Origin of the sequence: Microvirga calopogonii, from assembly GCF_003347665.1 — a bacterium.
Taxonomy (GTDB): Bacteria; Pseudomonadota; Alphaproteobacteria; order Rhizobiales; family Beijerinckiaceae; genus Microvirga; species Microvirga calopogonii.
Map to the genome: position 1 here is coordinate 1 of NZ_QDGA01000021.1, position 57,671 is coordinate 57,671.

At 60.0% G+C, this 57,671-nt stretch carries 49 protein-coding genes and 1 pseudogene (1 of these 50 running past the window's edge); 15 read left to right on the forward strand and 35 right to left on the reverse strand.

Features of this window, described 5'->3' with window-relative positions; translation table 11 throughout:
• The first annotated feature begins 8 nt into the window (after positions 1 to 8).
• On the forward strand, positions 9 to 509 hold the full coding sequence (ssb, locus tag DDF70_RS16900; RefSeq protein WP_114946101.1) for a single-stranded DNA-binding protein: 501 nt from the start codon (positions 9 to 11) through the stop codon (positions 507 to 509).
• A 111-nt stretch (positions 510 to 620) separates the two neighbouring features.
• Positions 621 to 833: a hypothetical protein gene (locus DDF70_RS16905; protein WP_114946032.1), complete on the forward strand. Its 213-nt coding sequence runs from the start codon at positions 621 to 623 to the stop codon at positions 831 to 833.
• Positions 834 to 896: 63 nt separating this feature from the next.
• Here the strand turns inward: DDF70_RS16905 and DDF70_RS16910 are convergent, their stop codons facing one another.
• The 3 genes from DDF70_RS16910 to DDF70_RS16920 all read right to left on the reverse strand — a co-directional run bounded on the left by DDF70_RS16910 (position 897) and on the right by DDF70_RS16920 (position 4,123).
• Positions 897 to 1,796 carry a carbohydrate ABC transporter permease gene (locus tag DDF70_RS16910; RefSeq protein WP_114946033.1) on the reverse strand — a complete coding sequence of 300 codons (900 nt, stop codon included), beginning with the start codon at positions 1,794 to 1,796 and terminating at the stop codon, positions 897 to 899.
• Complete coding sequence (locus tag DDF70_RS16915; protein ID WP_425374086.1) at positions 1,793 to 2,680, reverse strand: carbohydrate ABC transporter permease; 888 nt, start codon at positions 2,678 to 2,680, stop codon at positions 1,793 to 1,795. The genes DDF70_RS16910 and DDF70_RS16915 overlap by 4 nt, the downstream gene beginning before the upstream one ends.
• 123 nt (positions 2,681 to 2,803) lie before the next feature.
• Positions 2,804 to 4,123 carry an ABC transporter substrate-binding protein gene (locus tag DDF70_RS16920; RefSeq protein ID WP_114946035.1) on the reverse strand — a complete coding sequence of 440 codons (1,320 nt, stop codon included), beginning with the start codon at positions 4,121 to 4,123 and terminating at the stop codon, positions 2,804 to 2,806.
• A 726-nt stretch (positions 4,124 to 4,849) separates the two neighbouring features.
• On the opposite strand from DDF70_RS16920, the gene DDF70_RS16930 reads away from it, so the two are divergent.
• The 3 genes from DDF70_RS16930 to DDF70_RS16940 all read left to right on the forward strand — a co-directional run bounded on the left by DDF70_RS16930 (position 4,850) and on the right by DDF70_RS16940 (position 8,708).
• A complete protein-coding gene (locus DDF70_RS16930) occupies positions 4,850 to 6,538 on the forward strand; it encodes an FAD-dependent oxidoreductase (RefSeq protein WP_114946102.1) in 1,689 nt (562 codons plus the stop codon).
• Positions 6,538 to 6,846: a UBP-type zinc finger domain-containing protein gene (locus DDF70_RS16935; RefSeq protein WP_114946037.1), complete on the forward strand. Its 309-nt coding sequence runs from the start codon at positions 6,538 to 6,540 to the stop codon at positions 6,844 to 6,846. The genes DDF70_RS16930 and DDF70_RS16935 overlap by 1 nt, the downstream gene beginning before the upstream one ends.
• Before the next feature lie 368 nt (positions 6,847 to 7,214).
• On the forward strand, positions 7,215 to 8,708 hold the full coding sequence (locus DDF70_RS16940) for a tetratricopeptide repeat protein (protein WP_114946038.1): 1,494 nt from the start codon (positions 7,215 to 7,217) through the stop codon (positions 8,706 to 8,708).
• A 196-nt stretch (positions 8,709 to 8,904) separates the two neighbouring features.
• On the opposite strand, the gene DDF70_RS16945 is transcribed toward DDF70_RS16940, so the two are convergent.
• Both DDF70_RS16945 and DDF70_RS16950 read right to left on the reverse strand, forming a co-directional pair.
• Complete coding sequence (locus DDF70_RS16945; RefSeq protein WP_114946039.1) at positions 8,905 to 11,091, reverse strand: CHASE2 domain-containing protein; 2,187 nt, start codon at positions 11,089 to 11,091, stop codon at positions 8,905 to 8,907.
• Positions 11,092 to 11,229: 138 nt separating this feature from the next.
• Positions 11,230 to 13,938 (reverse strand): Ig-like domain-containing protein, encoded by a 2,709-nt coding sequence (locus tag DDF70_RS16950; RefSeq protein WP_162820455.1) that lies wholly within the window; start codon positions 13,936 to 13,938, stop codon positions 11,230 to 11,232.
• Positions 13,939 to 14,635: 697 nt separating this feature from the next.
• Between DDF70_RS16950 and DDF70_RS16955 the strand changes: the two genes are divergently transcribed.
• Positions 14,636 to 15,346, forward strand: coding sequence for a L,D-transpeptidase (locus tag DDF70_RS16955; RefSeq protein WP_114946041.1), 711 nt, complete (start codon positions 14,636 to 14,638; stop codon positions 15,344 to 15,346).
• A 276-nt stretch (positions 15,347 to 15,622) separates the two neighbouring features.
• On the opposite strand, the gene DDF70_RS16960 is transcribed toward DDF70_RS16955, so the two are convergent.
• The 8 genes from DDF70_RS16960 to DDF70_RS17000 form a co-directional block, all read right to left on the reverse strand.
• On the reverse strand, positions 15,623 to 16,165 hold the full coding sequence (locus DDF70_RS16960) for a chromate transporter (RefSeq protein WP_114946042.1): 543 nt from the start codon (positions 16,163 to 16,165) through the stop codon (positions 15,623 to 15,625).
• Complete coding sequence (locus DDF70_RS16965) at positions 16,158 to 16,715, reverse strand: chromate transporter (protein WP_114946043.1); 558 nt, start codon at positions 16,713 to 16,715, stop codon at positions 16,158 to 16,160. Before DDF70_RS16965 ends, DDF70_RS16960 begins: the two co-directional genes overlap by 8 nt.
• 420 nt (positions 16,716 to 17,135) lie before the next feature.
• Positions 17,136 to 17,876: an amino acid ABC transporter permease gene (locus DDF70_RS16975; RefSeq protein WP_114946045.1), complete on the reverse strand. Its 741-nt coding sequence runs from the start codon at positions 17,874 to 17,876 to the stop codon at positions 17,136 to 17,138.
• 3 nt (positions 17,877 to 17,879) lie between these two features.
• Positions 17,880 to 18,539 (reverse strand): amino acid ABC transporter permease, encoded by a 660-nt coding sequence (locus DDF70_RS16980; protein WP_114946046.1) that lies wholly within the window; start codon positions 18,537 to 18,539, stop codon positions 17,880 to 17,882.
• A gap of 91 nt (positions 18,540 to 18,630) precedes the next feature.
• A complete protein-coding gene (locus DDF70_RS16985; protein WP_342633922.1) occupies positions 18,631 to 19,512 on the reverse strand; it encodes a transporter substrate-binding domain-containing protein in 882 nt (293 codons plus the stop codon).
• A gap of 73 nt (positions 19,513 to 19,585) precedes the next feature.
• Positions 19,586 to 20,356, reverse strand: coding sequence for an amino acid ABC transporter ATP-binding protein (locus tag DDF70_RS16990; RefSeq protein ID WP_162820456.1), 771 nt, complete (start codon positions 20,354 to 20,356; stop codon positions 19,586 to 19,588).
• 87 nt (positions 20,357 to 20,443) lie between these two features.
• The gene (locus tag DDF70_RS16995; RefSeq protein ID WP_114946048.1) at positions 20,444 to 21,568 is read right to left on the reverse strand and encodes an NAD(P)/FAD-dependent oxidoreductase; all 1,125 of its coding nucleotides are present in this window, start codon (positions 21,566 to 21,568) and stop codon (positions 20,444 to 20,446) included.
• Positions 21,569 to 21,655: 87 nt separating this feature from the next.
• The gene (locus tag DDF70_RS17000) at positions 21,656 to 22,663 is read right to left on the reverse strand and encodes a Gfo/Idh/MocA family protein (protein WP_114946049.1); all 1,008 of its coding nucleotides are present in this window, start codon (positions 22,661 to 22,663) and stop codon (positions 21,656 to 21,658) included.
• Between the two features lie 371 nt (positions 22,664 to 23,034).
• Between DDF70_RS17000 and DDF70_RS17005 the strand changes: the two genes are divergently transcribed.
• Positions 23,035 to 24,153 carry a LacI family DNA-binding transcriptional regulator gene (locus DDF70_RS17005; protein WP_114946050.1) on the forward strand — a complete coding sequence of 373 codons (1,119 nt, stop codon included), beginning with the start codon at positions 23,035 to 23,037 and terminating at the stop codon, positions 24,151 to 24,153.
• Positions 24,154 to 24,195: 42 nt separating this feature from the next.
• On the forward strand, positions 24,196 to 24,636 hold the full coding sequence (gloA2, locus tag DDF70_RS17010; protein WP_342633923.1) for an SMU1112c/YaeR family gloxylase I-like metalloprotein: 441 nt from the start codon (positions 24,196 to 24,198) through the stop codon (positions 24,634 to 24,636).
• A 259-nt stretch (positions 24,637 to 24,895) separates the two neighbouring features.
• Here gloA2 and DDF70_RS17015 read toward each other — a convergent pair whose 3' ends face one another.
• The 4 genes and pseudogenes from DDF70_RS17015 to DDF70_RS39005 form a co-directional block, all read right to left on the reverse strand.
• The gene (locus DDF70_RS17015) at positions 24,896 to 26,782 is read right to left on the reverse strand and encodes a bifunctional sugar phosphate isomerase/epimerase/4-hydroxyphenylpyruvate dioxygenase family protein (protein WP_114946051.1); all 1,887 of its coding nucleotides are present in this window, start codon (positions 26,780 to 26,782) and stop codon (positions 24,896 to 24,898) included.
• 65 nt (positions 26,783 to 26,847) lie between these two features.
• Positions 26,848 to 27,528: a GntR family transcriptional regulator gene (locus tag DDF70_RS17020; RefSeq protein ID WP_114946052.1), complete on the reverse strand. Its 681-nt coding sequence runs from the start codon at positions 27,526 to 27,528 to the stop codon at positions 26,848 to 26,850.
• Positions 27,525 to 27,938, reverse strand: coding sequence for an FCD domain-containing protein (locus tag DDF70_RS39000; RefSeq protein ID WP_342633925.1), 414 nt, complete (start codon positions 27,936 to 27,938; stop codon positions 27,525 to 27,527). The genes DDF70_RS17020 and DDF70_RS39000 overlap by 4 nt, the downstream gene beginning before the upstream one ends.
• 51 nt (positions 27,939 to 27,989) lie before the next feature.
• A pseudogene (locus DDF70_RS39005) lies at positions 27,990 to 28,193 on the reverse strand (GntR family transcriptional regulator); the annotation flags it as partial.
• 197 nt (positions 28,194 to 28,390) lie between these two features.
• Here DDF70_RS39005 and DDF70_RS17030 point away from each other — a divergent pair.
• The 6 genes from DDF70_RS17030 to DDF70_RS39225 all read left to right on the forward strand — a co-directional run bounded on the left by DDF70_RS17030 (position 28,391) and on the right by DDF70_RS39225 (position 33,275).
• Positions 28,391 to 29,383 carry a sialic acid TRAP transporter substrate-binding protein SiaP gene (locus tag DDF70_RS17030; RefSeq protein WP_114946054.1) on the forward strand — a complete coding sequence of 331 codons (993 nt, stop codon included), beginning with the start codon at positions 28,391 to 28,393 and terminating at the stop codon, positions 29,381 to 29,383.
• Between the two features lie 87 nt (positions 29,384 to 29,470).
• Positions 29,471 to 29,989 (forward strand): TRAP transporter small permease, encoded by a 519-nt coding sequence (locus tag DDF70_RS17035; protein WP_114946055.1) that lies wholly within the window; start codon positions 29,471 to 29,473, stop codon positions 29,987 to 29,989.
• The gene (locus DDF70_RS17040; RefSeq protein ID WP_114946056.1) at positions 29,986 to 31,287 is read left to right on the forward strand and encodes a TRAP transporter large permease; all 1,302 of its coding nucleotides are present in this window, start codon (positions 29,986 to 29,988) and stop codon (positions 31,285 to 31,287) included. Before DDF70_RS17035 ends, DDF70_RS17040 begins: the two co-directional genes overlap by 4 nt.
• A gap of 27 nt (positions 31,288 to 31,314) precedes the next feature.
• Positions 31,315 to 31,764, forward strand: coding sequence for a type II 3-dehydroquinate dehydratase (locus tag DDF70_RS17045; protein WP_114946057.1), 450 nt, complete (start codon positions 31,315 to 31,317; stop codon positions 31,762 to 31,764).
• A gap of 50 nt (positions 31,765 to 31,814) precedes the next feature.
• Positions 31,815 to 32,672, forward strand: a complete 858-nt coding sequence (locus DDF70_RS17050; protein ID WP_245435522.1) for a shikimate dehydrogenase — start codon at positions 31,815 to 31,817, stop codon at positions 32,670 to 32,672.
• Positions 32,673 to 32,765: 93 nt separating this feature from the next.
• Positions 32,766 to 33,275 (forward strand): transporter substrate-binding protein, encoded by a 510-nt coding sequence (locus DDF70_RS39225; protein WP_425374087.1) that lies wholly within the window; start codon positions 32,766 to 32,768, stop codon positions 33,273 to 33,275.
• 511 nt (positions 33,276 to 33,786) lie between these two features.
• On the opposite strand, the gene DDF70_RS17060 is transcribed toward DDF70_RS39225, so the two are convergent.
• The 14 genes from DDF70_RS17060 to DDF70_RS17125 form a co-directional block, all read right to left on the reverse strand.
• Positions 33,787 to 34,683, reverse strand: coding sequence for a DMT family transporter (locus DDF70_RS17060; RefSeq protein ID WP_114946058.1), 897 nt, complete (start codon positions 34,681 to 34,683; stop codon positions 33,787 to 33,789).
• Between the two features lie 44 nt (positions 34,684 to 34,727).
• Positions 34,728 to 36,371, reverse strand: a complete 1,644-nt coding sequence (locus DDF70_RS17065; RefSeq protein ID WP_342633924.1) for an NADP-dependent glyceraldehyde-3-phosphate dehydrogenase — start codon at positions 36,369 to 36,371, stop codon at positions 34,728 to 34,730.
• Between the two features lie 325 nt (positions 36,372 to 36,696).
• The gene (locus DDF70_RS17070; RefSeq protein ID WP_114946060.1) at positions 36,697 to 37,467 is read right to left on the reverse strand and encodes a sulfite exporter TauE/SafE family protein; all 771 of its coding nucleotides are present in this window, start codon (positions 37,465 to 37,467) and stop codon (positions 36,697 to 36,699) included.
• Positions 37,468 to 37,470: 3 nt separating this feature from the next.
• Positions 37,471 to 39,474 carry an alpha-glucosidase gene (locus tag DDF70_RS17075; RefSeq protein WP_114946061.1) on the reverse strand — a complete coding sequence of 668 codons (2,004 nt, stop codon included), beginning with the start codon at positions 39,472 to 39,474 and terminating at the stop codon, positions 37,471 to 37,473.
• A 9-nt stretch (positions 39,475 to 39,483) separates the two neighbouring features.
• Positions 39,484 to 40,248, reverse strand: a complete 765-nt coding sequence (locus tag DDF70_RS17080; protein WP_114946062.1) for an SDR family NAD(P)-dependent oxidoreductase — start codon at positions 40,246 to 40,248, stop codon at positions 39,484 to 39,486.
• A gap of 12 nt (positions 40,249 to 40,260) precedes the next feature.
• Positions 40,261 to 41,142: an SMP-30/gluconolactonase/LRE family protein gene (locus DDF70_RS17085; RefSeq protein WP_114946063.1), complete on the reverse strand. Its 882-nt coding sequence runs from the start codon at positions 41,140 to 41,142 to the stop codon at positions 40,261 to 40,263.
• An 11-nt stretch (positions 41,143 to 41,153) separates the two neighbouring features.
• On the reverse strand, positions 41,154 to 41,960 hold the full coding sequence (locus tag DDF70_RS17090) for an HpcH/HpaI aldolase family protein (RefSeq protein WP_114946064.1): 807 nt from the start codon (positions 41,958 to 41,960) through the stop codon (positions 41,154 to 41,156).
• 10 nt (positions 41,961 to 41,970) lie between these two features.
• Positions 41,971 to 43,704 carry an L-arabinonate dehydratase gene (gene araD, locus DDF70_RS17095; RefSeq protein ID WP_114946065.1) on the reverse strand — a complete coding sequence of 578 codons (1,734 nt, stop codon included), beginning with the start codon at positions 43,702 to 43,704 and terminating at the stop codon, positions 41,971 to 41,973.
• Between the two features lie 307 nt (positions 43,705 to 44,011).
• The gene (gene uxuA, locus DDF70_RS17100; RefSeq protein ID WP_114946066.1) at positions 44,012 to 45,211 is read right to left on the reverse strand and encodes a mannonate dehydratase; all 1,200 of its coding nucleotides are present in this window, start codon (positions 45,209 to 45,211) and stop codon (positions 44,012 to 44,014) included.
• A gap of 44 nt (positions 45,212 to 45,255) precedes the next feature.
• Positions 45,256 to 47,634, reverse strand: coding sequence for a glycoside hydrolase family 31 protein (locus tag DDF70_RS17105; protein ID WP_114946067.1), 2,379 nt, complete (start codon positions 47,632 to 47,634; stop codon positions 45,256 to 45,258).
• Positions 47,635 to 47,655: 21 nt separating this feature from the next.
• Positions 47,656 to 48,732 carry an ABC transporter ATP-binding protein gene (locus DDF70_RS17110; RefSeq protein WP_114946068.1) on the reverse strand — a complete coding sequence of 359 codons (1,077 nt, stop codon included), beginning with the start codon at positions 48,730 to 48,732 and terminating at the stop codon, positions 47,656 to 47,658.
• A 16-nt stretch (positions 48,733 to 48,748) separates the two neighbouring features.
• Positions 48,749 to 49,798 carry a carbohydrate ABC transporter permease gene (locus DDF70_RS17115; RefSeq protein WP_114946069.1) on the reverse strand — a complete coding sequence of 350 codons (1,050 nt, stop codon included), beginning with the start codon at positions 49,796 to 49,798 and terminating at the stop codon, positions 48,749 to 48,751.
• 7 nt (positions 49,799 to 49,805) lie between these two features.
• A complete protein-coding gene (locus DDF70_RS17120; protein ID WP_114946070.1) occupies positions 49,806 to 50,843 on the reverse strand; it encodes a carbohydrate ABC transporter permease in 1,038 nt (345 codons plus the stop codon).
• Between the two features lie 59 nt (positions 50,844 to 50,902).
• Entirely contained in the window at positions 50,903 to 52,183 is a 1,281-nt protein-coding gene (locus DDF70_RS17125; RefSeq protein WP_114946071.1) for an ABC transporter substrate-binding protein, read from the reverse strand.
• A 356-nt stretch (positions 52,184 to 52,539) separates the two neighbouring features.
• Here DDF70_RS17125 and DDF70_RS17130 point away from each other — a divergent pair, with 356 nt between their 5' ends.
• A complete protein-coding gene (locus tag DDF70_RS17130; RefSeq protein WP_114946072.1) occupies positions 52,540 to 53,550 on the forward strand; it encodes a LacI family DNA-binding transcriptional regulator in 1,011 nt (336 codons plus the stop codon).
• 285 nt (positions 53,551 to 53,835) lie between these two features.
• Here the strand turns inward: DDF70_RS17130 and DDF70_RS17135 are convergent, their stop codons facing one another.
• The 4 genes in view from DDF70_RS17135 to DDF70_RS17150 are tightly spaced (each overlapping or abutting the next) and all read right to left on the reverse strand, a layout consistent with a single transcriptional unit that may run on beyond the window.
• Entirely contained in the window at positions 53,836 to 54,945 is a 1,110-nt protein-coding gene (locus DDF70_RS17135) for a mandelate racemase/muconate lactonizing enzyme family protein (RefSeq protein ID WP_114946073.1), read from the reverse strand.
• On the reverse strand, positions 54,942 to 55,703 hold the full coding sequence (locus DDF70_RS17140) for a GntR family transcriptional regulator (protein ID WP_114946074.1): 762 nt from the start codon (positions 55,701 to 55,703) through the stop codon (positions 54,942 to 54,944). The genes DDF70_RS17135 and DDF70_RS17140 overlap by 4 nt, the downstream gene beginning before the upstream one ends.
• Positions 55,700 to 57,136 (reverse strand): allantoinase AllB, encoded by a 1,437-nt coding sequence (allB, locus tag DDF70_RS17145; protein ID WP_114946075.1) that lies wholly within the window; start codon positions 57,134 to 57,136, stop codon positions 55,700 to 55,702. Before allB ends, DDF70_RS17140 begins: the two co-directional genes overlap by 4 nt.
• On the reverse strand, positions 57,133 to 57,671 hold the 3' portion of the coding sequence (locus DDF70_RS17150) for an ABC transporter substrate-binding protein (protein WP_162820457.1). 397 nt of this gene lie beyond the right edge of the window; only the last 539 of its 936 coding nucleotides appear in the window; the start codon falls outside the window, past its right edge; the stop codon is at positions 57,133 to 57,135. Before DDF70_RS17150 ends, allB begins: the two co-directional genes overlap by 4 nt.

The window sequence follows — 57,671 nt, forward strand, 5'->3', positions numbered from 1 at the left end:
AAGCCGTCATGGCGGGCAGTGTGAACAAGGTGATCCTGGTAGGGAATCTGGGGCGTGACCCTGAGGTGCGGCGTCTGTCGAACGGGGAGCCGGTGGTGAACCTGCGGATCGCCACGTCCGAGACCTGGAAGGACAAGGGCACGGGCGAGCGCAAGGAGAAGACCGAGTGGCACTCGGTGGTGATCTTCAACGAGAACCTGGCCCGGGTGGCGGAGCAGTACCTGAAGAAGGGCTCGAAGGTGTATGTCGAGGGCCAGCTGCAGACGCGCAAGTGGACCGACCAGAGCGGCCAGGAGAAGTACACCACCGAGGTGGTGCTGCAGCGCTTCCGCGGCGAGCTGACGATCCTGGACAGCCGCGGCGGCGGCGGCGCGTCCGAGTACGGCGACGAGGAGCCGGGCCAGATCAGCCGCGGCGGCGATTTCGGACGGTCGTCCCCCATGGAGCGCAGACCCGAGCCGGCCGGCAGCTCCCGGCACAGCGACTTCGACGACGACATTCCGTTCTAGTGGCCTTTACGGACCGGATGTGAGGTCATCGCCCTTGGGCGAGATGACCTCACCTCGCAGGCCCTTACCTCTGCGTTGTCTACAATGAAGAAGGGCCGCCGGCAGCGCCGTATGCCGAACGACCGGCTGCCTTGGCCGCCGTTTACCAGCAGGCGCAGCCCTGCGCACGACCTTCGCGCCGTGCTGCGTCTGGCATCTGGTCGCGATGCTCGTACTCTGCATTCCAGCCCGGAGAGCCGCGCCCGAGCCGGATACGATGGTGCCTTGCGCGAGAAGGACTTCGAGCTGCACATGGCGGTGAACCGGATCCACCTCACCGAATAATGCACCAGGCTGCAAACTTCATCCCAGCCAATAACAGTCTCTAAGCCAATTGTTTGTATCCACTCATTCCTTCACTGCGCCGGTCATCGAAGACACGTAGTAGTCGACGAAGAACGAGTAGAGCAGCACGACCGGCAGCGATCCTAGAAGCGCACCTGCCATGAGAGCCCCCCACTCGTAAACGTCTCCGCGCACTAGCTCTGTCAGCACACCGACGGGCACGGTTTTATTCTCTGACGATTGAATGAAGGTGAGTGCGTAGATGAATTCGTTCCAGGAGAGGGTGAAGGCGAAAATGCCGGCCGAGATGAGGCCCGGCACGGCGAGAGGCAGCATGATCCTTGTCAGAATCTGCCAGCGCGACGCCCCGTCCACGAGGGCGCATTCCTCCAGCTCGTAGGGAATGGACCGGAAGTACCCCATGAGCAGCCAGGTGCAGAACGGAATGAGGAAGGTCGGATAGGTGAATATCAGGGCAAGTTTGGAATCGTAGATCCCGAATTTGAAGATCATGACCGCCAAGGGGATGAACAGGATCGAGGGCGGCACCAGATAGGCGAGGAAGATCGCCAGGCCGGTCCAGCGGGAACCAGGGAAGCGGATGCGTTCAATGGCATAGGCCGCGAATACCGATGCGACGAGCGACAGGATGGTCGAGCCGATCGCCACCACCATCGTATTCACGAGCCAGCCCGGATAGGACGTCTCGAACAGGAGATACCGGATATTCTGCAGCGTTGGATTGGACGGCCAGAACGGATTGTAGTCACGGAAATTGTTCAGTTCAGCGTTGGGCTTCAGGGCCGTGATCGTCATCCAGTAGAAGGGAAACAGAAGGACGATAATGAAGACCCCGAGAGGTAGGTACACCGTGAGCAGTCTCTGCGGGGTGCGATTGAGATAGCTCATGCCGACGCTGTCATCGGCAACGATACGATCAGAAGCTCTAACGGTTGAGGTCATGTCTCGGCCCCTCCCTGCTGCCAGCGACGGCGCTGCAGCCCGAAATAACTGAAGAGAATTGCGGCGAGAAGGAACGGCACCATTGCCACGGCGATAGCCGCGCCCTCCCCTAGCTGGCCGCCGGGAATGGCTCTCTGGAAACTCAAGGTCGCCATGAGATGCGTCGCGTTGAGAGGCCCGCCCCGAGTCAGCACGTAGATGAGCTGGAAGTCCGTGAACGTGAACAGCACGGAAAATGTCATGACCACGGCGATCAGGGGCGAGAGCATGGGCAGTGTGATGAAGCGGAATCGCTGCCACGAAGTCGCGCCGTCGAGAGTCGCCGCCTCGTGAAGAGAGGGCGAGATTGTTTGAAGGCCGGCCAGTAGCGTGATGGCCACGAAGGGAATGCCGCGCCAGACGTTCGTGAGGATCACCGTCGCACGGGCATTGTTCGGATCGCCCAGGAAGTTGATGGGCGAGCTGATCAATCCGAGCTTCATGAGCGCCCAGGAAATGATCGAGAACTGGGCGTCGTAGATCCACCAAAAGGCGATCGCCGACAGCACAGTCGGCACCACCCAGGGCAGAAGCACGATAGCGCGGATAAAGGCCTTGAACGGGAGATGCTCGTTGAGGAGAAGCGCGAGCCAGAGCCCCAGCATGAACTTCAGGATCGAGGCCACCACCGTATAGAGGATCGTATTGAAGACGGAGAGCCAGAAGATGCTGTCGTCCCAGAGGAGCTGATAGTTCTCCAGACCGACGAAGACGCCCGCGCGACCGATGCGCGTGTCGGTGAAGCCGAGCCAGACGCCAAGCCCGAGCGGATAGGAGAGAAAGACCAGAAGAAACAAGGCTGCCGGCAGCATGAAAAGCAGGCCGAGAAAAGCCTTGTTCTGCATGAGCGGCGTGCGTGCAGGCACAGCCGTCGCGCCAGCTCGGGAAAGGGCGGCATCGACCATGTGCGCCTCCAAAATCGTCACGAGGAAAAGGGACGGTGCTCGCACACCGCCCCTTCGGGTTCGTCAGACTCGATAGTAGCGGTTGGCCCGCTGCTCCGCGCGCTTGGCCGCCTCCTCGGGCGTGCGCTGCCCTGTGGCAGCCTCGGCCACCATGTCGACCATAACGTAATCCGCCATCGTGGCCGCGGACGCGTAACCGAGCGGGCCCGCATAGCCGTTCGGCCGCAGGGTTCCAGAGGCACGCTTGTAGGGTTCGTGCACCGGATCGGACGTCCAGACGGGATTGTCGATCAGACCTTTGAGGGGTGGGCAGCAATAGGCGCTCGATCCAGTGATCCACGCATCCATCTGCGGCTTGTCGAGCATAAACTGCAAATAGGCGCGCGCCGCGTTCGGGAATTTCGTGTACTTGAAAATCACCGCCGAGGTGGTCTGGTGCAGCTCCACGGATTGGCCGACAGGGCCAACCGGCATGGTTGTGGAGCGGATGTCCTGTGCCAGCTCGGCCATCTTCGGATCGTTCTTGGCCGAGTAGTAGAGCGAGACGCCGTTTGCCGTCACGGAGACGTCGCCGGCCAGGAAGACACGGTTGTTGTTGATGTCGAGCCAGCTTTCAGTGCCCGGAATGAAGGTCTGATAGAGCTCGCGGGCGTATTGCAGCGCCTTGATGGTCTCAGGCGAGTTGATAACGACCTTTCCGCTCTCGTCGACCATCTTACCGCCATGGCTCCAGACGATCCAGTGCGCGAAGTTGTTACCGTCGCCGACAGCCTTGCCAAGTGCGAATCCTGCGGGCTTGCTCTTCGCCTTGAGCGCTTTGCACAATTCAAGGAATTCATCCGACTTCTCGGGGAATTTCGAGAATCCGGCCTGCTTGACCATGCTGTCGCGGTAAAGAATGCCGTTGCCGATCGTCGCCAGCGGGAGGGCAATGAACTTGTCGCCCTGCTTGGCATAGCCTTCGAGGCCCGGGTAGTATCCGCCATACTTGCTGGCGAAGCTGGTGCCGATATCGGTGACATCCAGGAGCTTGTCCGGGTACTGGAAGGGGTCGTCGAACCAGACGAGCATGATATCCGGGCCTGAACCGACATTGGCCGCAACAGCTGCCTTGGGACGAATATCCTCCCAACTTTCCTTGTCGACCCGCACCTCGACCCCAGTTGCTTCTGTAAATTTCTTCGTATTGGCGAGCCAGGTATCTTCGTCCCCCTTCACGAAGGGGGTCCATCGCAGAACGCGTAAGGTGGCGCCCTGCTCCGGCTTGTATTGAGGTGCCGCAGCCTGCGCGAAAGCCGGCCCGGACTTCAGAAACTGGGCTCCCGCCGCACCGGCGGCAAGGCCCGCCGTCCCAATGAGCAGATCACGTCTAGACAGGGTCATCGTTCGCTTCCTCCATGATCCGGGATTTCTGATCACATGCGCGGCCGCCCCGGTGTGAGCAGCGCACTTAAGTCAGCCGCTCCCCGCCCCTGGCCTCCAGCGGCCGGCAGGAAAGCGACCCGTGTCAAATGTGATGAGGATGGGTCTGGCGAACCGTTTCCTGACGGATATGCCAGCCCGGATCTGCCAGGAATTCATGAGCTTGCGTATTCAGCGCACCGGACAAAGACCTGCCTGCAGGATAATTTGTCCGGATCGATTCATCCGGATTGGCGACCGTCCTATCGAACGTCCAAGTCGCGGACTCGCATTGAAGCATGCGCCTTCCTCCCGGCCCCGTTCATTCCTCTGGCCTGTCTGACGCAGGCTTCAGATGTTATTGGAATGAATATTCTAGGAAGAACCGCTCCATATCAAGCTGTGAAGATGACAGCTTTCACAACGGATCCATGATTCCTGTACATAGGTCAGCAAAGCTGACCATTGGCTGTACTTATGATTTCAGCTGTACGGGTGACTATATTTCAGTGTCGGAAAGCAAGTCGTCAATTCACCCCTATTCTGATTTTTGAGCCAAGCCCATAACCTCACTCGGATAGGCTGCCCTCATCAAGGAATGCACGGCGAAGGTCCTGTTCAAGGCAGGTGGTCCACGTTAGGCTGCGCCGCATGACCTGAGCGGACGAGCGGTTCACGTTCAAGGCTCTCAGCAGAATGGTGGAAATCATGTCTCTGTCGGCCACCTACGTCACCCGCCATGATCAGATGTTTCCCACCCTGTCTTCGGACGACATTGCCCGGATGCGCCGCTTCGGCATGGCTGCGACATTCGCCGCCGGGGAGCGCATCGTCAGGGCCGGAGACGTCGCACCGGGCCTGATCGTGATCGTGTCCGGCAAGGTCGAGATTACCCAGGATGTCGGGGGCGACCGGCACGAGACCATCATCGTTCATGGCCCGGGGAGTTTCGCGGGCGAGCTGGCGCAGCTCTCCGAACGCCCCTCCCTCGTGACGACCAAGGCCATCGAACCCGTCGACGCATTCGTCATCCCGTCGCGAAGACTGCGTGACCTGATGGTTCAGGAGGCCAGCCTCGGCGAACGCGTCATGCGGGCGCTCATCCTGCGGCGCGTGGGTCTCCTGGAGAGCGGCGGCAGCGGGCCCATCATCGTCGGACACCAGGGCAGTGGCGACCTGCTGCGCCTGCAAGGCTTCCTGACCCGAAGCGGTCACCCGCATCGCGTGCTGGACGCCGACACGGACCCCTGCGCGAAGACCCTCGTCGAACGGTTTCAGGTGGATCCTCATCACCTCCCGATCGTGCTGTGCCCGGATGGGAAGATCCTGCTCAATCCGGGAGACAGGGAGCTCGCCCGTTGCATCGGACTCGTCAAGCCGATCGATAACTCGAAACTCTATGACGTCGCCATCATCGGTGCCGGTCCGGCCGGCTTGGCGGCCGCCGTCTATGCCGCCTCGGAAGGCTTGTCCGTCATCGTGCTCGACTGCCGCGCCTTCGGTGGACAGGCCGGTGCCTCGGCCCGCATCGAGAACTATCTTGGATTCCCGACCGGGATCTCCGGCATGGCGCTGATGGCGCGAGCCTACAACCAAGCGCAGAAGTTCGGGGTGGAGATGGTCATCCCCAACGAGGCAGGGCATCTCGGCGTCGCTGCCGATGTTGCCGGCAAGCATTATCACCTCAGGACGAGTAGCGATGAGATCGTGAACGCACGGGCGGTGATTGTGGCCAGCGGCGCCCGCTACCGTCGCCTCGACGTGGCGAACCTGGCGCAGTTCGAAGGAACAAGCGTTCACTACTGGGCCTCCCCGATCGAGGCGAGGCTCTGCGGCGGGCAAGAGGTCGCCCTAGTGGGGGCCGGCAATTCGGCCGGGCAAGCGGCCGTCTTCCTGGCCGGCCATGTGAAGACGGTGTGGCTTCTCGTGCGCGGGGCCGGCCTGGAGTCCAGCATGTCGCGCTATCTGATCGAGCGTATCGAGGCTCAGCCCAACATTAAGGTCTTGCCCGAGACGACGGTCATCGCGTTGGACGGACAGGGAGAGAACCTCGAATCCGTCCGGTGGCGCAGCCGCCAAGGAGAAGAAGGGACGTGCCCGATCCGCCACCTCTTCCTGTTCATCGGCGCTGATCCCAATACCGACTGGCTCGCAGGCAGCGACATCGCGCTGGATGAAAAGGGCTTCATTCGGACCGGGATCACTGCAGGCCCGGAGCGGCACCTGCTGGAGACCAGCCGCAGCGGCATTTTCGCCATTGGCGACGTGCGCTCGGGCTCGGTCAAACGGGTGGCCGCGGCCGTCGGCGAAGGTGCCCAAGTCGTGGCGGCCTTGCACGCATACCTTGCCCGGGAAGGCCAAGCACCCGGTGTGTCCCAAACGATGAGGATGACCTGATGGACGGTCAATGCAGCCATGCCGCGAGTATCCGGGACGTCACGCCGAGCGCGCTCGGCTGCGAGGAATGCCTGAAGATCGGCTCCCCCTGGGTGCACCTTCGCCTGTGCCGCACCTGCGGCCATGTCGGCTGCTGCGACGACTCGCCCAATCGGCACGCGACAAAGCATTTTGAAGCGACCGGCCACCCCATCATCGAGGGCTATGATCCGCCCGAAGGCTGGGGTTGGTGCTACGTCGATGAAGTCTTTGTAGACCTCGGCAACGATACCACACCACAGAACGGTCCGATCCCGCGCTTCATCTGAGTGCCGAGCGCAGCGGTTCCCTCACCTCTGCTCTACTCGCCATTCACAGTACGATGGCTGCACAGGAATTGGTCTGCATTCCGCTACCTGTTCGTCATAGAGCAAGCCAATCGTCCTAAGGCGCCAAGTCAGGCAAGTGCCGTCCATATAATCCCTCCAAGAGCGTCTCTCGGGAGGTCGCACGAGCCCACCCCGGGACTCATTGCGGGCAAGCGCGGCAGAGCTCCACTCTCTGTGTGAAAGGGTAACGCTCGCCTCCAGCCCCGATCGTAAAACGCATCAACAAGCAAGGTTCAGCAAAGCCTGGCCAACTATCCTATGCACTAGGTGCTCCGGCTTCAGGCCGGTATAATATCGAGCTTTTCTCCATGACGGACATCCAACTACCTGACGCCAGCTTTACCATGGCATTGGTCGCCAACCTCCGGGCGGGCCTGCCAAATTTCGGCGGAATCGTCGATCAGCACGGCCATCCCGCCCCGGCCTTGCGACAGCTTGGTCTCGTTCACTGGGAGAATGGACGCTTCGACACAGCTGTCCAGACATTCGCGGCGGCGCTCTCGCTTGTCCCTGACGATCCCAATCTGTGGCGCGATCTGGCGGGCGTCTACAGCGCATCGGGTCGTGACGAGGAGGCCCTGACAGCGATACGCAAGTCCCTGGCGATCGATCCTCTCAATGCTCATTCCTGGCAGATCCTGGCCAGTGTGGGTGACCGGCTGGACGACGTTGAGACGGCCGAGGACGCCTATCGCCGCACGATCGCTCTCAACCCGAATGCTCCTGCTGCTCATCTCGGGCTTGGCCTGCTGCAGTTCAGGAAAAAGCACTATGAAGAGGCTCTCGGCTCCGTGCGCGCCTCCATCGCGCTCGATCCCGTCAACGGCGTGGCCCATTTCGCCCTCGGCCACCTGTCTTTCATCGCGAATGATTTCGCAGGCTGTGCGCGCGCCTTCGACGAGGCGGTACGCCTGACAATCCCGCTCGATCCGCTCACCCGGCAGAAGCGAGCTCGGGCTCTTACGTTCCAAGCCATGATCGACGGTCGTGTCGAGCAGGCCCTGCACGATTACGACGGAATTGCCGGCGAGGATCGCGAGGATCTGGACATCATCGCACGTGACGCCTTTTCTGTACTCAGCGCGTCCGGCAATCTCGAAGCCGCCGCCGAAGTCGGACGGCTGCGGCTAGCCGAGAAGCCTGACGATCCGGTGCGGCGCTATCTGCTCGACGCCGTCCTCGGCCGGAGCATGACGGCCGCACCACCGGACTACATCGAAACATACTTCGATCATTTCGCGCCCCAGTTCGACAACAAGCTCACCGAGACGCTCCAGTACAACGCTCCCCGCCAAATGGCGGAGCGGGTGGTCAAGCACCGAACCGGCTTTCGACACATGCTCGACCTGGGCTGCGGCACAGGGCTGGCCGCCGCGGAATTGCAGCCGCTAGGCGCCTCATTGACCGGGGTCGACATTTCCGCAGGCATGCTGGCCGAGGCGAAAAGGCGAGGCGGATACACCGAACTCGTCAAGGCTGAGGCGGTCACTTATCTTGAGACGGCATCCAATCAATTCGATCTCATTTTCGCGGCGGATTCGCTGATCTATTTCGGCGATCTCGCGCCGCTCATGCACGCCGCGGCCGGCGCCCTGGAGCCAGGAGGACTCTTCGCCTTGAGCATCGAGCTGGCCGCAGGAGATGGCTTTGTCCTCCAGCCCTCCGGCCGGTTCGCACACTCGCTCGACCACGTCCAGGCAGCGGCCACCGACTTCGTCATCCTGGAGACATTCGAAAGCAACATCCGGCTCGAGGCAGGGCGTCCGGTGCCCGGCCTCTATGTCCTGCTGGAAAGGTGCTAGCGCATCGTGCGGACCCAGCGGGCCGCGCTAGCGAAAAGCGGATCCGATATTCGCTGACGCGGCCCTTCGGGTCCGCACCCAACGATGTTCTAACGAACCACAGAACCGTGTCTGCGCTCGATTCGAGACCTTGAAGAGCGTGGGTTCCGCCGGAAAACAAACTCGATTGTCCTGATTTTCAGAAGCCGAGACGTCGTTAACTGGATGATGCCGGATTCTCGATAAGGTGGCGGATCCGCTGAATGTAAAGCTCGTAGTAGTCACCGAGTCCGAAGGTCTTTCCCAGCTCCCGACAGAGAAGGATCATCTCGAGCGCCTGGGGCCAATCGCGACATCGGTAGGCGGTCAGCATCATGCCGTTCCGTTCGTTCAGCTCTGCGAAGTCATTGCTCGCGGCCACATCGGCGCGTCCCAGGATCGTGAAGATCCTCTGCAGTTCGCTCTTTCCTCTGACCTGCAGATGGTCGATTTCGAGAACGGCGAACCGAGTGAGGACTGCCTGAGCGGTTCTTTCGCCGATGATGATGGGAACGCCGTATTGCTTCGTCATGCCCTCAAGACGCGATGCCAGATTGACCGTGTCTCCCAAGGCCGAATAGTTGAAGTGCAGGTCGGATCCGAAATTGCCGACGGCACAGAGGCCGGTATTCACGCCGATCCCGATCCTGAGTGGCGGAACCGGCTGATCGTCGCCGGCTTCCCGCTGACGCTGTTCGTTCAGCGCCTTAAGACTGTCCAGCATCGCGCACGCAGCCTCACACGCATTCACCTCGTGGCTGGGATCGGCGAGCGGAGCGTTCCAGAACGCCATGATGGCGTCGCCCATGTACTTATCGATCGTCCCGCGCCGTTCCATGATATCCTTGGTCAGCGGCGTAAAAAGCCGATTGATCAGGGTCGTCAGACCCTTTGGATCGTCTTTGTACAACTCGGAAATAGCCGTAAATCCGCGAATATCCGAGAAGAGAACGGTCAACACGCGCTGCTCGCCGCCAAGAGTCAGCTTATCGGGTGATTGCGCCAGCTGTTCGACAAGGTCGGGTGAGAGATATTGGCTGAACGCGGATCTGATCCGATAGCGGTCTGCAGAAACGGTGACGTAGTTTGTGCAGACCAGAACGGCATAAACCAGAAGGCTCGAGATCAGAGGGAAGGTGTAGTCGATCAAGAGATCAAGGGATGAGAAACAGTACCAGGACACGCCCAGGGTCACGACGGCTGTGGCGCCTCCGAGCGCGAAAAGGGTGCCGGCATTCACCCGGGGCGCAAGTGTGATCAGGATCAAGCTCAGAAGCATCGCAAGCACGATCTCGGTGAAGGCCGTGTATGTCGGCCTGCTCAGGGTCTCCCCCATGAGGGCGCTTTCCAGGAGTTGGGCATGCAACTCGACGCCTGGCAATGCCGGATGCACCGGAGTGACCTTGAGATCGAGAAGCCCAGCAGCGGAGGTTCCGATCAACACCATTTTGCCCGCGAGACGATCTGCGGGCACCCTGCCCTGCAGAAGATCGATGGCGGAAACATACGTGCCCGGCTTGAGGGACGAGAAATGGATCCAGACGCGGCCTTTCCCGTCGGTTGGGATTTCGAAATTTCCGACACCGACGCTCCGGACGCCGCTGGAATCGGTCTTGATGAGAATAGCTCCCGATCCGGCGGCGACCCGCAGCATTTCGAGAGAAAGCGACGGAACGATGATTCCATCGGCGATTGCCACGACCGGGACACGGCGGACGGTGCCATCCTGTTCAGGAATGATCGAAAAGATACCCTGCCCCTGTGCGGCCAAGTCGAGAATTGGAAGGTTGCGCAGGAGATGGGGAAAGTCGACGAGGAAAGGGCGCGGGTCCGCCCCAAGGATCGCGATCCCCGTCTGGATCGCCGGCCGCGCAATAGGCGCTGCTCCCGAGACACGATACCCCGACTGCCCGAGGACGACCTTCGACCTCCGAATGGCGTCGGCGAAGACTGCGTCGTTGCTGGGCAGCCGCCGGAGCTTCTCCCGTGTTGTGTCATCCAGTCCATGGAACGTCTCAGCCGCCACTTCTGGCGAGCTTCGATCCGGTTCAGGGAAAAGGACGTCAAAGGCAATGACCGTTCCGCCTCGCTCGACGATCTTCGAGAGCATTTCCGCCATGACCGTGCGTGGCCAAGGCCATTGTCCCAGAGCGCGCAGGCTCATCTCGTCGATATCGACAATCGTGACAAGATCCTGGCGCGCGGCACGCGGATACATCAGCTGGTAGATGTCAAATGACCTCTGACGAAGAGCTTCGACAGGTCCAGGATCCCAGATCCGTAGCGCGATCAGGCCGACGAGGAGCAGGAGGCCGACAATCCGTCCAGCTCCTAAGCGGCGCATCTCATTCAGGAGAACGTTCACAGCCGCCGCTCCTTTGGGACGCGGGCACATGCTACGATGATCTTCGCACTTTGGCCGTCACGAAGACATCGCATCTCCCATTGGGTCATACGGTCAGGGAAGGGATCGCACAGGAACGCCGGCAGGTGCATGGCCCCCTCACAGGATTGCGTCCGTAGAGCGGGGCAAAGCGCCTGCAATCGTCAGCTCCGTTGCCAAAACTTCTCCGCTCGCGAACCTGACGACGGCCGATATCGTATTCCCGTCCCCCACGAGCCGCCTCAACTCTCCAACCGAGGTCTCCAATGCAAGTCCGGTGGGCGTGGAGACAAGATCTTCCGGACCGATCCCGACGATCTCCGTACCGTTCACAAAGAGGTCGACGCGGGCGACTGTCCCACTCGGAACCGGAGCTCCGAGGACAGAGATGTCGATCTGCTCTGATGAGGTCAGCAGCGATGCCTCGCCGGTGTTGTCGATCTCATTCAGTTGAGAGAGATCCGCGCCCTCGCCGACTCCGACAGCGGTGATTTTCGTGCCGTAGACATTGTTCAACGTCGCAAGTTCGACATCGATCGCGCCCTGTCCCTTACCATCCGAAAGGAAGTACATGAAGTTCTTCGCACTCCCCTGATCTAAGACCTGCAAGCGATCGTTGGCTGCTTGCAACGCATTGGCGAAATCCGTTAGTCCATTGGAGTTGAGCCCTCTCAGGTAGTTTGCGATCGCCTGTTCTCCCTCTTGGGCGAGGCTGAAAGTTTCGGCATTCACGATGTGACCGGCTATAGGCTCGGTCGGATCGGCGCGTCCGTTGAATGGGATGATCGTGACCGTGAAGTCGGCAGGAGAGAATCCGATCCCTCTCACGCGCTCCGTCAACGCGATGAGACTGGAAATCTCTGCATCCAGGATGGTATTGGCGCGTCCGTCACCGTTGAGATCGCCGACCGGCGCTCCCTCGAACTGTTCCGACGTGCTGCCTGATACATCAACGAGATAAAGAATATTCATCCGGGGCTGCAGAAACGTCCCGAGATTGATGTTCAGGCTGAGATCGGCGCTTGCGGCCGTGGTGGCGGATGGTGCCTTGATGGACAGAGAGACCGGCTGATCGTTATAGTCGAGGATGCCGCTGGTCGATGCTGTTTGGTGAGGAGATGTGAACGTCCCGGTGCCGCGAACCTGCAGCGTGACGTTTTCCGTATCGGTTCCTCCCTTGCCGTCGGAGACCGTGTAGGCGAAGGCGACCGTGGCAGTTTCGCCTTCACTGAGGGCCCTGAAATCGTCTCCGGGGTCGAACACCAACTCCCCGGAGGAATCGCGGAAGACAGAGCCTTCGAGTGGGCTTGTCCAACGGATGACATGGAGCGGATCACCATCGACGTCACGGTCGTTCGAACGCACCGCCAAGACTCTCGTTCCAGCCTCGTCCACGCCGTAGATGTGGTCGCTCACGGCAACTGGAGCGTCGTTTCGGCCAGTAACTGTCCAAGAGATCGTCGCCGGGATACGGGCGCCGCTATCGATCAGCAGTTTGTAATCGACCCTGACGGTCTCGGTCTCTCCCTCACCTAGGTGCTGGTAGGCCGGATGGGATGGATCCAGAGAAAAACTGCGTGATCCGTCGAGATATCGTACGCCAGGGGGTAAGTGAGTCGGCACGATCACGAGCGGCAAGGCTGCTCCATTCGACACGACCGCATCCAGAGGGGCGCTGAGCCGTGCCAGTGGGCCGTCCTCGATAGCCGTGCCGCGGATCGGCTCTGGAACCGTCGTAAAGAATGCAAGATCGACCTCCCGCGCAGCAACATGTTGAGGGATAACCGGTGCGATGGCGAACTGCGACGGGTCGGGGGGATCAACCCGGTGAGGCAGGTTCACGGGAATGATCGGCGCATGATCGAAATCACTGCTTCCCCCGGGCTGACGGTTCTCCGTGGAGAAGAACTGAAACATGCCTCGCGCGAAATCGCTCTCGTGGCGGATGTCGTCAGCCGTTTTCGCAAGCTGTGTAATGCGCGGGTCCGAGCCGGTGACCGGCGTCAGAAGCGTCGCAACGCGTGCATCAGATAACGACGTGATCACACGGGACGGGTTACTCTTGTCCAGGAGAACGAACGAGCCCACGGTTCCATCCGGCTCGGTCAGAAGCGAGAACTTCGTGGTTCCGCTGAACGCTGCAATCTCGGTCTGGACGGCTGTCCCCCTGATTGCCATGGTGGCGACGGGGGTGTCGATCTTGAGGTCGCCGGACTTGGCTATCCGTCCCGCGACGAAGCCGATGACGCCCTGGACGAGGGTGAGCAGCGCCGAATTCGCATTCGAATCGGCGGAGTACACCATGTCGTTCACTACCATGCGAGCACTGGAAGACAGGCTGAAGACCGTTCCGTCATTGAACTTGATCGTCAGCGATGAATCCGCTCCCGTCTGCAGGACGTCGCCTTTGGCTATCACATCGCCGAGGCGCAACTCGACCGAAACGCCGTTCCGCAGCACGATCGCGGAGCCGGACACTTTCTCGACGCGTCCGATCGGCATCTGGTTTGGTGCCGGATTTCCTGCCTGGGCGTATTGTCCCGAGAGATTGGGACCTGCCAACGCTTCGACGGTGTCACCAGTGAGGCTCGCACCTTCAGGGGTCTTGATGCTCAGGCGCCGCCCGTCTCGGAAGTAGTCCAAGATAACCGCGGTTGCCTCGTGCCCTACCAGCAGGAGATCGGCTCCCGATCTCCTGAAATCGGCGGAGAAAAGGATATCCTTGTCCGGAAAAAGGATCGAGGGGTCGGTGTCAGCACGACTGCTCGCTGCCTCGGCAGCGTCGATCTTGATGTCGAAGGCAGTAGCGCCGTCCCCGGATTGGTACACAGCTGAACCCCTTGGGTCCATGCGATGATAATCCTTTAGCTCAATCTCTCCTACGGGAATGAAATCTTAGAAGCCGGAACTGCTTGTCTCGGCGACCTCGTTTTCCGCAGGTCGGCCCGGGGTTAAGGTCGTCTCAAAGCACGATTCGAGATTGTCCGGCATGCAGGCTGTGTGCGTGTGCCGCGCCGGCGGCAAGAGAGGTTAGCTTCCAGCGCTTTCAGCGGCTTTGTCACGGGAACTCAATGAGACGTCGTCTGAGCGTCGGGCCACAGTTAAGGCGACGACACTGGACAGGAACAAGCATCGCACACGTGAGGCGTGCCTGAATCGAGTTGTGAAGGCTGACGACACGAATATCAGGCCTGAGCTGAAGCCCCGAGGCCTGGAACTTTATGTCTAGCCGCCTGAGCGAACATCGACCTCCAAGCCGAGATCGAGGGGTAAAGTCAATCCTTAAAGGGACATTCACGCTTCGGCGCAGCGCGCCTAGCGTGGCTCTTCCCTAACGTCACAGGCAGCATCCGCATTCATCGCCGGGACGCTGAGGCCAACGATCAGATGGGACCGTGCCGGGCGAGCGAAAGCCTGGGCTTGCCAAACGAGCCGTGTGACGGCAGTCTCAGCCCAACAAGATGTGAAGCGGGTGTATGCCGGAGTATTTTCTCCTCGGGCAGCAGGACATGGGAAACGGCAAATCATGATCATGAACGGTGGGAATGCAGGTTCTGGAGAGACAGACGAGGGAGCCTTGCTTGGGCGACGGGCGGGGCTTCTCACCCGCCGGTCGTTTCTGGCCGGCTCGGCTGTCGGGCTCGGCACGTTGGGACTGGCCGGTTGCGTGACATCCGACGGCATGAGCTTCGCCGAGGCCGCCAAGGTCTATGGGCCAGTGCCGGATGAGAAATTCCCGATTCCAGCGATCGATGTCAGCAAAGTCGATCCGAAGTATTACCGGAAGACAGTTCGCTACGACACCAAAGAGGCGCCCGGTACGATTATCGTCGACCCCGGCAACTACTACGTTTACCGCATCGAGGACGACGGCACCGCCACGCGCTATGGTGCCAATGTCGGGCGCGACGGGTTCCGGTGGAGCGGTGACGCCTATGTCGGGCGCAAGGCCGAATGGGCGACCTGGACCCCGCCCAAGGAGATGATCAAACGCCAGCCCGAGGCGGCCAAGTACGCCGGCGGCATGCCGGGCGGCCTCGACAATCCGCTCGGTGCCCGCACGCTGTATCTTTATCAGAACGGCGCTTACACGCTCTACACGATCTACGCGAGCCTGGATGCCGAATCGATCGGCACAGGCATCACAAGCGGCTGCGTCGGCCTTCTCACTCAGGACATGATGCACCTGTACTCCCGAACGCCGGTCAAGACGAAGGTGATCGTACTGCCGGCATAGCAAGGGCGCCAGCTCCGGTCGGGGCGTTGCCCGTTCGGGCAGCGCAAGTCACAGGCCCGCCCCTGGAATCTGAGCGATTGTGCGGGCGGCTCCTGCAAGATCGACAACGTGACCTTTATCGTCTCGCAAGGCTCTGGATTGACGACGCCAGGGTCAGGCTGTTGAAAAAGGCACTCTAGGAGCGGCAAGGGCCTGGAGATGGGCGTCCCTGCTTCGGCTCGAGCATCGGACCCGAAAGTGCATTCCATCTCTGGTCCGATGCTTTAGGCGACGCCGTTAGTGGGGCACCATGCCGTGCCAGAGTGCGAAGGCGACGGCACCGCCTGCAAGCAGAACCAATGGGTTGAGCTTCGGGCGCAAAGCCAGGATGGCGGCTGCCATGCCGGCAACGGCCCAGGATTGGATGCCGGCCCCCGCAACCCGAAAGATCGCGACCACCCCGGCCAGGATCAGCCCGGCGCCGATGGGCGCAAGCCCGTTCTCCAATGCCGTATGCCAATGCCGACCACGGTAATGGTTCCACATCTTCGTCACGCCGTAGCAGAGCAGCGATGACGGAACGAACAGTGCAAGTGTCGCCACGACGGCGCCGGTCCAACCTGCCACCTTCCAGCCGAGCAGGGTCACAAGCATGGAGCCCGGACCAGGCGCGGCCCGGGCGATGGCGAAGAGGTCGACGAACTCGCGCGCGGTGACCCAGTGGTAGACCTCAACGGATTGGTGCTGGATGCCCGCGAAGATGCTGGGCCCGCCGCCGATGGAGACCAGCGAGAATGGCACGAAGACGACGATCAGGGACCAGAGAGCATTCTCACGCATCGGACGAGGCCTGCCACCAGGCAAAGGCGACGGACACCGGCGCAAGCCCCAGCACCACCGGCACCAGCGGCCATTGCAGAAGGCCCACGGCCACGAAGGTCGCTATGAGGATCAGGAACGGCACAAGCCTGCGGCTCGCGCTGTAGGCACCCTTCGCGGCAACGACCAGCAGCAGCCCGATGGCGGCCGCCGCTGCCCCGCTCATGGCGTCCTGGACCCATGGCATCATGGAAAGCTGGGCATAGGCTGTGACCAGGGCGATCACTGCGAAGAAGGGACCGATCACAAGGCCGACGAGGGCGCAGATCGACCCCGCCGGACCACGCAGGCGCTGGCCGATATAGACCGAGAGGTTGGTGACGTTAGCGCCGGGCAGGATCTGGGAGAGCGCCAACCCGGAGAAGAACTCGTCATCGCTCATCCAGCCTCGCAGCGTCACCACCTCGCGGTAGATCCAGCCCGAGAGACCGCCGCCGAAACTGAACAGCCCCACGCGGAAGAACACCAGAAAGAGCGAGACAAGGGAAACTGAGGCCCGGGTCGGGGTCATGGAATATCCGGGATCAAGTCTTGGTCGCCGCGGAGGAGAGAGGATGCAGACTTGCACATGCAATACCCATCACCCACTCGCTTCCGTTGTCGCCTACCCTATACCTTCTGCTGGATTGCATCCGCAATAGCTTTGGCGGACCGGCTGCAGGATTCATCGCCACCCATGTCGATCGTGCGGGTCTCAGGACTTTCAAGCACGCGGTGGAGGCCCGCTCGATGACCTTCTCGGCCGCAAGGAGATTCTCACGCCCGTGCCTCTGTCCCAGCCAGTCGAGGAGCATCGCCTCCGAGACGACCGTGCTGACCCGCTCGCGCCTCACGGGCGCAGCTGAGACCTTCTGGAAACTCACCTTCCGCTTATCTGGCTAGCAGAAGCGATACAGGGCCGTGAGCCAGCATGCCTATTTCACCAGGTCACTCAGGTTCTGACATCTAAGGGGGCCGTTGGCACTAAGACGTCGGAGGAATCGTTCCTGCGATTGATGCTTTGCCTATCGCGGCGGTACGGCTTCGCGAAATGTGCTTCAAGACGACGTCCAACGAGCGCGATTGTCCAGCACATCACGAAATAGACAACCAGAATAGTGCCGTAGATGAGGTAGGCTGGGCTCCCGCCACGGGAGATGGTCGTCTGTTCAATGAGGACCTGCGCGGACCGAAGGAGTTCATTGACACCAAGAACAGCACCCAGAGAGCTTGCCTGCACCAAGCCGGTTACAAGGCTGATGTAAGGCGGCAGGATGACCGGCATGGCTTGAGGCACAATCACCAGAAGAAGCCCCTTCCAACCACCAAGCCCAAAAGCCTGAACTGTCTCCCACTGCCCCTTTGAGACTGAGGCGAGGCCCGCTCGGATGATGTGCGCGCCATTGGCGCCGCCCCATACCGAGACGCTGAGTGCGCTCGACCAGAACGGATCGAGTGAGATCCCGACATTAGGAAGCACAAAATAAACAAGCAGCACCGTAACCATCAGGGGAATATCTCGCAGACACTCCACAATGAGGAAGACGGGGCGGTTGAGCCAGCGTGACGGCATCGACAGGCCGGCCGCGAAGATGACCGCGAACAGCGTTCCTCCCACAATCATCACCAGCGACAGGAGCAGCGTGTTAAGGAGGCCGTCGAACAGGAACGATTTGAACTCAAGAAGCAGCATAGGCTATCTCCCTGCGAACGGTCGGTTGAGGTGTCGCTCCAGCATGTGCCCCAGCCCGGAGAGGGCAAAGACGCAGAGCAGATAGATCACGCAGATGGAGAAGAACATCTCGATCGCCCGGAAATCGTAGGCGATGCGATCGACGGCCACGAAGGTCAGTTCCACAAGACCGATAGCCTGGAGATAGGCAGAGTTCTTGACTGTGGCGACGATGGTGTTCATCGAGGACGGCAGTGCCGCCCGGGCCGCCAGCGGGAAAACAACCAGAAGAGCATGTTGCCAGCGTTTCAAGCCAAGGGAAGCAGATGCATCGTGAACGCCGTGACCGACTGCTGCAAGCCCTGCCCGGAAATTCTCGATCTGGAAGGCGCTTGCCCATATGGTCAGCGCGGCGACACCCGACCAGAAGACCGACAGGCGTAGCCCGAGGCTCGGCAGGCCATAAAAGATGAAAAAAATCTGCACGAGATACGGTGTGCCGCGGATGAACTCAACATAGCCCGTGACGAGGTACTCAGCCAGTTTGAAGCCGCTCGTGCGCAGTCCGGCACCGATGGCGCCGATCGTGCAGGAAAGCAGGATACCGAGGCCGCTGACCATGAGAGTCATCTTGAGACCCGTCATCAGGTCCGGCAACGCATCGAGAATATAATCGAAATCCATCACGCTCCGCCCTTGCTGGAGATGGTCAGAGGAGAATCCGAAAATGACGCCGGGTGGCGGATCTGCCCCCCACCCGGCCTCTCGGGCCCGCTCAATTGGTTGCCGGCGGATCGGTTTCGAAGGACTTGATCATCTCCTTTGCGACGATTGGATCGGAAACATAGCTGGGCACCACCTGTGAGAAGAACTTCTCCTCTTTCATTCTCTTCAGAGCCGTATTCACGAAGGCCTTCAGCTCAGGCTCGTTTTTGCGGATGCCGACGCCGTTGAACCCGAGATCGACCTCCTCCTTCAGGACGCGGAGATTGGGATAGTTGCTGATCAGAGTCGCAATCGTGACCGCGTCGCCCACATAACCATCGGCTCGCCCTTGCAGGAGCGCCTGGATGTTGTCCGCATTGGTGTTGAGCTGAACGAATTGGATACCGGGAATACGGTCACGCAACCATTTGAGCTGATTGCCGCCCTTCACGATCAGGATCGACTTGCCCTCAAGGTCAGCAAGCTTCTGGACAGAGCTTTCCTTCGGCACGATGACGTTGCTGCCGCCCCAGTAATAGATGTCGGAGTAATCGATCACCTGCTCGCGCGGAGGGGTCTTGCCGAGAGTCGCGATGATCAGATCGATCTTGCCGCCGGTCAGGGATGGAATGCGTGCGTCGGTGGCAACGCAGCTCAGCTCCGCCTTCTCGGGAGAGCCGAAGGCATAGGTGCCGATCTTCTTCGCCATTTCAACCTCCACCCCAACCGGCTTTCCGTCCGGCCCGGAAGAGCCGAAAGGTGGGGAGTCACACTTGACGCCGATGCGGATGACACCTGCATCCTTGATCGCCTTCGGCAGACTTGGAAGATCCTGCGCTGCGACTGGCATCGACTGAGATGCCACCGCGGCAATGAAGCTTAGTGATGCGAAGGCGCAACGAAACATGCTGATCTGTCGGTTCATGAGTACGTCCCTTTGGATTTCTGGCATTTAAGACGCGAACGTTGATCGTTCATCGATGATTGCTGCAGCATTCTACCTTCTGCAGAAGGTTGGTTGATCCCTAGTGTAGGATCTGGCTCAGGAAGGTGCGGGTGCGGCTTTCCTGAGGATTGCTAAAGAACTCGTCAGGGGAGGCGGTCTCAACAATCCGACCCGCATCCATGAAGATCACCCGGTCGGCGACCTGCCGGGCGAAGCCCATCTCGTGTGTGACGCACACCATCGTCATTCCATCGCTGGCAAGTTGCGCCATCGTGTCCAGAACCTCGCGCACAAGCTCAGGGTCGAGTGCCGAGGTCGGCTCGTCGAACAGCATGATCTTCGGGTTCATGCAAAGGGAGCGTGCAATGGCAGCCCTCTGCTGCTGTCCGCCGGAAAGTTGGCTCGGATAGGACTGTGCCTTGTCTGGAATGCGCACGCGCTCAAGGTAGCGGAGCGCCAAGGCCTCAGCTTCCTTCTGTGGCACACCCTTCACCCATCGGGGCGCGAGAGTGCAGTTCTCCAGAACAGTCAGGTGCGGATAGAGGTTGAAATTCTGAAACACCATGCCGACATCCTGCCGGACACGATCTATGCTACGCTTGTTTTCCGTCAGCTCGATCCCGTTGACGATGATCCTGCCCTTCTGGTGCTTTTCAAGATGGTTGATGCAGCGGATCATCGTGGATTTCCCTGACCCTGACGGGCCGCAGACGACGACTTTCTCGCCTTTCCCCACTGTTAGATTAATGTCATGCAGCACTTGCACCGTGCCGAACCATTTGTCGACATTGCTGAACTCGACGCAGATGTCCTGACTGCCAGCGGTTGGATTATTGGTGGCTTGTCCCATGTCGGCCTCCAGAGCGTACTGTCCTACCTGCACCGTTGTTCAATGGTTGGCTCTCCGCGCAAGGCGCAGGTGCCGCAACCCGGCGCGTTAGGCAAATCGAGCAGGTCGGAACTTCGCGAGAAGAGGACTGACCTCCCCCGCGACGATTTCCCGGGCCAGCAGTTCGCCCGTGATCAGACCCATCGTGGCGCCACTATGGGTAAAGGCCACAAAATACCCTGGAACGGCATCGAGAGCGCCGAGCACCGGCTCACCATCCTGCGGCACCGGCTTTGGACCGACTCCATAGGAATCGACCTCAATCTTTGGGTTGCCAGCGAGAACTGCAGAGGCTTCCTCAGCGAGTTTCTGAACCGTTGATTCCTGCACCTCATAGGTCCCATCGGCATGGCGGATGACTTCATCCTCCGACCAAGCGGCATCGAACACAATGGCGCCGTCGGGCGTAGGGCGTACGGCTACGCGCGGTGTATTGAGAACAGCCCGCAGCCCTGCTTTGAGAGGCTTGGACCGGACCAGAAGCGAGATCGGAGTTGCATCTGGAATCCTGACGCCGACATCTGAGACCATCCTGGGCACGGCAGCGCCGGCGGCCACCAGAACCGCATCGGCCTCAAACCGCTTACCGCTTGTGGTCGAGACGCCTGCAGCGCGTCCTCCCTTGATCTCGACAGTAGCGCGGCCAGCCTGCGTAACGATCTCACCTCCCAATGTGGCGAACTCGTCGAGCAGCACGCGGATCAGGGACGGGAGGTCCACCCAGCCTTCCCCAGGATTGAAAATTGCACCCTGCCGCGTGATCGCACGGACATCGACGCCCGGTGTTACGGCTGCGACCTGTTCGGGAGCAAGAAGCCGCGCATCATAGCCGATGCTCTGTTCGTGTGCGAAAGCCTCCGCAATCCTGTTGGAATTGTCATCTGCATCCCAGGTGAGGCCGCCGTCGAAACGGAGCCAAGGCGCAGCTGGATACCGGGCAGCAAGAGTGCGATAGCGATCGATGCCGATCATGCGCAGCTTATGGTACTCGGCGGAACGGAAGCGGGCCGAGTTCAGCCATGCCAATGAGCGGCCCGATGCTTCGCTCGACAAACCGCCTTCGGTGACCAGTGTCACGCGAGCACCCAGGCGCGCAAGCTGCAAGGCCGAGGATGCCCCGAGGATCCCGCCGCCGATCACAATAACCCGCAAGGATGAGGATGGAGAGTTCACCGGAAATTCCCTTCTGCGATTTTGTTCGTCGAACGATTGAAGTTGTCAGTCGAAGAGGCTGCGGGCCGATCTGTTGCGGTAATGCGGTCAGGGCCGCTCCCATTTCCCGGTTTTCGCCGAGCGGAAGAGAGCGTCGATCACACGCATGTTGGCCACGGCATCGGCGACGCCCCACTCAAGGGGCTGCTCGCCGAGAACCGCCTGCGAGAAGGCGTCACCCTGCAAAGTGTACTGGTCTATTGCAGGGATCTTGATGATCTCTCGACCACTGCCGGAGAGATCTCGTCCGTCATCAACTATGATGGCTGCCTCCTGGTCCGCTGGTGCATTGAACGGAATTTGGATCTCAATACGCCCTTGCGTGCCGAGGATCTGCACGCGCTGGCACGGCACCAGCTGGGTAGCGCAGGTGAAGGCGAGTTGCCGCCCCTCTGGAAATGCCGCCAGGCCGCTGCTCAGCCGGTCCGTTCCCATTTGAGGATCGATGTCCAGGATCCCGATTACACGCTCCGGCTCGGCATCGAACGCGAAACGGGCCGTGTTGATGGCATAGCATCCGATATCGTAAAGCCCACCGCCGCCGATATCGGCTTGATTGCGGATATTGCTCGGATCGGTCAGAAAGTAGGAGAAGATCGTCTGGATGGCGCGCACCTCTCCCAAGCGTCCCCCGCGAATGATCTCGCGCACCCGTCGCCATTGCGGATGAAAGCGCACCATGAAGGCCTCGCCGAGGAGCAAGCCGCTCTTTTCCTGAGCATCCTGGATCTGCCGCGCCTCCTCCGCACTAAGAGCGATAGGTTTCTCGCAGAGCACATGCTTGCCTGCCTCGAGTGCCTTGATAGTCAGAGGCGCGTGCAGATGGTTGGGCAATGGATTGTAGATCGCGTCGATATCGGGATCGGCCAGCAGCGCCTCATACGATCCGTAAGCTCTCGGAATTCCAAGATCCACGGCAGCCTCACGGGCCCTATCTTCGTCTCGGGACGCAATCGCCACAATTTCTGTGAAAGCTCCCGCCTGCATGGCCGGGATGACATGATTTTTGGCGATCTGGGCGGTGCTCAGTACACCCCATCTGACTTTCTTCGACACGGATCATGCACCTTCGCAGGAGGAGAGCAAGGCAAGCGGCACGGCGGCTACGCACTGTCGGACAGCTTGATAGTTGCAAGTGGCCGGCCGCCTTGATGACGAGACGGTCTTGCCGGAAGCCAGGGCGAAACTCTCGGCTGCCAATGCCGAGCCTTGATAAAACCGCCCTACTCCCACGATGCCCGGGTCAGGGCCGTACTTCTCGGCACTCGCGGCACGAAGGTGATCCACGCTCATCTGAGTTTCCGTTTCCGCCCAATTGATTGAAATGCTAGTATGAGACCGGTTTCAAGGCTATGTGAGACCGGTCTCATCTGTCAACAGGACACTCTGCTTGACGATTCAGCAAATTGCCTCTTAGGTCGGCGCGCATGAACAATAGAACAGTCCAGAAACGATTGGTCACTCTCCAGGACGTCGCCCATGAAGCGGGCGTCTCCAAGGCCACAGCGGCAAGGGTGCTGGGCAGCTACGGGACGGCCAGCCCAGAGGTAAGGGAAAAAGTTCTCACAGCTGCGCGAGCACTGGGCTATCGGCCGAACGAACTCGCCCGCAGCATGACCACAGGCCGCTCGCGAACAATTGGCGTCATCGTTGGTGACATCGAGAACCCCTATTTCGGGCAGGCCGTCCGAGGCATCAGCGAAGTGGCAAGCGCCGCGGGATTTGATGTCATCCTGGCGAACTCCGGGGAGGAGGTCGAGAAAGAGCAGGCGGCGGTCCAGGTCCTTCTCGGCAAGAGAGTCGACGGCCTGATCGTCACCCCTGCCTCTATGTCCCATACCCAGCATCTGGAGAGTGTGCAGAGATCAGGTCGCCCTTTGGTTCTGCTGGACCGCGCCATCCCAAAGCTGAAGGTCGACAGCGTAGTCACCGATGACCGCGCAGCAGCCGCTTCGGCGACACGCATGCTGATCGAGGCCGGGCACAGGCGTATCGCCTACATTACGGCGACCGCTTCCGACGATCCGATCTATAAAGGACCTCACCAGATCAGCCTGACAACCGTGATGGATCGTATTGACGGTTTCCTGGCGGCTTCCACCGAAGCGGGAATTGAGCAACTTGAACAATACATCCGCTTGGGAGCTACGCGTCAGGGAGCCTCAGGGCGGATCATCGCGGATCTCCTATCGATGCCGCATCGTCCAACCGCCATTCTCGCATCGGACAACGTGGTCGGGCTTGAGGTGTTCAAGGTCATCCGCGCTCTGGGCATGTCGATCCCTGACGATCTTTCCCTCGTCGCCTTTCATGATGCAGACTGGACTAGCGTGACAAGCCCGCCGATCACGGTCATCGCGCAACCGGTCTACAATCTTGGTATGGAAAGTGCGCAGATCCTGATCAAGCGCATTAACGGCGTAGCCGGTTCGCCCAAACGGCTGATGCTTGCAACGAAGCTCATCGAACGGCAGTCGGTCGGCGCACCGCCTGCAATTACGGAAATAGCACGGCCCCACCCAACAGCGAAAGCGGCCAAGGGATAAGCTCATGTCGCAGGCATGAAGCGGTGCCGGGACGCCATGCGCGTGTCATTGATCGACAAACAGGAAGCCGAGGTCCTTATGCTGAACGCCATCCACCATGTTGCGATCATCTGCTCAGATTACAACCGCTCGAAGGAATTCTATTCTCAAGTCCTGGGATTGCCGATCATCCGCGAAGTCTGGCGCGCAGAGCGCCAATCCTGGAAATGCGATCTTCAGGTGGGCATGGCTCAGATTGAGCTTTTCTCATTTCCCAATCCGCCACCCCGCTCCTCCCAACCAGAGGCTCGTGGCCTGCGGCACCTTGCCTTTCGAGTGAAGGTCCTAGAGCCGATCATTGCTCGCTTGGGAAAGTTCGGGATTTCTGTTGAACCAATCCGCATCGATGCGCATACGCAGCAACGCTTCACCTTCTTCGCTGATCCTGACGGGCTTCCCCTGGAACTTTATGAAGATAAGGATGAGGGTTCGACGACCTGCTGACAGGTTTGCTGTTGGTGATGGAGAGTGTGCAACGGGGCAACCAATGCCCTTGAGCGATGCCCCCCGAAAGTCTCGATCCCGTTCCATTGCAGAAATACGGCCAAGATCAACCTCGTGCCAGATTGATAGGTCCCGCGGGTTGGACGCTGCCTTCAATGGTGGAAGGCCCGACATCAATCTTATCGAGGCTCCATTCCGATCCCTACGAATCGTCAGGTTGGCCGGGCCATTGTAGCCGGTTAGAACTGACGACGTCTCATCATGCCCCCGGAGCTGCTGCTGCAGACGCGAGACGTGCCTGTGAAGCCAGTCGAATAGGTGCATTCACTGCGCCATATCCTTTGTAGCTTCGCCGCTCCACGATCTCGAAGAAGAAGCCGCCCTCCAAAGCCTCGGTATAGACCTGGAAGTACTCGGCCTCGCTCTCACGGTCGTACAGGATGTTGCTTGCCCGCAGACGTGCCACGTCCTCTGCTGAGAGATCGGTTCTCACTTCCAGATCAGCATAATAGTTTTCCGGAATTGGTAGGATCTCGACCCCGTTCATCTTGAGATGTTCCACAGTTGAAAGGATATTGCCCGTCTCAAACGCAATATGTTGGACCCCTGATCCGTAGAGGTCGCTCAGAAACCGGAACGACATTGTGCGTTGGCTCTGCGATGCGTTGAGGACCAAGCGAAGCGAGCCGTCCTGGGTCTCAATGGCCTGGCTCTGCACGACGCCACCTGGATCGATCACAGTCTGGACAGGCGTCTTCCGCACATCCAGAAGCGATGTGTAGAACAAGAGCCAAGTGAGCATCTCCTCGTAATGCATCGATTGGGAGACATGATCAACGGAGCGCAGCCCCGCTCCGCTGAAGTCGTCGATCGCAACAGGCTCGAAGTCGACATCCCAGAGCCGATCCAGCCCGGTCTTGTGATCCACGAAGTACAGGAGGCTGCCGCCCAGACCGCGAACCGCCGGGATGTTCATCTCGCCGACTCCTACCGGCTGTTGGAAGGGCTGGTCCAGAAGGGTGATTGCGCGATCGACCGTTTCCTGCGCGTCATCGACTCGTAGAGCCAGAGCGCAGACGGAAGTGCCGTGCGTGATGTTGAAGGAATGCGCAAAGCCTTCCTTATCAGCATTCACGACGACGTTGATGTCGCCTTGGCGCCAGCGGGTGACGGCCTTGGAACGGTGGAGTCCCGCCTTGCGGAATCCTAACCCGCTTAGAGTCCTCTCTAAGCCAACCGCACTGCGCTCGTCGACGGCAAACTCCAGGAACTCGATACCTGAGCAGGTCGCCCTGGATGGAAGCTGGGGCAGATTGGGGACAGGCGATCTCGTGCGTCTACGCAGTTCATCCAGCATGACGAGGAGGGAGCGCTGCCCATCGATGGCGACGCGGCGGGCGGAGCCAGCCCGGAAGCGGTCGTTGAAGATCTCCAGGGATAAGGGACCTTCAAACCCTGTTGCATAGAGAGCATTCATGAACTCATCGATGGGCAGGTCGCCCTGTCCCGGGAAGCACCGGTAATGCCGGCTCCAGGAGAGATAGTCCATGTCGAGTTTGGGTGCATCGGCCATCTGCACAAGGAAAATTTTATCGCTTGGAATGGAGCGGATTGCCGACAGATCCGTTCCCCGCGCCAGCACATGAAAGGAGTCGAGCACCAGCCCGACAGCCGGATGATTGGCGCGTCGTACCACTTCCCAAGCATCGCGATAGTCGTGGATGTGCCGCCCCCAGGACAAAGCCTCGAAAGCCACGCGCATGCCACGCTTGGCGGCGCGCTCTCCAAGCTCATGGAAGTCTTCGGCCGCCCGTTCGATCCCGCCTGACGAATCCGGCGAGACATTGCTGCACACCATCAGAAGGTCACAGCCGAGCTCCTCCATGACGTCGAACTTTCGCTCGGCACGAGCAAACACCTTGGTCCGTTGTGGCTCGGGCATGCCCTCAAAGTCACGGAACGGCTGAAAGGTGATCGTCTCGAGGCCGAAGCCTTCGATCATGCGCCGGGCGTCAGCGGGGGTCCCGTTGAAGGAGAGGAGATCGGTCTCGAAGATTTCCACACCCTTGAAATGCGCGGCCGCAATGGCCTCGATCTTTTCAGCGAGAGTGCCGCTCAGGCAAACAGTAGCAATAGCGGTGCGCATGCTCGTCGATCCATTTCCTCTCAAGAGCCAGGGAGCATTTTGCTGGAGTGGCCTGCTCCTTCTGTTCAGCTGATTGTCCCCGTTGCGAGCGCATGTTCGACACCGCCAGCTACATGCCGCGTTAGAACTTCACAGGCACGCGCCGAGTCTCTTGACAGCGCACATTCCAGAAGAAGGGCATGCTCATGGGCCGCGATCTCGCCGCGATAGCTCAAGGCAATCATCTGATAGCGCAGGTATTTGTCGAATACCGCCGCATGGTTGTCGATCAGCATCTTCGATCCACAGGCTGAGATGAGCGCCTGGTGGAACTGCCAATCGTAGCGCTTCCACTCCTCTGTATTGCTTCTGTCTCCGTCTGCCATGCGTTCTTCCATCCTGGCGAGCCGGTGATGGGCGGCGACGACCCTGCCCTCCCAATCCATATCGCCTGCCCGGAACGACTGCTCCAGCGCGCGGCATTCGAGGAGTTGCCGGAGAGCGGCAATTTCCATCAAGTTCGGAATCGAGACGGGGGCTACCTCAAACCCCTTCTGCCCCTCGGCCACTACGAGCCGTTCGGACTGAAGGCGGTTCAGAATTTCCCTGAGCGTGCTCACGCTCACCCCATAGTCGGACTTCAGGCCTTCGAGCTTCAGCTTCTTGCAGGGTGGAAGCCGCCCGAAGATGATATCGGACCGGATCTTCCGATAGGCGCTCTCGCCCACCGTAGAAGGCTGGACGATTGCCTGCACGTTGTCGGTCATGTCAGCGCCCCGCTCTTGAGCGTATGAGCTACGCATCCATTCACATGCTGGGTCAGCAATTTGCAGGCTTCATCGGCTTGGCGCGTCAGAGCGCAGCTCAGCAGCATTCTATGCTCATCGGCAGCAATCTCTCCGCGGAAGATAACAGCCACCATCTGATAGCGCAGGTACTGGTCGAAGACGCCGCCGTAGAGGTCGAGCAGGGTTTGAGATCCGCAGGCTTCGATCAGGCATTGGTGAAATTCACGGTCATAGCGTTTCCAGAGTTCCGTTCCTTCCTGATCTCCAGCCATCATCCGCCGCTCCATGAAAGCAAGTTTGTGATGCGCGGCCACAACACGGCTTTCCCATTCCAGATCGCCGGCCGCAAAGGATAACGGCAGAGCATAGGTTTCCAGGAGCAACCGCATGGCCGCAACATCCTCGAAGCCGGCAGGAGATACGGGCGCGACCCGAAAGCCGCGCTGTCCCTCCGCGACAACGAGGCCTTCCGACGAAAGACGGCTCAGGATCTCCCGCAGTGTGCTGACGCTTGTTCCATATTTGCCGGCGAGTCGATCCAGCCGAAGGCGTGCTCCAGGACTCAGGCGACCGAATACAATATCGGCCCGAATTCGATCATAGGCACGGTCTGCAATGGATGTTGCCAGTAATTCGATGCTCATCCGTCTGCCACGACCTCATTCACTGACATCTCTCTGGTTCCTCGGAGCAGCTTGTCCATGGAGCACAGCCTCAAATCATATGCCATATATCAAAATATCATATGATTCTGATAATACCTATTGATTTTACGATTATCGGAGTCGATAGTGCCAGCCAAGACGCAGTTCAATGCGCTGTAGGACAAGGAGAGGAAACCATGGCATTCAAGATCAATCGGCGCCTCCTGATGGCGGCAGGCGCGGCCCTTCTGACGTGGAGCACCGTTGGGCCAGCTACGGCCCAGTCTTCGACGAACCTGCGCTTCTCGGCCGTTTTCTCGGAGCAAGACATCCGGGCCGAAATGATGAAGCGTTTCGGAGAGGAGATTAAGTCTCAAGGCTTTACCCTTCAGCCATACTACGGCGGCAACCTGTTCAAGCAGGGCACCGAGCTCGTTGCCATGCAGCGCGGCAACCTGGAAATGGGCAACATCGCCCCACAGGATATCTCCAACCAGATTCCGGCTTGGTCCATCGTCACATCCGCCTACCTGTTCCGCGATGCCGATCACTTGAAGAAGGTGTTCGCCAGCGACGTCGGGCAGCAGCTCAAAAAGATGGCTTCGGACCAGTTGGGCATTCACATTCTTGGCCCCACTTATTTCGGCGCTCGTCAGATTGGCTTGAAGCCGAACAAGAAGGTCAACACGCCGGAGGATATGGCTGGCATCAAACTGCGCATGCCTGGCGGCGATGCCTGGCAGTTCTTGGGTCAAGCCATTGGGGCGAATCCCACCCCGATGGCTTACGCAGAGGTTTATACCGGCCTGCAGACGGGGGCGATCGACGGCCAGGATAATCCCTTGCCGAACGTGCAGAACATGAAGTTCTACGAGGTGATGTCGCAGATCGCCCTGACCTCGCATCTTGTCGGCTTCGATCTGCTGGCGGTGTCCAACAAGGTCTGGAACGCCATGTCACCGGAAAAGCAGGCCTCATTTCAGGCCGCGGCCGACAAGGCGATCGAATGGAGTACCCAGGAACACCTGAAGAAGGAAGCGGAACTTGTCAGCTTCTTCAAGGAAAAGGGCCTGAACGTCTATACGCCAGACCTGAAAGCCTTCCGCGATTTCGCCCAGAAGAAGTATCTCGCTTCGGATCTGGCAAAGAGCTGGACGCCTGGCATGCTCGACAAGATCAACGCCATGTAAGGTCTGATCAAGGTTGCCGGCCATGCAATATCCCGGCAACCCTTTCGCTTTTCGAATGCCCCTGTTCGAACCAAGGGATGGATCGCGATGACCGCGCGGTTAAGGACGATTGGCTCCTGGCTTGCCCAACGGGCCGAGAATGTCGCGGCGGCAATGTTGGCGGCGATGTTTCTGGCTTTTCTCCTTCAGATCGTCTTCCGGTATGTACTCGGACTTCCTATCGGCTGGACGCATGAAGCGAGCGCGATCCTCTGGATTTGGCTGGTTCTGTGGGGTGCGGCCTTCGTCGTCACCGAACGGGAGGAGATCCGCTTCGATATCATCTATGGAGCGGTCGGCCCCGGCACTCGCAGAGTGATGTGCGTCATCACCGCCGTGGCATTGATCGCGCTTTACGTCGTCTCATTGCCGGCGGTTGTGGACTACATCACCTTCATGAAGGTGGAAAAGACCAGCTACCTGAAGATCCGCTTCGACTGGCTGTTCTCGATCTACATCGTTTTCGTGGTGGCCACCATTATCCGCTATCTCTGGCTTGGCTGGCAGGCTCTGCGCGGCGTGGCGCCAGACGAGTTCGATCCCACCAAGGCGAGTTCCGGCGTATGAACCTGACAAGCCCTTTCTCGCTCGCGATCGTCGCAATAACCTTGCTTGCCTTCCTTGGGTTGCCAATCGGGCATGCAATGATCGCAGGCTCGATCCTGTATCTGTTCCTGGCCGGGCTGGACATGGGAACGGCTGCGGAGCAGCTCCTGAATGGGATGTATTCCAACTACATCATCCTCTCGGTGCCGTTGTTCATCCTGGCGGCCGAATTCATGAACATCGGCAGTATGACCGACCGGCTCATGGCCTTCTGCAACGCTTTGGTCGGCCGCTTCCGCGGCGGGCTCGCCCATGTGAACATCCTGCAGAGCATCATCTTTGCCGGCATGTCCGGTTCGGCGATTGCCGACGCCGCTGGTACTGGGCGCATGATGCAAGTGATGATGACCCGCGATGGTCGCTATCCGCCGAGCTACGCGGCAGCCCTGACGGCCGTTTCGTCGGTCATCGGACCGATCATCCCGCCGTCGATCCCGATGGTTCTCTATGCCCTCGTGTCCGATGCCTCGATCGGATATCTGTTCCTGGGCGGCGTAATCCCGGGCCTGCTGATGGCATTGAGCCAGATGATCATCGTATTAATCACGGCGCGCCGCAGGAACTTCCCGGTCGAGAAGCCGGTCCCCGTGCGCAAGCTGCCGCGGATCACCTGGGAAGCCTTGCCCTCATTGATGATGCCGGTGGTGCTTCTCGGCGGCATATACAGCGGCGTCATGACACCTACCGAGGCGGCGGCAGTGGCGGCTGCCTACGCGCTCATCATCTCAGCCGGTCTCTATCGCAGCGTAAGCTGGCGCGACTTTTATCGATCACTCGCGATCAGCGCGCGCACGACCGCTTCTATCGGCATGCTGATCGCCGGTGCGCTCGTGTTCAACTACGTTGTTACGGTTGAAAACATTCCCGAGGGCGTGAAGGCGCTGCTCGCGGGATGGAACCTCTCCCCGGTCGGATTTCTGATCCTGGTCAATATTCTGCTGCTGCTGTTGGGCTGCGTGCTGGAAGGCACCGCGATCCTGCTTATCGTTGTGCCGGTCTTCATTCCGACGGCGCAGGCTCTCGGCATCGATCTCGTGCATTTCGGCGTCGTGGTGGTGGTGAACATCATGATCGGCCTGATCACGCCACCCTATGGCCTGCTTCTGTTCATCATGGCGAATATCTCGGGAGAGCCGCTGCGCGACATCGTCCGCGATACCCTTCCATTCCTCTTCGCTATGATCGTTGCGCTCGCGATCCTCACCTTCGTGCCAGAAACCGTGCTCTGGCTCCCGCGACTGTTCGGCTACCAAGGGTGAATGAGCCATTACACAAGAAGAGCCATCATGAGCAACCCGATCTACATTTTGAATGGTCCTAATCTGAACCGCCTTGGAACCCGCGAGCCGGAGATCTACGGCCATACCACCTTGACCGAGGTTGAGGCGTCGTGTCGGAATGCTGCATCCGGTCATCCCATCGTCTTCCGCCAGTCCAACCGGGAATATGAAATCATCGATTGGGTGCATGAAGCGATCGATCAAGGCAGCGGTATTATCATCAATCCGGCGGCCTTCACGTTTACCTCGATGGCGATCATGGATGCCTTGAAGATGTTTCCGGGCCCCCTTATCGAGCTGCACATCTCGAATATTCACAAGCGCGAGCCGATCTACCACAAGTCTTATGTGTCCCCGGTCGCAACGGCCGTGATCGCAGGCCTAGGCACCAATGGCTACCCCGTGGCCGTGCGGGCCTTGCTCGACATGATCGACAAACCAACGGCGCGGCCCTGATGCCCATGACCGGAGAACCACCCGTCGATACTGGGTCCAGAACCGACACCGTGGCAGATGTATGGACCTATCCCTCTATTCTTGTCGGATTGGTCGGTGCCGGCATCCAGGCCTCCCGGACACCTGCTCTTCACGAGCGGGAAGGCGCTGCGCAGGGACTGCGATACATTTACAAGCTGATCGATCTTGAGAAGTTTGGACTTGATGTGAACTCCCTGTCTGACATCCTCAAGGCAGCCCAGCATTTCGGTTTCGCCGGGCTCAACATCACGCATCCCTGCAAGCAGGCCATTATCTCGCTTCTCGACGAGTTATCGTCTGATGCAGAGGCTCTGGGTGCCGTCAACACGGTTGTGTTGAAAGAGGGCCGGCGCGTCGGGCACAACACCGATTGGTGGGGTTTTGCCGAGAGCTTCCGACGCGAGTTGTCCGATGTGCGTCGCGACCGCGTGGTTCAATTCGGCGCCGGTGGCGCCGGTGCGGCAGTCGCTCACGCTCTCCTGACGCTCGGTGTGGGTGAGATCAACGTTATCGATACGGATAGCAGCCGCGCCGAAAATCTTGTCGATGCCCTGCGCAGGCGCTTCGGCCCAACTCGCGCATCAACTGGCATCCCTATAATGGAAGCCATGACTGCGGCCGACGGAATGGTCAACACGACGCCGCTCGGCATGGCAAGGTATCCGGGGATGGCCGTCCCAGTCGATCTGCTGCGTCCGGACCTCTGGGTTTCCGACATCGTCTACTTTCCGCTGGAGACGGAACTGCTGCGCCAAGCCCGTGCACGAGGCTGCCGAACCATGTCCGGCGGCGGCATGGCCGTCTTCCAGGCTGTCGGCGCTTTCCGGCTGTTCGCAGGTCGCGAGCCCGACGCCGAGCGTATGCTCCAACACTTCAGCCAGATGTGACGCCCGCTGAGTGGATCGTGGTGTATCAGCTCGTCAAAGACCCATCGATTTCAGCCAGAATAGGTCCTTTGAACGGCAAACCCGAAGAGTTGCATCACGGCGCAGACCCTTCTACGGGACCACGGCTGCCGGCACATTATTGGCACAATCACCTCGGCGGCGCGCAAGGAGATCATCCCCCTCGTCGAGGAACATGATGCGCTGCTCTGGTATGTCTGTCACTATGAAGGTTTCGAGTCCAACGAATCCGTCATCTATACCGGCCCTTGTCTCGATCAGCACCTCCCTATGCTCGACTACGTGATGCCACGGTTCGGCCATCGTGGCTATATCATCGGAGCCAATGACGTTTGGGGATGGGAACCGAACCGGCTTGCCCGCCAGTTCCTGCTGGAGCGCGGCAGCTTGCCTGTGATCCCGAACAATCCAACCCGCAAGTGTCATCATCCCTTCGACCACGAACTCTATCGCGGTCGTAGCCGCATAGAGCGCACGATCTGCCGTCTCAAGGACTTTCGACGTATTGCCACCCGCTCCGACAAGCCGGCTCAAAACTATCTCGCCGCTGTGCACATCGCAGCTATCATGGCTTTTTGGTTATGAGTCCCGACCCTAGAGCACCGGACGGAAATTCGAACTCACGTCCGATGCCCTAAGCTTTTGTTTTTCTGCATCTTACACGCGAAACCGGTTCCCACTTTTGCGTTCGATGCTCTACGCGCAGCTTTGAGAAAGAAAGGGAGAGCTCCAACCGCTCCATCACGGACCGGACCAGAGTGCGCGACGAACGCGATGGTGGCTGTACCGAACGTGACCCAGGTGACGAAGATGTGCCTTCAGAGGCTGGCCAGCAGGAGACTGATGACGAGCAAGGCAACGAGGGAGGCAACGAATCGGATGGCAGCACCCGTGAACGTAGGCAATGGCACAGGAGGAAAAGCAGGCGCTTCGACTTCTGTCCGAAGCATGAGGAACACCTTAAATCAATTCAGCTGGTTCTGGAAATCCGACAAAGCATCTTATCGAGTGAGCCACTCGGCGGGCGTTCATCTGCTCGATTTTCGCGCTTTTGTCTGTAGTTTGCAGGACACAGAGATCTACTCCATGCACCGATCTACTTTGCTAGAGCGGACGACACCCGAGCCGTCCGCTCGCGATGGGCCGTGTAGAGACCACTGGCAATGATCACGCTCGCGCCGAGCAGCGTCCACTCGTCCGGTACATTGCCGAATATGAGGTAGCCTAACAGTCCGGACCAAACGAGTTGGCTGTAGGAGAATGGCGCGAGAACGGAGGCGCGCGCCTGCTGGAAAGCCAGCACAACCAGCCACTGCGCGATAGTGGAGGCTGCACCCGTGACAAGCCCCAGGCCCACTTCACGCCACCCCGGCATCACCCATGTGAACGGCACAAGAGCTGAAGTAACCAGCAAACCCACGACGGCAGCATAGGTGAGGGAGACCAGAGGCCCGTCCGATCCGCTCATCTTGCGCGTCACCACAAGGGCAACAGCCCAGCTGGCAGCCGACAGGATGGGCAGGATCGCGGCCGGATCGAACGCCTCTGCTCCGGGCCTCACAACGACAAGAACACCGAGCAGTCCCACGATGACCGCACTCCAGCGTCTCCACCCGACCACCTCTCCAAGGATCGGGATCGACAGGGCGGTCACGATCATCGGAGAGATGAACGCGATGGCGGTGGCCTCGGCCATGGGCAGGAAGGCCAGCCCCATGATGAAGAAGATGGACGAGCCGAGGACACCGAGCGCCCGCAGGGTTTGCAGGATCGGTCGCTTGGAGCGGAGAGCATGCGCCTGTCCCGTGCCGACCACGGTCCCCAGGACCAGAAGCGTGAACACGCAGAACCGGAGCCACGCCACCTCAACTGCTGGCAGGCTTGCGGTCATGAGCTTGGAGGCCGCATCCGAGCAGGAGAAAAAGGCCAGCGCAGCCAGCATGAGGATGATGCCACGCAGCGGCCGGTCGTGACGGACGGCGGGTTCATTCATCGATATGATCGGCTAGCTTCGGTTCCACCTCAGTGCAGTAACCGTCAAAAGATGAACCGCGTATTGATGAAGTTGGATTTGTGCTCGGTCACGATGGCGTCTAGCAACTGCTTGTTGGCCTCCGTTTGCTTGGTGGCAATCATGGAGCGGATCGAGAACGAGCGCAGGGCATCGGTGACGGACAACGTTCCCTCGGCTGAGTCCTTGCGTCCAGTAAAGGGAAACACATCTGGCCCCCGCTGACATTGGGCATTGATGTTCACGCGGCAGACTTGGTTCACGAGCGGATCGACAAGCCGGCCGATCTGATCCGGGCTTGAGCTGAAGATGCTGACCTGCTGGCCGTGTTCGGACGTGATGACGTATTCAAGCGCCGTTTCGAGATCTTCGAACGGCATCACAGGGACAACGGGCCCAAACTGCTCCTCCCGGTAAAGCTTCATGCCGTCCTTTACGGGATAGACAACTGCAGGATAGAACAAGGTTCCACAAACCGCTCCGCCACCTTCGTTGACAACGCGAGCTCCCTTGGCCTTGGCGTCCTCAACCAGCTGGGTCATGTAATCGACCTTTCCAGGCTCTGGCAGGGGCGTGATGCTCACTCCCTTCTCCCAAGGCATGCCGACCTTGAGCTTGCCCAGCTCCTCGGTAAATCGGCGCAGGAAAGTCTCTACAACCGACTGATGAACAATCAGCATCTTGAGGGCTGTGCAGCGCTGGCCATTGAAAGACAGACTTCCGAGGAGACATTCCTTGACGACCAGCTCGATGTCGGCGTCCGGCAGAACGATGGCGGCATTCTTGGCATCGAGGCCCAGGATCGCCCGCAGACGATGTGCCTTCGGGTGCAGCTTTTTCAGATGATCGGCGACCTTGCTCGACCCGATGAGGGTCAGGACGTTCACCTTCCCGGAATCGAGCAGGCGGGGCACGATCACGGAGCCGCGTCCGTATACGGTGTTGATGACGCCCTTCGGAAAGGCGCTGCGGAACGCCTCAAGCAGCGGGTAGAACAGCAAGGCGCCGAAGCGCGGCGGCTTGAACACCACAGTGTTGCCCATGATCAGCGCCGGGATCAGCGTGGCGAAGGTCTCATTGAGCGGATAATTGTACGGTCCCATGCACAGAACGACGCCGAGCGGAGTGCGCCGGATCTGTCCGATCGTACCTTCGACGATGTGGAAGCGCGAGTTGCTGTTGTCGAGTTCCTTCAGTGCTTCGATTGTCGCCCGGATGTAATCGACCGTCCGGTCGAACTCCTTCTCGGAATCGGCCTGACTCTTGCCTATCTCCCACATGATCAGGCTAACCACCTCTTGCCGGTGGGTGATCATTTGGTTCGTGAAGTTCTGCATGCAGGCGATGCGATCGGCGACCGTCATGGTCGGCCAGACGCCCCTGCCCTCATCATAGGCAGCTACAGCCGCAGCCAAGGCCTCCTCGGCCTCTGGCTCTCCTCCAATTGGGTAGCTCCCGAGCTCGATTTGCTCCAGCGAGTCGTCCTGTCCACGCACGCACACTGGGGATCTGACTGTTTCGACAGGTCCTTCCCAGGACCGTAGCTCCCCGTTGACGAGATAGACGCGCTGATGAACTGGGGACGGGGGCCGATGCTCGGCAAGCATATCGCTCTCGAAAGGAAACAGCTGCTTAAGCACGGCAGTGTCAAACATTTCCGTATCTCCCATCCATTCCAGCCGCTTGTGTCAGTACGGCAATGTCATCGGCATCTATTTGTCTCAATAGCCACGGCGAGGGGAATCGACGGCGTGGTTATGCTGCTCAAAACACATAATACATCATTGATCTTGTCCGGTCATCGTCTCAATCGGCCTGGAAGACTGCTAATCGTCCGTCGGGTGCCTTCTCCGTACAGGCCTATCGACGTATTCGTTACAGCTCCTGTGAAACGCAGCTGCTGTTTGGCGCATCTATCCTTCGCCCGTTACCTAGGAACGGCCCACCGACAGGAACAGACCTTCGATGCTGGAACACAGGGCATTGCATGAACAGTTATTCAAGAGTTCCCAGAAGATGAATGACGGCAGGCGCCCCGAGCGATACGCCTGAAAGAAAGAGGAGGAAGAACACGATGCGCCGCATCATGGTGGGCGAAACAGGAGGCGGCCATAGTCGTGCTGCGTAGGTTGCCCCCATGACAGCCGGAACGGCGAGGAGACCGGTGAGAGTGGATCCAGTCGGCAGATCACCGGAAATCACCACGAGACCGATCCGGAACACAGCATTAAGCGCGAACACGGTGACGAGCGTTTCCCGCACCGCCATCAGCGGCATCGGCTGGCGGTAGAAATGATAAACGAGTGGTGGTCCGGCCGTTGAAAACATTCCGCCCATCAATCCCGCGATGGCACCGAAGAATAGGAACGATCCACCATGAGATTGCCTCGTCAAAGGCTCCGGCTTTCGTGCGAGTTGCAAGCTCGAAACGATGATCACAAGACCGAGAATCAATCGCAGGGCATCAGCTTGCGTCCCAGCAAGCCATTCCAGCAGCCAGTATCCGACGAAGAGCATTGGAATGCTGGCAGTCATGACGAAGGCGAATTCGCGCCATGCCACATCGCGCCATCCCTTCACGAGCATCTGTATGGCATTCACCAACGTCAGGACGCTCACGATCATGGCGGCATCCGGCAGCGCCAGCAGCCCGGTGAGTCCGACGCCGCCCATGGTGATAAGCCCGAAGGCGAATCCCGTCAGGGTCTGGGCATAGGCGGCGAAGCCCGTCAGCATGAGAAAGCCGATGAGCTCCGCAGCCGACATCGCTCAGACGTTCCTCAAGCCCGCGAAGAGATCCGCAAACTCCGACGTGGCCCGATAGAATACCGGCGGCTCGCCGATGGGCGCAGGCACCGTGACGTCCTGCCCTCCCAGGAAAGTCTTGCCGGACCACACATGGACCCACCTCTCGCCACCCGGCACATAGGTGCTCCACTCCGTCTTCCCTGCCTGCCAGACAGGTGCAACGAGAAGGTCGGGGCCGTAGAGATAGGCGTCCTGGATCGCATAAGTACGGGGGTCGTCCTCGAAATGCAGAAACAGCGGGCGCTGCACCGGCAGGCCTCGCGTCGAAGCCTCTGCCACGAGGGATTTCAGGTAAGGTACAAGGTGCACATAGATCTTTGTCATCCGTGCGAAATGCCCGAGCACCTGCGGGTCCTGGTCGATCTGCAGATTGTCGCGCGGGCGGTTGCCTTCATGGGTGCGCATGACCGGCGTGAACGCTCCCATCTCGGCCCAGCGCATGATGAGTTCCGCCGTACGCACATTGCCGAAGAGGCTTGTGTAGCCGCCAATATCCGAATGATGGTAGGCGTTGCCGATAAGCCCTGACGAAAGTGCACCCGACATCACGGTCACGAGCCCGTCGTGACGCGTAAAATCGACCGACTGGTCCCCGCCCCACAGCAGGGGACAGTGCTTCTGGACGCCGGTGAAGCCGGCACGCATGAAGAAAAGGACCTCGCCGGTTTTGCCCCGGCTAGCCACCGCGCGGGCATTCACTTCCGCCCAGAGCGTCGGCCATGCGTTATGCATCAGCTTCGCATCGACCCCATTGGCGAGCTTCACATCGATCGGCAGATACTCTCCGAAATCAGCCATCCAGCCGGAGAGGCCGAAATCGAGCATGTTCTGCCCGATCACGCGCTCGGCGAACCAAGCGGCCGCTTCCGGGTTGGTGAAATCCACGACCCCGCAATCGAACTCGCCGAAATCCACCAGGGCTGTGTTTCCGCTCTCATCCTTTGCGAAATAGCCTGCGGCCTCCGCTTCCGGGAACAAAGAGCCATCGACGGCAAGATAAGGATTCACATAGCCGAGGAAACGGATGCCGCGACCTTCCAGCTCCGCGAGGCGCTGGCGCAGACTCGGATAGCGGTCTTCATTCGCCTTCCAGTCCCAGAACAGGCGCGCGCCGAAAGAGGTTTGGCGCAGACCCACCCAATCCTCGCACCAGAGACCGGACACCTTCGTGCCGGCCGCGATGATGTTCTCCAACCTCTCGAAGGAATTGCTGCCATCTTTCAGGCCGATGATCGCGCCACGATAAACCCACTCAGGCAACGGCGGCTGACGGCCGAAGCGCTCGGACATGGCTTCGACGAGAGCAATAAAGGTGGGACGCGCCGTGAGCTCGATCCGCTCAGGTACGGCCCAGATCTCAACTTCGTGAAAATCCCCGCGGCGGAAATCGAAAGCCGAATAGGCCGTCGTCTCCACATGCAGCGCATAGCGCCGGGATGAGAGGAACGTTGGCTGCGGATAATTGGTATTCCAGTAATCGCCTCCCGACTTGCCGGTGACATCAGCCTTGAATGTGATCTCCGTCGTCTTATCGCGCCCAACGCCGGGCTCCGATGTCCAGAGTGGAAATCGGCGGCCGCGCATGTCGAAATACGACATCTGCTCGCCTCCGCCCCACACATGTTCATCTTTGTCGGCCTTAACGCGAAGCCAGACGCGATTGATCGAGGGATTCGCCGAACGGAAAGCAACAGCGGCATTTCGCCCATCGCCCGACACGTTGAGAATGATCCGAGCCGGCTGGCCCGGTGCGGCCGAGAAGGCGATCTCACTACCCGACGCAACCGCGTGGGCGAGCGGCGTCCGTTCGATGACATAATCCTCGATGTCGAAATTGCCGCGGTACATATCCATCCGCGCATCACCCCGTCCCACGAAGAGGCACGGTGCATTGATGCGATGGCGCAGGATGAGCCTCCCGTCGAGAACGAGATCAAAGCCGTCGTCGGTCGTCTGGATTTGCATGGGACGCTCTCAATTCTGGGTCAGGCCGGCATCGATGATGAAATTCGCACCCGTGCAGCCGCCGCTTTCGTCTGAGCCGAGGAAGAGTGCCATCTTTGCCACGTGGCTGGCATCGAGCCGGAATTTCAATGCTTGAAGGTCAAGGAATTGCTGGTTCAATTCGGGCGTGAGCCAGAGCTGCTTCTGACGTTCGGTGAGGATTGCACCTGGTACGATACAGTTCACCCGAATGTTGGATGGACCCAACTCGCGCGCGAGCGTACGGGTCATGCCGTTGATCGCCGCCTTGGCGGTCGTGTACCCGACCATGCCGGGGCGCCCGCGCATCCATGAGATCGAGCCAAGCATGATGATCGAGCCCCCGCCTCGCGCCGACATGCCCTTCACGACCGCCTGTGTCGCGAAGAACTGGTGGTCGAGATTCAGCGCGAGGGCTCGCCGCCAGTAATCCGGCTCCACCTCGGCCATGTCGTGCCGATCGTCCTTGCCGGCATTGTTGACGAGAACGTCCACACCGCCCTGCTCGCTTTCGATCTGAGCCAGCACCTCGCGGAGCGCCGGAATGTCCGTGACGTCGCAGGCGTGGAAGGCGGCGCCCGTTGCGCCAGACAGCGCATCCCCCGACTCCTTCGCGATATCGATGAATGAGACCCGCGCACCCTGCGCCACAAAGGCCTTCACCATCTCCTCGCCGATTCCGGATGCACCACCGGTGACGACGACGGATCGGCCCTGAAGAGAGCGATACTGAACGGTTGTATAATCAAATACCATCGCAGCGCAGCCTTAAACAGAAGGGTCGAAACGGTCTTCGGGCAGGCCCGGCACATCGACCGGTATGGAGAACAGGCTTCCTGAATGCGGGAAGCCTTCGAGTTCCTCTATGGATCGGCCAGTGCGGGCGGACGTCACATAGAGCGTCTTCAATTCAGCACCGCCGAAGCAGACCATCGTGGGGCACCGGGCCGGAACGGAATATTCGGCCAGCAACCTTCCGTCCGGGGCATAGCGCTGGATCCGCCCGCCCTCGAACAAAGCCGTCCAGTAGCAGCCTTCCGCATCCACCGCCGCACCGTCCGGGCGGCCGCGGTCGGTTTCGGTGGGTTCGAGGCGCGTGAACAGGGTCTTGTCCGTGGCTTCGCCACTGACCGGATCGTAGTCGTAGCGCCAGACCGTGAAGGTCGGCGTGTCGGAATGGTAGAGCGTGCGTCCGTCCGGCGAGAAGGCGACACCGTTCGACGTGAGAAGCCCACTTGCAAGCGTCGCGAGACCTCGCCGGTCATAGCGGTAGAGATGTGCCTTGCCGCCGTCCTTCGGCTCGTCGATGGTGCCGGCGAGAAAGCGGCCCGCTGGATCGACGCGACCATCATTGAAGCGGCTGGTGCGATGATCTTCCGGATTGTCGGCTAACTTCGTCTCACGATTTCCCTGAGAGTCCAGCAGCCAAAGGCCCGAACGGAATCCCGCGATGAAGCCACCGCCTTTCCTGAGTCCGATGCAGCCGATCTCCTCCGGCATTGTCATGACGGTATGCTCGCCCGTCGCAGGCCGGAAGCGGTGAAGCGCCATGCCCTTGATATCGACGAAGAACAGCGCCTGCCCGTCAGCGTCCCAGATCGGGCATTCGCCCAGTTCGGCGCGGACATCGAGGGCAATGGAGAGGGGCATCCCAATGAACCTCAATAGGCCGCGACTGGAGCATCCGGCGAGGCCGGTTGATCACGTAAGGCGCCCAACCATTCGGAGGCACGGCTCGTCATCATGGCGATGTCGGACGCCACGGCGACGTAGCTGTAGCCGTAGGCAATGAAGCGGCGCACCATATCCGGATTGGGGCCGACGATGCCGACCGGCTTGCCGGCCTCACGTGCCCTCGTGGCAGCTTTCTGAATCAGCGCCTGAACGTCGGGATGCGCAATGTTGCCGATATGTCCCATGGCGGCCGCGAGATCGCCGGGCCCGACGAACAATGCGTCAATTCCGGGAACGGCCGCGATTTCCGGCAGCCGCTCAATGGCTTCGGGCGTCTCCAGCTGGACGATGACTGCCACCTGGTCATTGGCACGCTTGAGATAATCGGAAGCCCGACCGAACCGCGAGCCGCGATGCACGGCCGCGACGCCACGAATGCCTTCGGGAGGATACTTCGCAAACGACAGCGCTTGCCGGGCCTCGTCGGCTGTCTGAACGAACGGCAGCATGATTGTCTGAGCGCCCGCATCGAGCACACGCTTCACGAGCACCTGATCGTTCCAGGCGAGCCGCACGACCGCATCGGCAGGCGTGCAGCCGATGGCACGCAGGATATGAGCCAAGTCCGACACTTCGATCGGCACATGCTCCATGTCGACGACGAGGAAGTCGAAGCCGCTATAGCCCATGGCCTCGGCGGTCGAGGGGGCTGCCGCCATGAGCCAGGTGCCGAGCGGAGGGCGCGGCCCCGCGCCCTTCAGCCAGCCTTTGAAGCGGTTCTCGATATCGATCATGGGCGTGCCCCTAGAAGATGGACGGCTCGACCACCGGGCCGGGCGCGCTGAGGAAATCGAAGTCGCAGCCCTGATCGGCCTGCGAGACATGGCGCTGGTAGAGCGCCGCGAAGGACCGGCCATAGATGTGCGCGGTCGGCTTCCATTCGGCACGGCGGCGCTCCAGCTCGGCCTCGTCGACTTTCATGTCGAGGCGACCAGCCTCGACATCGAGTTCCACGAGATCGCCCGTCCGGAGAAGACCGAGCGGCCCTCCCACGGCCGCCTCGGGAGCGACGTGCAGAATGCAGGTGCCGTAATGGGTGCCGCTCATGCGTCCGTCGCAGATGCGGACCATGTCGCGAACGCCTTGGCGAAGGAGTTTCTTCGGAATCGGCAGATTGCCCCATTCCGGCATGCCCGGTGCCCCGACGGGACCGGCATTGCGCAGCACGATGACCGTATCCTCCGTGATGTCGAGATCGGGCTTGTCGATCGTCTGGTTCATCTCGGCGGGGCTGTCGAAGACGAGCGCGGGCCCGACGTGCTTGAGGAATTTCGGATTCGCCGCAGAGGATTTCATGACGGCGCCGTTGGGAGCAAGGTTGCCGCGCAGCACAGCCAGCGTCTTACCGCGCGAAAGCGGCACGACCGGGTTGTCCTCTCCCCGAATGACATCGTCATTCCAGCACTCGGCTCCGGCGATGTTCTCACCCAGGGTCCTGCCATTCACGGTCCCGGCATCTTGGACGAGATGCCGCTCCAGCTTCCTGAGCAGCGCCGGAAGCCCACCCGCGAAGTAGAAATCCTCCATCAGGTACTCGCCGGACGGGAAGAGGTTGGCGCAGACCGGCACCCTGCCGGCCATGTCGGACATGTCGTCGAGGGTGAGGTTGACACCGGCTCGGCGCGCCATGGCAATGAGGTGCACGGCGGCATTGGTGGAGCCACCGAGCGCCATGTAGGCTATCAGGCCATTGCGGAAGCTCCTTGCGTCGAGGAAGCGAGACGGCTTCCAGTCGTCCCAGATCATCGCGACAATGCGCTCGCCGCAGGCAGAGGCCATGCGCGGGTGGCCGCTGTCGGCGGCCGGTATCGAGGAAGCCCCTGGAAGCGTGAGGCCCATGGCATCCACGATGGACGTCATGGTGGATGCCGTCCCCATGGTATTGCAAGTACCGATGGAGCGGGTCATGCGGCTTTCCAAATCGACCCAATCGGCCTGGGTGATATTGCCCGCCCGAAGTTCGTCCCAGTACTTCTTGGTATGGGTGCCCGCCCCCGTCTTTTGCCCGCGCCATTGACCGTTCGACATGGGACCCGCCGGGCAGTAGATCACTGGAATATCCATGCTGATCGCGCCCATGAGGAGTCCGGGCGTGGACTTGTCGCAGCCGCCCAGAAGCACGGCCCCGTCGATGGGATGCGAGCGCAGGAGTTCCTCCACCTCCATGGCGAGGAAGTTGCGGTAGAGCATGGTGGTGGGTTTCACCATCACCTCGCCGACCGACAAGGCCGGCAGCTCCACCGGATAGCCGCCGGCCTGCCAGACACCGCGCTTCACGGCCTCCGCGCGGTCGCGCAGATGTGAATGGCACGGGCTCAAATCGCTCCAGGTATTGATGATGGCAACGACGGGCTTGCCGAGGAACTCCTCCCGGCGCAGGCCCATCTGCTGGGTGCGCTGACGATGCGCGAAACCGCGCATGTCGTCGGAGGCAAACCACCGCTGGCTCCGCAACTCTCCGATTGGTCGGCGCGTCATCTCATTATTCCTTATCCCTTGATGCCGCCAGAGGTCAGGTCGGACGCGGCATGCTCCTGGAAATTTACGATCAGGACCGCAACGGGCGCTATTTCCTCGAACGCCGCTGAGACCGCCCGTACTGTGATCTTGAACAGGGGTCCGCTACGAATGCGACCAGCCGCTCCATCCGATCACCGTCCTGTCGAAGGGCGGAGGCCATGGGTGCCATTCACAACATGCTCGGCGCGAACTACGTCGCATACCTATATCCTAGGCGGGGTCAGTCGCGCCGGCGCTTCGCCGAGCAGGAGCCGCCGCGGCACCGTCATCTTCGACTGGTCGAATCATCCAACGCCTTTATCACTCCTCTCAGTTCGGCCAGGCCCTTAAGGCGCCCAATTGCGGTATAACCTGGATTAACGCGCTTGCCTGAAGAGAGGTCATCAAGCATGCGATGGCCATGATCAGGGCGGAACGGGATCTTGGCGCTCTCCGGCCGCCGACGATCCTCTTTCAGGAGAACATCAAGGACTACAACCATATCGACGTCACCTTCGAGATGATCCGCTTCAAAGAAGCTCAGTCCATCCTGCTCCCGCCGCGTCGCCCTCAGATGAGCAAAGTGGATGCGTGATGCAAAGCGGCGGGCCATGCTGGAAAGGTCGTTATCGGCCCGCACGCCGAGGCTCCCCGTGCAAAAGCACATGCCATTTGCTTCAGACGGCACAGCCGCGAATAAGGCCTCATAGTCCTCCTCCGTCGACGCGACGCGAGGCAGACCGAAAAGCGGTCGCGGCGGATCGTCCGGATGGAGGGTAAGCTTAACCGATAGCTTTTCCGCGATGGGAGTGACCTGCTCCAGGAACTCGATCAGGTGCTTGCGGAGCTTTGCAGCATCGATGCCTTCATAGGCTGCTAGCCGGTCGCGAAAAGCCTCCAGACTCAAGGCATCAGTCGTGGATCCTGGCAGGCCCGCGGCGATGGTCTTCGTCAGCCGTTCGACGGCATCCTCGTCCAACGCGTCAAACACCCCCCGCGCGCGCATTCTAGCCTCCTGATCGTAGGAGTTCTCGGCACCGGGACGCCTCAATATATAGAGGTCGAAGGCTGCGAATGCATCCTGGTCGAAGCGCAGTGCCGTCGCCCCCGTCGGCAGCGGCCAATCGAGATCCGTTCGGGTCCAGTCCACCACGGGCATGAAGTTGTAGCAGACGATCTTAAGGCCGCCTTGCGCTGCAGCCTCAAGGCTCGCAATCCACGCTGCGATGGACTGTTTCGCATGACCTCCATGCCGTTTGATGTCGTCGGCGACCGGGATGCTCTCGATCACCGACCACCTCAAAGGAGAGCGTCCGGGTGGGGCGCTCTCAATGAGGTTGCGGTGGCGCTCGACATCGCCGAGAGTCCATGCCTCACCCGGAGGGACATGATGGAGTGCGGACACGATATCCGTGGCTCCGGCCTGACGAACTGCGTCTAGCGTTACCGGATCATCAGGGCCGAACCACCGCCAAGCCTGTCTCATGGGTCATGTCCTTCCTGATGTTCGAGAACCGATGTGATATGGCCTCAGTCCTGGAACGCCGGTGCGCCCTGCTCGATCTTGATGGCTCCCTTCGGCGCTTCGATCCGGATCTGCCCTTGAATGCCGACCGGACGAACCGAGATCGTGTCAAAGGCCGGCTGGTAGGAACCGACGGTGTCGAGAGACAGGACGAGATCCTTACCGCTTGGCTGGAGCTGGAAGCGAAGCTCCAGCCGGCTGTCGCCCTGCCAGTCTGATGTATCGCCGTCATCTTCGTAAAGGTACGCATCGGCGATCGCCCGTGGAGCCCCAAAGACAATCAGTTCGCGCTGTGCGTCGGCACTGGGATCAATCTTGTCGGTCTGCCGGGTCACCGGGATCATGGCACCGCACCGGACGAGGACAGGCAGGCGGCCGAGAGGTGCCGGGACCGTGACCGTCTGCCCCCCTTCGAAGTGGCGTCCGTCGTGGAAGTCGAACCAGCCGCCCGCATGCTCCGGCAGGTAGACCTGCCGGTCCGATGCCCCCTCTTCGAGAACGGGCGCCACCAGAATGTCTGGTCCGAGCATAAAGCTGTCCTGTACATCCAGGGCTGAACGATCTTCAGGGAAGTTGTAGAACAGCGGACGCACGACCGGTTCGTTTTCACGCGAGGCGCGCCACATCTGCGTGTAGAGGTAGGGCATCAGTCGGTAGCGCAACTTGATGACATCACGAACCTGGGGAATGACACTCTCGTGCATCCAGGGAAGGTTGACGATGCCGTTGTCTTTCCATGAGTTCATGACCATACGCGGCCAGAGCGCGCAGAACTCGACGAAACGGCAGAACAGTTCAGCATTCGGGCTGGGTCCGTGGAAACCGCCGACGTCATGCCCAATGTTGAACATGCCTGACAGGCTCATGGTGAGCCCTTGGGTCAGATTGAATCGAAGGGTCTTCCAGGCGGTTTCGTTGTCGCCGGACCAAGTCTGCGCGTAGCGCCACAGGCCGGCCGCGCCGCCACGCGTGATGGCATAGGGCCGCTTTCCGGGCGCGTCCGCAGCTTGCGCCTCGTAGGAGAGCTTCGTCATGAGAAGCGGCTGCGCCGGTCGTGCCAAGACTTGAGGAAATGGACGCCCATCACCGTTGCAGATGGCGTCTTCATCCCAGATCTCATATTCATTGTTGTCGTTCCAGACGGTGACGACACCATAGTCGAGCAGTGCAGACTGAATGCCATTCCGCCACCAGGTGCGCCCGTCGGGATTCGTGAAGTCGACGTGGAAGCCCAGGCCATCCCAGAACTGCGCTACGGCCGGCTGACCCGTCGCGCCATCTGCTACAAGAATTCCCTGCTCCATGGCTTCATTCAGCCGTGGATGATCATCCAGGAGGCAGGGCTTGAGATTGGTGACAGGCTGCATGCTGGCTTCCTTCAGCCGGCGCATGGTGCCTGCCGGATCAGGGAATTTATCGCGGTTCCAGTTGAAGGCGTAACGGCGGTGGCCAATCGATGTGTAGCCGGAACCGAAATGAAAGCTGTCGCAGGGAATCTGATGGTAACGGCACTTCTCGATAAAATCCGTGATCCTCGCATCGGCGTCGGGCGCGTCCGCGATGGTCATCGACGTGGTGGCGAAGCCCAGCGACCACTTCGGCGCGAAGGCCTGCCCGCCGGTGAGCCAGGAGAAGCGCCGCACCACATCCGGCACGCTGGGTCCTGCGATCACGTAGAAATCAAGATCACCGTCCTGCGCGCTGTAGGACCGGAACAGCCCGTGATAATTGTCGATCGTGCAACCCAGATCCATCTCGCCGATGGCAAGGTTGTCGTAGAAGACGCCATGCGCGCCCGCCGGGCCGTCGACGACGACAAGCGGAATCATTTTGTAAAGTGGATCGCTCAGCTCTGCGTCGAACCCACAAGGGTCCACCGCGTCGATCTTGAAGCGGCGGCCGGTGTGATCGAGAGGACCCGCCTTGTCGCCCACACCATAGTGGCGCTCGTGTTCGTCACGCGCCATGACATGCTGCAGTGCACCGGTCTTCCGTGATATGAAATAGGCTTGGGTCGTGCGGTCCCGCAGGAACGGGCGGTCTTCTCCAGCCCGATGCCACGCAATCCCAAACGGCGACAGGGTAATGACGGCGGTCAAGCCTGATGCCTTGAGCACGACTGTGCCGTTCTGTTCCGTCACGGACGCATCCGGGCATGCAAATCCCTCCGTGGAGTCCCTCGATCTGCCTTCGTAGGCGGGCTCAAGGCCATTCGGCGCGATGCTCCAACCCCGGTCGAGGCGGTAGCCGCCGCCACGCTTCATCACGACACGGCCGATGTCCTGCTCCAGAATGCCGACACGCAGTTCCGTGTTCCAACCGAGGTCGAACACGGCCCAGATTCCGTCGCGGCCATGATATCGGCCCTCGGTCAACGCTTTCATCGAAATGTCTCCTCAGCAGTATCAACGGATGCGGATTGCTTGTCCGTCCGCATCGAAAAGGTGAAGCGCCTCGCGCTTGAGGCGCAGTCCGACCCTCTGGTTCCGGTCGTATCTGGCCTGTCCATCCTGGCGCACGGTCAACTCCGGCAGTCCCGGGGCCGATCCGTACAGGTAAGTTTCGCCCCCGAGCTGCTCCACCAGGTTGACCGTGATGATAAGATCCGCCTGGGTCTCGTCTATGACATCAATGTGCTCAGGGCGCGCGCCCAGCGTGATGCTGGCTCCCGAGGCTGTCTGACCAGTCGAGGGCAAAGGTATGGATCGCGTGTCGTTTCCAATGGTGACCTGTCCGGAACCCATGACCCGCGCGGGAAGCAGGTTCATGCGAGGCGAACCGATGAAACCTGCCACGAAGAGATTGGCCGGATGATTGTAGACTTCGAGTGGCGTTCCGACCTGCTCGATCCGTCCCGCCCGCAGCACCACGATGCGGTCGGCCAAGGTCATGGCCTCGACTTGATCGTGAGTGACGTAGATCATTGTGCCGCCGATCTCCCCGTGCAGGGCGGCCAGCTCCTTGCGCGTTGCGACGCGCAGCTCCGCATCAAGGTTCGAGAGCGGCTCGTCAAACAGGAAGATCTTAGGATCGCGTACGATCGCGCGGCCGATCGCGACGCGCTGGCGCTGCCCCCCCGAGAGAGCTTTCGGCTTGCGGTCGAGATAGTCGGTCAGCTGCAGCATCTGGGCCGCCCGGCGGACGCGCTGATCGATCTCGGATCGGCTCAGAGCCATGTTCTCCAAAGCGAAGGCCATGTTCTTGTAGACGCTCATGTGCGGATAGAGCGCATAGGACTGGAACACCATCGCAAGCCCCCGATCCGAGGCCGGAACGTTCGTGACGCTTTGCCCATCAATCCGGATTTCACCGCCACTGACCTGCTCCAGACCGGCAATGATGCGCAACAGCGTGGACTTCCCGCAGCCTGAGGGGCCGACGAACACCACGAATTCGCCGTCCTCGATCGCCAGATCGACCCCATGAATGATCGTGGCGCTGCCATAGGATTTCTTGATGTCGATGAGCTTCAGCTCTGCCATTTTTCCATCAGTCCAATTATTTCATCCCGGTGTTTGCGATACCGGTGGTGATGAAGCGTTGCAGGAACACGAAGACGATCGCGACTGGTGTCAGGGTCATCACGGTCATCGCCAGGAGATACTGCCACTGTGTCTGCAACTCGCCCTGGAAGGCATTAAGGCCGATCTGCAGCGTATAGGACTCCGTCTTCGTCAGGACGGCGAGCGGCCACAGGAACTCGTTCCAGCGCCACATGATCGAGAAGATAGTCAGCACGGCAAGCGCCGGCAGGGTCAGGGGCATCACGATGCGCCAATAAATCTGCCACTCCGAAGCCTTGTCCATGCGAGCCGCTTCGATGAGATCGCGGGGCAAGGTCAGCATGTACTGACGCAGGAGGAACACGCCTGTCGGCGTCGCTGCGCCCGGCAGGATCACGGCCCAGAGTGAGTTAACAAGCCCGAGCTTGGTCACCACCAGATACACCGGCACCAGGATGATGGTGATTGGGATCATCAGCGTGCCGATCACCATCAGCATGGCGGCACTCTTACCCTTGAACTCATAGATCGAAAGGGCATAGGCCGCCATGGAGTTGATCAGAAGCGTGATCAGCGTTGCAACGACCGTCACGAACACCGAGTTCGCGAGGAACTGCGGGAAGGCAAAACGCTCCAGTGGTTCGGTGTAGTTTTCCGTGGCAAGTGAGAATTGGCGCACGGGCACCCGCTTGTCGATGGGCACCCGGACCTGCTGGCTCGGGTTGGCCGGATCGATCATCTGGGCTTGGATGCCGACACGGCGGACCTGAGCGAGCTCGCGCTTAGTACCGTCCTCCATGATCACGGTGAAGAGCGGCAGCGGTTGCGGGTAACCCGGCACCGTTACCTCCTTCTGGGACATCGGCAGAAGGGAGGGCGGAAACTCGAGGAGGCTGGCCTGCGTCTTGAATGACGACAAAACCAGCCACAGGACCGGCCCGAACATCAGGATCACGCCGAGGAGCAGGTATGCGTAGGCTGCAATGTCCGTCCAGTGCCAACCCTTGGAATTGCGACGGGCAGTGATGAAACGAGCAATGTTCATGACGGCCTCACGAGGACTTGCGTTGCGTGAAGGCGAGCTGCGTCAGCGTCAGCGCGAAGAGCACGATGCCGAGCACGACAGAAGCCGCCGCAGCGAGACCGAAATTCTGAACCTGGTTGGAGAATGCCGTCTCGTATATGTACTGCACGACCATGAGGGTGGATGTGCCCGGTCCACCTCCGGTGAGCACAAACACCTCATCAAAGGTTTGAACGGCGCGGATCAGGGACAGCACGATCACAACGATAAGGTTAGGCCAGAGCAGCGGCAGGGTGAGGCGCCAGAACACACGCCAGCGGGGCGTCGCGTCCATCTCGGCGGCCTCATAGATATCCGCCGGAATGGCCTGGAGCCCCGCCAGCAGGATAAGAGTGTAGAACCCCATATGGGCCCAGACCGATACGAAGATGGCCCAGAACATGGCCCAGCCGGGCTCGGCGAGAAAGAGAATCCGGTCGCCGCCAAAACCTGTGATGGCGGCGTTCAAAAGGCCGTCACGCTGCAAAATCCACTTCCAGATCAGCGCCACCACAACGGGTGACAACAGGACAGGAAAGAAGTAAACGGCCCGAAAGAAGCCGCGGCCGCGAATCTTCATGTTGAGCACGATGGCAGTCAGGAGCGACAGCCCCACCATCGCAGCTACCTGAAACACAGAGAAGAAGAGCGTGTTGTAGACACCGCGCCAGAAATGGTCCTCACGGCAGGTGTTCGGATCCACATAGGACCCGCAATCGAACAAATACGAATACTGGTCAGCTCCGACGTAAGGGCGCTCAGATGGAAATAGCGCAGGACCGCCGGTGACTGAATAGACGAAGTTGATGGCGATCGGAACGAACACGAACAGGCCGAAGAACACGAGGTTCGGCAGCAAGAAGACATAAGCCATCCGCCTTTCGCCGATGAGGCGTTGCAGGCTCGCCATTGGCCAATCGACGATCCGAGAGGCCAATTTCAGGACTGGATTCGTCCCGCGCGATTGGGTGCGGCCACCAGCGGGAGCCGGAGGTGTCACCGCAGATGTCTTTGACGTGAGGGTCATGGTGTCTTCAGCCAGAGAGAGAATGCCCCGGGCGGGATCACCCGGGGCAGGTTTCGGGCTTACTTCTTGGTACGCTCAGCAATCTGCTGCTGCACATCCGCCTCGATGCGCTGGTAGGCCTCGTCGAGCGACGCCTCTCCGGCGATGGCTTGGCCAAGCCGGCTGATCACCGCATTGAAGATCACACGGTTGTGGACGTAGCCCTGAAGCTTGGTGGCAACCGGAGAGAGCTGCGACACGCCTTCGTTGAAGACTTTCAGCGCTGCCTTGCCCTGTGGGGAGGCGCTCTTGTACTCAAGACCTTTCTTGGCGATGCCCAAGTGGCCTGGCACGAAGAGTGAGCGTTCATAGAATTCTGCCGCGACCGGCTCGCTGGCGAGATATTCCATGAGGCGCGCGACTTCTTTCGGATGCTGAGTGGTCTTGATGGCCACGAGCGCGGCGCCGCCCGGCATACCGGAGCAGTTGGCGGGTCCGCAGGGCGTCGGAACGGCCACCCAGTCGAATGCGTCGCCGATCGTCTTGTCGAACTGTCCGATCTGCCAGGAGCCGGACTCGTACATCACGACCTGTGCGTTCTTGAACTCGTCATTCGCACCCCGGTAGGCGGTGCCCGCGACAGAACCCCAGAGTTCCTTCGACATCACGCCATTTTTGTGCCAGTCAAAAACGAGCTGCGCTCCCCGCTTGAATCCTTCGTCCACAACGGCGGGTTCGCCCTTCTCGTTAAACAGCTTCGCGCCCTGCGTAATGGCAAGGCTGAAGAACCGATGGCCAGACCGGTCAATAGCGATCGGGAACGGCGCCTGCACCTTCGCAGCAACATTCTTCGCGGCTGCGGCCCACTCCTCCCAGGTTGCCTTTGGGCCAGGCATCGGGACATTGGCCTGCTCAAACAGGGTCTTGTTCACGAAAGGACCCGTCAAGGTGAGTTGGGTCATGAACCCTGGGATCGAGGTCGTGTCGCCCGGGACCCGCATCCATTCGAGGAATGGTCCGAAGTTCGTCTCGAAATATGCCGGATCCTTCAGATGGGGACGCAAATCCAGCATGTAGCGGGCTACACCTCCGAGATCCGCGACACGTGCGAGATCCGGTCCCTGTCCTGCTGCGAGCTGCACCGGCAGGTTCTCATTGATGGCTTTGAATGGAACCTGATCGAGAACGACCTTGATGTCCTTGTTCTGCCCCTCAAAGCGACGCAGGAGATCAGACATGACCTCACCTTCGTTGCCGTCCGAGTACCAGGTCATCCGCAGGGTTGTTTGAGCTTGAGCATTGCCAATTCCAAGGCTTGCCGCAAACAGCGCGCAGCCAAGGAGCATCGTTGTACCCTTCATCGTTTCCTCCGTTATTTTTTCTCGTCTAACGCCGAGATTGCCTCGGATCTGTGGCGCCACAGGGGCGTCAGATCTCATTGATAACCGTCTCTGTTTGTCGGCGGCATCCTCCAGGCGGAAGAGTTCCCTGAACCCCGGATCGGGTGCGGCTTCACTCAAGTCGGGTGTCAGTTAGGGACTGCTTGCCCGTGGCACGTTTGCCTTGGCGTGAACCCTCGGTTGGCAGAGCTGAAGCCGATCTTGCGAGTAGACTTTGGCAAACGTTTGCCAAAACTGTCTATCATCCTTTCGTCTAGGTCTGTCTATGAGAGCATCGGAGGTCTCGACAGGGCCCGTGATGTAGGGAACAAGGTGGCATGAACAAACAGAGACCCATCGGGCAAGAACCGGTTTCACTCGCAACGGTAGCGGCTCAGGCCGGCGTGTCGGTTGCTACCGTGTCACGCATTGTGAATGGCGAAACCCGTCGAGCATCGGCCGAGACTGTCGAGCGGGTTCAAAAGCTTGTGGCGGCGCTCGGCTATCGACCAAACCATGTGGGCCGGACGCTGCGACGGAGGGAAAGCCGCGTCGTTGCCATGCTGTCGCCCAACCTCGACAACCCAGCCATGGCGGCAATCGCAGCCTCGGTCGAGACGGCCCTGCGCTCGGCCGGATACGTCATGATCCTTTGCGACACCCATGACCGGGCCGATCTTCAAGACGAATACCTGCATGTGATGCGATCACAGGTCGTCCAAGGATACATCGTTGTTAATCCCGTGCGCAGCGAAGCGCTGTCGGACTCTGTGGCTCGCGGCGACCCCATGGTGTTCGTCGGGCGCCGGAACCCTGATGGAGGTGGCGCCTTTGTGGGGATCGATAACCGACGCGCCGGAGAGGATGCAGCCAATCACCTTTGGGAGCGAGGAATCAGGAATCTAGCGGTCATCCACCCTACGCAAGGATCATCGGCGACGCGCGATCGCGTGGGTGGGTTCATTACACGCCTTGAGGAGCTTGGTCTGCCCGACGAAGCGGTCCGGAAGGCAGAAGCGCCGGGCCTCTCCCATCTGGAGGTTGGCTACAGCGCGGCTCAGAGGCTCGTCGACGGAAAGCCATGGCCCGAAGGCCTGTTTTGTCCGAGCGATCTCATGGCCTATGGCGCTTACCGCCTCGCTCTGGAAACGGGTGTCCGGATCCCTGAAGACTGCAGAATCGTCGGCGTTGACGATAATAAACTCAACGCCTGGATTGCGCCTTGGCTGACCTCGGTCCACATCCCCTATGCAGATTTTGGCGCTAAGGTTGTGGATCAACTGCAAGCATTATGGGCCGGTGAGCAACCCTCCGAGCAGCTTCTGCCGCATACCCTCATCGTTCGCTAATCCAACGCACCTATTCGCCATGTCACAGTTTGTAGGTCTCTTTGGCGAAGCGATGGGTCGTCACGAGATGGGCGCAGTCGACCGGCGGGCCATCACCACGGTGAGTTCGCAGAGGAACTCTGCCGTAAGTCCGGACAGAAGACATGAAAGGAGTCTTTGCCTCTTGTAGCGATCGGAATTTGAACCGGATTTACGATAAGAGGGATCTCGTCAATCAAGACGGGACATGTTGGGCATATACATCCCGATCTTAAAAAGTGGAGTTCACAGATCTCACCAATCCAATCAAGCGAGGTATTTCTCGATGATATCCATCCGGGGCTCGACACCCAAACCGGGCGCATCCGGCAGATGAGCGAAGCCGTCTATGATCTTGACGGGCTCAATCGCGAGGTTCTTCGAAAGTTCACCGGGTTCGACGCAGTACTCCATGACGAGTGCATTCTCGAGAGCACAGAGAAAATGGAGTGAGGCGGCAGTATTGATGTCGGTTGTGAAGTTGTGGTTGCAGACCTTCCTGCGGCGACTTGCGGCATAGTCTGCGATTCGCATGGCCTGAGTGAAGCCCGTTCGGGTCAGGTCGATCTGAACGACGTCGACGCCGCCTTCATCGATTAAGCGCTCGAACCCGACAACCGTACATTCTTCCTCACCCGCTGCGATTCGCTGGGAGCATCCCGCCGAGACCTTTCCATAGCCGGCATAATCATCAGGATGAAGCGGCTCCTCAATCCAGAACAGGTTGTATGGCTCGAACAGCGAAGACCTGCGGATCGTCGTCTTCGCGTCCCAAATCAACCCGACATCGAGCATGAAATCAGTCTCGTCACCAATCGCTCGCCGGATTGACTCGACATACTTGACATCCATCGCCTCGCTCTGGCCGAAAGGCTCCCAGCCGAACTTGACCCCGGTGTGTCCGGTATCGACGGCATGCTTTGCGCGAGCAACGGTGTCCTCGACGCTGAACTGGAACATATTGGACGAATAGACGCGCATCCGATTCCGAAGCGCGCCACCAAGAAGCTCAACGATCGGCTTACCGAGTGCTTTGCCCTTGATGTCCCAGAGGGCGATGTCGATCCCGGCCATTGCCTGTACGACGGCCCCGCCACGGCCGTAGAATAGGGTCGCCCGATACATCTTCTCCCAAAGCCGCCTAGTCTCGAGCGGGTTCTCCCCGATGAGGAGCGACTTTAAACCGGTCACGAGCGTATGAGAATAGGGTGCATCAATGATCGCCTTGACCACGGAAGGGCAACCGTCCACTTCGCCCCATCCCACGATGCCGGCATCAGTCGTGATCCTGATCAAGAGGGCATCCTGCGAGCTGTCGGTGCGAGCTTGGATATGGGGCAGGCGCAGGTTGAAGGCTTCGACGTCTGTGATCTTCATTTTCTGTTTCTTCTCTTCGTTGAGACTTCAGTGGTCAAAGTGGATGCGGAACGGCGCTTCGAAATAACCGCCTCAATATCGATGTCATGAGCCTGATCGAAGATATGCTCGCGGACGGCCGCCTCCGTCGCGGCGACATCTCCCGAGAGGAACACATCCCGCAGCATCGTATGTTCCGCGACGATCGCCTTCATCGATTTCCCCAGCGTGGCTAGGCCGAAAATGATGGTCAGTTGCCGCGCCAGCGATTCCCACAGAAAGCCCGACACCGGATTTCCAGCAAAACCGCAGAGTGTTCGGTGAAATGCCGTATCGGCGAGGCCGAAGGCATAAGCGTCGTTCTCTGCCGCCGCCTTGCGGAGGCCTCGGATCGCCTCATCGAGTTCTCTCCGCTCCGGCGGGCCGATCCGGCCCTGCTCGATGGCCCGGCGGCAGGCGAGCGTCTCAAGCGCGATCCGAACGTCTATGATATGATCAAGACGTTCGTTGGTGACTTTCATCAGGCGAATGCCCTTATAGGGCTCGCTGGTCACAACTCCTTGGCTCTCCAATAGCCGGAGCGCTTCACGAATGGGAACGCGACTAATGCCAAGTTGACGGACGAGATCCGGTTCCGAGATGCGGTCCCACGGCAGGATATGCCCCCGGGCCGCGGCCGATATGACGGCGTCGACGGCGTGATCGACGAGTGTCCTCGGTCGAGCGATGCCCCAATTATCCTCGGCTTCGAGGGTGGAATTAGGATGGCCAGCAATCATTGTTCCCGCCTTCTACTGAATCTTTGACCATGGAGCCGGGTTCTTGTCCGCAGCACCTCACGCCCAGCGTCGATCGTTTGACTGTGCTGACCATCTTCAAAGATCATTCTTCCCCGCACGATCGTTCGCACAACCTTCCCGTGGCACCGTCTCCCTTCAAAAGCGCTCCACTTGCCATACCCCAGGAACGACCGACCCTCGATTGTCCAGTCTTGAGTTGGGTCGTAGAACACGACATCGGCATCGAACCCGATGCTGATCGCACCTTTTCGTCCGTAGAGTCCGAAGACCTTCGCTGGATTGGTTGCCGTCATCCGGGCAAATTGAACGAGGTCGACGCCCCGCGCCTTACACGCGGAAAAGAACAGGGGGACTGCGGTCTCGATCCCAGTCAGCCCCATACCGGCCTCCCATATGGACGATCTGCCACGCTCCTTGTCCTGGACCAGATACGGACAGTGGTCGGATGCGAGAGTATCGATCAGACCGCGCCTGACGGCGGACCAAAGCTCCTCCACGGTTCCAGCGCTCCGAAGAGGCGGCCCGCATCGCGCGAACGGCCCAATCTCGGCGAGATCGTCTTCCGTCAGCAGCAGATATTGCGGGCAGGTTTCGATGCTGATCCGAGCCCCTTCCTCTCGATCCCGCACATCGACGGCGGCTTGTGCCGAACTCAGATGAACGATATGAGCCCGAACCCCGGTCTCCTGAGCCAGCAGCATGACGCGATTGACAGCCTCGATCTCGGCGATCTCGGGACCAGCCAGTGCATGAGCGCGTGCATCGTGTCGACCTTCGCGCCGCTGCCGCTGCGCCGCGCTTTGCAGAAGATCGTGATTCTCCGCGTGAATGCCGATGACGCTGTCCCGCTGCGCGATAGCCCGCATGGCGTCGAGCAGATGTCCATCTTTCAGCCGCGGCAAACCGCTCGGGCCAGATGCTGCTCCATCGGGTTCAGCGCTGCATAGAAAGGCCTTGAAGCCCACTGCTCCCGCGTCGTCGAGGGCCGGGATTTCATCGAGGTTCTCTCCCGTCAAACCAGCCCAGAGGCCAAAATCGATGGCCGAGTGAGTGCGCAAAAGGTCACGCTTCGCAAGAAAGTTGGCCACCGTCGTCGCCGGCGGATTCGAATGCGGCATTTCCAGGAAAGTCGTCACTCCCCCGCGGGCGGCGCCTTTCGTCCCCTCCAGCACTTCTTCCCTCGGGAACGGGTTGGATCCCGTAAAATGGGTGTGTGCGTCGATGGCACCAGGAACGATGACGAGACCAGTCGCGTCGATGATTTCATCCGCGGCCGGAAGCGGCCGCGTGTCCTCCAGGAGGCCGACAATCCGGCCGTCCATGATGGCTATCGTCAAGATCGACGCCCCACTCTCTGTGACGACGGTGCCGCCGCGGATGAGAGTGTCATATCTCTGATCTGTCGTGGTCATTGATGCGCCTTCGCAAAGGACGTGTCGATGTTTGCCGCATAGTCGGCGGGTTCGGCGAGCCAGCCAATCTCCTGCAGGATCCCGCTAAAGCGATGGAATGACTCGGGAGCAATGAGGCTTCCCCTCGGCCAGGCGCCAACGGCGCGATAGTGTTCGAGGGCGAGCGTCAATGCAGAATGCGGGTAGTCGTTATAATAGGGTTGAACCCAATGGGCGATCTCCTGAGGCGGTGTGTTTGCAATATCGGCAAGCGCGCGCTCAATGGCCCGGGTAAAGGCTTGGAAATCCTCCCGCCGTTCAGCCAATACCCGCGGATCCGCAATGTAGGCGCTCCATGGCACCAGGCCGGTCGGCCCCGCGAGGTCGGCTGCCAATCCAAGGCCGGAGTTCGCGACGAGATGGGGTGCCAGTCCATGCAAGGAATGAAGCGCATAGTCGACTTGACCAGCCAGGACCGATGCAAGGTCCGCAGCCTCATCACGGCTCCCGGGCAGGATGGTCACATCCTTGACGCCAGCGGCTTTCAGCAGCCACC

Bases quoted from the DNA above. Each gene is read 5' to 3' on its own strand.
- DDF70_RS16910 (WP_114946033.1), bottom strand. From the start codon at position 1,796: ATGACCTCAACCGTTAGAGCTTCTGATCGTATCGTTGCCGATGACAGC.
- DDF70_RS16905 (WP_114946032.1), top strand. From the start codon at position 621: ATGCCGAACGACCGGCTGCCTTGGCCGCCGTTTACCAGCAGGCGCAGC.
- DDF70_RS17080 (WP_114946062.1), bottom strand. From the start codon at position 40,248: ATGGTATTTGATTATACAACCGTTCAGTATCGCTCTCTTCAGGGCCGA.
- DDF70_RS17060 (WP_114946058.1), bottom strand. From the start codon at position 34,683: ATGAATGAACCCGCCGTCCGTCACGACCGGCCGCTGCGTGGCATCATC.
- ssb (WP_114946101.1), top strand. From the start codon at position 9: ATGGCGGGCAGTGTGAACAAGGTGATCCTGGTAGGGAATCTGGGGCGT.
- DDF70_RS16980 (WP_114946046.1), bottom strand. From the start codon at position 18,539: ATGGATTTCGATTATATTCTCGATGCGTTGCCGGACCTGATGACGGGT.
- uxuA (WP_114946066.1), bottom strand. From the start codon at position 45,211: ATGAGACAGGCTTGGCGGTGGTTCGGCCCTGATGATCCGGTAACGCTA.
- DDF70_RS17065 (WP_342633924.1), bottom strand. From the start codon at position 36,371: ATGGGAGATACGGAAATGTTTGACACTGCCGTGCTTAAGCAGCTGTTT.
- DDF70_RS17045 (WP_114946057.1), top strand. From the start codon at position 31,315: ATGAGCAACCCGATCTACATTTTGAATGGTCCTAATCTGAACCGCCTT.
- DDF70_RS17135 (WP_114946073.1), bottom strand. From the start codon at position 54,945: ATGAAGATCACAGACGTCGAAGCCTTCAACCTGCGCCTGCCCCATATC.
- DDF70_RS16960 (WP_114946042.1), bottom strand. From the start codon at position 16,165: ATGCGTGAGAATGCTCTCTGGTCCCTGATCGTCGTCTTCGTGCCATTC.
- DDF70_RS17110 (WP_114946068.1), bottom strand. From the start codon at position 48,732: ATGGCAGAGCTGAAGCTCATCGACATCAAGAAATCCTATGGCAGCGCC.
- DDF70_RS17085 (WP_114946063.1), bottom strand. From the start codon at position 41,142: ATGCCCCTCTCCATTGCCCTCGATGTCCGCGCCGAACTGGGCGAATGC.
- araD (WP_114946065.1), bottom strand. From the start codon at position 43,704: ATGACGCGCCGACCAATCGGAGAGTTGCGGAGCCAGCGGTGGTTTGCC.
- DDF70_RS17015 (WP_114946051.1), bottom strand. From the start codon at position 26,782: ATGCGCACCGCTATTGCTACTGTTTGCCTGAGCGGCACTCTCGCTGAA.
- DDF70_RS17005 (WP_114946050.1), top strand. From the start codon at position 23,035: ATGAACAATAGAACAGTCCAGAAACGATTGGTCACTCTCCAGGACGTC.
- DDF70_RS16990 (WP_162820456.1), bottom strand. From the start codon at position 20,356: ATGGGACAAGCCACCAATAATCCAACCGCTGGCAGTCAGGACATCTGC.
- DDF70_RS16920 (WP_114946035.1), bottom strand. From the start codon at position 4,123: ATGACCCTGTCTAGACGTGATCTGCTCATTGGGACGGCGGGCCTTGCC.
- DDF70_RS17020 (WP_114946052.1), bottom strand. From the start codon at position 27,528: ATGACCGACAACGTGCAGGCAATCGTCCAGCCTTCTACGGTGGGCGAG.
- DDF70_RS16930 (WP_114946102.1), top strand. From the start codon at position 4,850: ATGTCTCTGTCGGCCACCTACGTCACCCGCCATGATCAGATGTTTCCC.
- DDF70_RS17075 (WP_114946061.1), bottom strand. From the start codon at position 39,474: ATGCAAATCCAGACGACCGACGACGGCTTTGATCTCGTTCTCGACGGG.
- DDF70_RS16940 (WP_114946038.1), top strand. From the start codon at position 7,215: ATGACGGACATCCAACTACCTGACGCCAGCTTTACCATGGCATTGGTC.
- DDF70_RS17105 (WP_114946067.1), bottom strand. From the start codon at position 47,634: ATGAAAGCGTTGACCGAGGGCCGATATCATGGCCGCGACGGAATCTGG.
- DDF70_RS16935 (WP_114946037.1), top strand. From the start codon at position 6,538: ATGGACGGTCAATGCAGCCATGCCGCGAGTATCCGGGACGTCACGCCG.
- DDF70_RS17040 (WP_114946056.1), top strand. From the start codon at position 29,986: ATGAACCTGACAAGCCCTTTCTCGCTCGCGATCGTCGCAATAACCTTG.
- DDF70_RS16915 (WP_425374086.1), bottom strand. From the start codon at position 2,680: ATGCAGAACAAGGCTTTTCTCGGCCTGCTTTTCATGCTGCCGGCAGCC.
- DDF70_RS17090 (WP_114946064.1), bottom strand. From the start codon at position 41,960: ATGATCGATATCGAGAACCGCTTCAAAGGCTGGCTGAAGGGCGCGGGG.
- allB (WP_114946075.1), bottom strand. From the start codon at position 57,136: ATGACCACGACAGATCAGAGATATGACACTCTCATCCGCGGCGGCACC.
- DDF70_RS16955 (WP_114946041.1), top strand. From the start codon at position 14,636: ATGATCATGAACGGTGGGAATGCAGGTTCTGGAGAGACAGACGAGGGA.
- DDF70_RS17115 (WP_114946069.1), bottom strand. From the start codon at position 49,798: ATGAACATTGCTCGTTTCATCACTGCCCGTCGCAATTCCAAGGGTTGG.
- DDF70_RS17130 (WP_114946072.1), top strand. From the start codon at position 52,540: ATGAACAAACAGAGACCCATCGGGCAAGAACCGGTTTCACTCGCAACG.
- DDF70_RS17140 (WP_114946074.1), bottom strand. From the start codon at position 55,703: ATGATTGCTGGCCATCCTAATTCCACCCTCGAAGCCGAGGATAATTGG.
- DDF70_RS17035 (WP_114946055.1), top strand. From the start codon at position 29,471: ATGACCGCGCGGTTAAGGACGATTGGCTCCTGGCTTGCCCAACGGGCC.
- DDF70_RS17125 (WP_114946071.1), bottom strand. From the start codon at position 52,183: ATGAAGGGTACAACGATGCTCCTTGGCTGCGCGCTGTTTGCGGCAAGC.
- DDF70_RS16985 (WP_342633922.1), bottom strand. From the start codon at position 19,512: ATGCCAGAAATCCAAAGGGACGTACTCATGAACCGACAGATCAGCATG.
- DDF70_RS16975 (WP_114946045.1), bottom strand. From the start codon at position 17,876: ATGCTGCTTCTTGAGTTCAAATCGTTCCTGTTCGACGGCCTCCTTAAC.
- DDF70_RS39000 (WP_342633925.1), bottom strand. From the start codon at position 27,938: ATGCGGTTGCTCCTGGAAACCTATGCTCTGCCGTTATCCTTTGCGGCC.
- DDF70_RS17070 (WP_114946060.1), bottom strand. From the start codon at position 37,467: ATGTCGGCTGCGGAGCTCATCGGCTTTCTCATGCTGACGGGCTTCGCC.
- DDF70_RS17120 (WP_114946070.1), bottom strand. From the start codon at position 50,843: ATGACCCTCACGTCAAAGACATCTGCGGTGACACCTCCGGCTCCCGCT.
- DDF70_RS17030 (WP_114946054.1), top strand. From the start codon at position 28,391: ATGGCATTCAAGATCAATCGGCGCCTCCTGATGGCGGCAGGCGCGGCC.
- DDF70_RS16965 (WP_114946043.1), bottom strand. From the start codon at position 16,715: ATGACCCCGACCCGGGCCTCAGTTTCCCTTGTCTCGCTCTTTCTGGTG.